The sequence below is a fragment of the Sphingomonas trueperi genome, from assembly GCF_011927635.1.
GTDB lineage: Bacteria > Pseudomonadota > Alphaproteobacteria > Sphingomonadales > Sphingomonadaceae > Sphingomonas > Sphingomonas trueperi.
On the sequence record NZ_JAATJB010000003.1, the window covers coordinates 226,111 to 282,693 of the forward strand.

At 67.3% G+C, this 56,583-nt stretch carries 50 protein-coding genes, 1 tRNA gene and 1 pseudogene (2 of these 52 cut by a window edge); 32 read left to right on the forward strand and 20 right to left on the reverse strand.

Going from position 1 to position 56,583, the window contains the following annotated elements; genetic code table 11:
- The 14 genes from nuoH to GGR89_RS06920 all read left to right on the forward strand — a co-directional run.
- Window positions 1-721, forward strand: partial view of an NADH-quinone oxidoreductase subunit NuoH gene (gene nuoH, locus GGR89_RS06855; protein ID WP_125977028.1) — the 3' portion only. The gene continues 329 nt to the left of window position 1, outside the view; the window shows 721 of its 1,050 coding nt (coding positions 330-1,050); its start codon lies beyond the left edge, outside the window; the stop codon is at window positions 719-721.
- Window positions 718-1,203, forward strand: coding sequence for an NADH-quinone oxidoreductase subunit NuoI (nuoI, locus tag GGR89_RS06860; RefSeq protein WP_010545143.1), 486 nt, complete (start codon window positions 718-720; stop codon window positions 1,201-1,203). The genes nuoH and nuoI overlap by 4 nt, the downstream gene beginning before the upstream one ends.
- A gap of 33 nt (window positions 1,204-1,236) precedes the next feature.
- Window positions 1,237-1,848, forward strand: a complete 612-nt coding sequence (locus GGR89_RS06865) for an NADH-quinone oxidoreductase subunit J (RefSeq protein ID WP_167712796.1) — start codon at window positions 1,237-1,239, stop codon at window positions 1,846-1,848.
- Complete coding sequence (gene nuoK / locus GGR89_RS06870; RefSeq protein WP_084580737.1) at window positions 1,845-2,150, forward strand: NADH-quinone oxidoreductase subunit NuoK; 306 nt, start codon at window positions 1,845-1,847, stop codon at window positions 2,148-2,150. The genes GGR89_RS06865 and nuoK overlap by 4 nt, the downstream gene beginning before the upstream one ends.
- Window positions 2,150-4,273, forward strand: coding sequence for an NADH-quinone oxidoreductase subunit L (gene nuoL, locus GGR89_RS06875; RefSeq protein WP_125977030.1), 2,124 nt, complete (start codon window positions 2,150-2,152; stop codon window positions 4,271-4,273). The genes nuoK and nuoL overlap by 1 nt, the downstream gene beginning before the upstream one ends.
- A gap of 7 nt (window positions 4,274-4,280) precedes the next feature.
- Window positions 4,281-5,846 carry an NADH-quinone oxidoreductase subunit M gene (locus GGR89_RS06880; RefSeq protein ID WP_125977031.1) on the forward strand — a complete coding sequence of 522 codons (1,566 nt, stop codon included), beginning with the start codon at window positions 4,281-4,283 and terminating at the stop codon, window positions 5,844-5,846.
- The gene (nuoN, locus tag GGR89_RS06885; RefSeq protein WP_125977032.1) at window positions 5,846-7,303 is read left to right on the forward strand and encodes an NADH-quinone oxidoreductase subunit NuoN; all 1,458 of its coding nucleotides are present in this window, start codon (window positions 5,846-5,848) and stop codon (window positions 7,301-7,303) included. Before GGR89_RS06880 ends, nuoN begins: the two co-directional genes overlap by 1 nt.
- Before the next feature lie 5 nt (window positions 7,304-7,308).
- On the forward strand, window positions 7,309-8,004 hold the full coding sequence (locus tag GGR89_RS06890; protein WP_125977033.1) for a biotin--[acetyl-CoA-carboxylase] ligase: 696 nt from the start codon (window positions 7,309-7,311) through the stop codon (window positions 8,002-8,004).
- Window positions 8,005-8,023: 19 nt separating this feature from the next.
- Complete coding sequence (locus GGR89_RS06895; protein WP_125977034.1) at window positions 8,024-8,806, forward strand: type III pantothenate kinase; 783 nt, start codon at window positions 8,024-8,026, stop codon at window positions 8,804-8,806.
- Complete coding sequence (locus GGR89_RS06900) at window positions 8,807-10,444, forward strand: ribonuclease J (protein WP_125977035.1); 1,638 nt, start codon at window positions 8,807-8,809, stop codon at window positions 10,442-10,444. It abuts the gene before it with no gap.
- A gap of 10 nt (window positions 10,445-10,454) precedes the next feature.
- On the forward strand, window positions 10,455-10,715 hold the full coding sequence (locus GGR89_RS06905) for a DUF1467 family protein (RefSeq protein WP_125977036.1): 261 nt from the start codon (window positions 10,455-10,457) through the stop codon (window positions 10,713-10,715).
- A gap of 59 nt (window positions 10,716-10,774) precedes the next feature.
- The gene (locus tag GGR89_RS06910; protein ID WP_125977037.1) at window positions 10,775-11,167 is read left to right on the forward strand and encodes a hypothetical protein; all 393 of its coding nucleotides are present in this window, start codon (window positions 10,775-10,777) and stop codon (window positions 11,165-11,167) included.
- A gap of 109 nt (window positions 11,168-11,276) precedes the next feature.
- Window positions 11,277-12,833 carry an alkaline phosphatase D family protein gene (locus tag GGR89_RS06915; protein WP_125977038.1) on the forward strand — a complete coding sequence of 519 codons (1,557 nt, stop codon included), beginning with the start codon at window positions 11,277-11,279 and terminating at the stop codon, window positions 12,831-12,833.
- Between the two features lie 12 nt (window positions 12,834-12,845).
- Entirely contained in the window at window positions 12,846-14,648 is a 1,803-nt protein-coding gene (locus tag GGR89_RS06920; protein WP_125977039.1) for an adenylyl cyclase, read from the forward strand.
- Here the strand turns inward: GGR89_RS06920 and GGR89_RS06925 are convergent.
- The gene (locus tag GGR89_RS06925; protein WP_125977040.1) at window positions 14,645-15,856 is read right to left on the reverse strand and encodes an MFS transporter; all 1,212 of its coding nucleotides are present in this window, start codon (window positions 15,854-15,856) and stop codon (window positions 14,645-14,647) included. The genes GGR89_RS06920 and GGR89_RS06925 overlap by 4 nt on opposite strands.
- Window positions 15,857-16,091: 235 nt before the next feature.
- Here GGR89_RS06925 and GGR89_RS06930 point away from each other — a divergent pair, with 235 nt between their 5' ends.
- The 4 genes from GGR89_RS06930 to GGR89_RS06945 all read left to right on the forward strand — a co-directional run bounded on the left by GGR89_RS06930 (window position 16,092) and on the right by GGR89_RS06945 (window position 22,017).
- Complete coding sequence (locus tag GGR89_RS06930) at window positions 16,092-19,079, forward strand: TonB-dependent receptor (RefSeq protein WP_125977041.1); 2,988 nt, start codon at window positions 16,092-16,094, stop codon at window positions 19,077-19,079.
- Between the two features lie 95 nt (window positions 19,080-19,174).
- Complete coding sequence (locus GGR89_RS06935) at window positions 19,175-19,909, forward strand: SapC family protein (protein WP_125977042.1); 735 nt, start codon at window positions 19,175-19,177, stop codon at window positions 19,907-19,909.
- Window positions 19,902-20,933: a cupin-like domain-containing protein gene (locus GGR89_RS06940; RefSeq protein WP_125977043.1), complete on the forward strand. Its 1,032-nt coding sequence runs from the start codon at window positions 19,902-19,904 to the stop codon at window positions 20,931-20,933. The genes GGR89_RS06935 and GGR89_RS06940 overlap by 8 nt, the downstream gene beginning before the upstream one ends.
- Before the next feature lie 28 nt (window positions 20,934-20,961).
- A complete protein-coding gene (locus tag GGR89_RS06945) occupies window positions 20,962-22,017 on the forward strand; it encodes a LacI family DNA-binding transcriptional regulator (protein ID WP_125977044.1) in 1,056 nt (351 codons plus the stop codon).
- Window positions 22,018-22,155: 138 nt separating this feature from the next.
- Here GGR89_RS06945 and GGR89_RS06950 read toward each other — a convergent pair whose 3' ends face one another.
- The gene (locus GGR89_RS06950) at window positions 22,156-24,444 is read right to left on the reverse strand and encodes a coiled-coil domain-containing protein (protein WP_125977045.1); all 2,289 of its coding nucleotides are present in this window, start codon (window positions 24,442-24,444) and stop codon (window positions 22,156-22,158) included.
- Window positions 24,445-24,526: 82 nt separating this feature from the next.
- Between GGR89_RS06950 and GGR89_RS06955 the strand changes: the two genes are divergently transcribed.
- The gene (locus GGR89_RS06955; RefSeq protein WP_125977046.1) at window positions 24,527-24,820 is read left to right on the forward strand and encodes an Hpt domain-containing protein; all 294 of its coding nucleotides are present in this window, start codon (window positions 24,527-24,529) and stop codon (window positions 24,818-24,820) included.
- Between the two features lie 337 nt (window positions 24,821-25,157).
- Here GGR89_RS06955 and GGR89_RS06960 read toward each other — a convergent pair whose 3' ends face one another.
- The 8 genes from GGR89_RS06960 to GGR89_RS06995 all read right to left on the reverse strand — a co-directional run bounded on the left by GGR89_RS06960 (window position 25,158) and on the right by GGR89_RS06995 (window position 33,762).
- Complete coding sequence (locus GGR89_RS06960; protein ID WP_125977047.1) at window positions 25,158-25,856, reverse strand: immunity protein Imm33 domain-containing protein; 699 nt, start codon at window positions 25,854-25,856, stop codon at window positions 25,158-25,160.
- Window positions 25,853-27,031, reverse strand: a complete 1,179-nt coding sequence (locus tag GGR89_RS06965) for a vWA domain-containing protein (RefSeq protein ID WP_125977048.1) — start codon at window positions 27,029-27,031, stop codon at window positions 25,853-25,855. The genes GGR89_RS06960 and GGR89_RS06965 overlap by 4 nt, the downstream gene beginning before the upstream one ends.
- 73 nt (window positions 27,032-27,104) lie before the next feature.
- Window positions 27,105-27,947 (reverse strand): AAA family ATPase, encoded by an 843-nt coding sequence (locus GGR89_RS06970; protein WP_125977049.1) that lies wholly within the window; start codon window positions 27,945-27,947, stop codon window positions 27,105-27,107.
- A 53-nt stretch (window positions 27,948-28,000) separates the two neighbouring features.
- A complete protein-coding gene (locus GGR89_RS06975) occupies window positions 28,001-28,666 on the reverse strand; it encodes a DUF6975 family protein (protein WP_125977050.1) in 666 nt (221 codons plus the stop codon).
- A gap of 207 nt (window positions 28,667-28,873) precedes the next feature.
- A complete protein-coding gene (gene rpoD / locus GGR89_RS06980; RefSeq protein WP_125977051.1) occupies window positions 28,874-30,901 on the reverse strand; it encodes an RNA polymerase sigma factor RpoD in 2,028 nt (675 codons plus the stop codon).
- A gap of 42 nt (window positions 30,902-30,943) precedes the next feature.
- Window positions 30,944-32,839: a DNA primase gene (dnaG, locus tag GGR89_RS06985; protein ID WP_125977052.1), complete on the reverse strand. Its 1,896-nt coding sequence runs from the start codon at window positions 32,837-32,839 to the stop codon at window positions 30,944-30,946.
- A 1-nt stretch (window position 32,840) separates the two neighbouring features.
- Entirely contained in the window at window positions 32,841-33,308 is a 468-nt protein-coding gene (locus GGR89_RS06990; RefSeq protein ID WP_125977053.1) for an endonuclease domain-containing protein, read from the reverse strand.
- 1 nt (window position 33,309) lies between these two features.
- On the reverse strand, window positions 33,310-33,762 hold the full coding sequence (locus tag GGR89_RS06995) for a GatB/YqeY domain-containing protein (protein ID WP_125977054.1): 453 nt from the start codon (window positions 33,760-33,762) through the stop codon (window positions 33,310-33,312).
- 144 nt (window positions 33,763-33,906) lie between these two features.
- Between GGR89_RS06995 and carA the strand changes: the two genes are divergently transcribed.
- Window positions 33,907-35,079, forward strand: coding sequence for a glutamine-hydrolyzing carbamoyl-phosphate synthase small subunit (gene carA, locus GGR89_RS07000; protein WP_125977055.1), 1,173 nt, complete (start codon window positions 33,907-33,909; stop codon window positions 35,077-35,079).
- Complete coding sequence (locus GGR89_RS07005) at window positions 35,079-35,393, forward strand: hypothetical protein (RefSeq protein ID WP_125977056.1); 315 nt, start codon at window positions 35,079-35,081, stop codon at window positions 35,391-35,393. Before carA ends, GGR89_RS07005 begins: the two co-directional genes overlap by 1 nt.
- A 78-nt stretch (window positions 35,394-35,471) precedes the next feature.
- On the opposite strand, the gene GGR89_RS07010 is transcribed toward GGR89_RS07005, so the two are convergent.
- A complete protein-coding gene (locus GGR89_RS07010; protein ID WP_125977057.1) occupies window positions 35,472-35,885 on the reverse strand; it encodes a PIN domain-containing protein in 414 nt (137 codons plus the stop codon).
- Window positions 35,882-36,133 (reverse strand): FitA-like ribbon-helix-helix domain-containing protein, encoded by a 252-nt coding sequence (locus GGR89_RS07015; RefSeq protein WP_125977058.1) that lies wholly within the window; start codon window positions 36,131-36,133, stop codon window positions 35,882-35,884. Before GGR89_RS07015 ends, GGR89_RS07010 begins: the two co-directional genes overlap by 4 nt.
- A gap of 66 nt (window positions 36,134-36,199) precedes the next feature.
- Between GGR89_RS07015 and carB the strand changes: the two genes are divergently transcribed.
- The 3 genes from carB to GGR89_RS07030 all read left to right on the forward strand — a co-directional run bounded on the left by carB (window position 36,200) and on the right by GGR89_RS07030 (window position 40,935).
- Window positions 36,200-39,529 carry a carbamoyl-phosphate synthase large subunit gene (gene carB / locus GGR89_RS07020; protein ID WP_125977059.1) on the forward strand — a complete coding sequence of 1,110 codons (3,330 nt, stop codon included), beginning with the start codon at window positions 36,200-36,202 and terminating at the stop codon, window positions 39,527-39,529.
- A gap of 294 nt (window positions 39,530-39,823) precedes the next feature.
- Window positions 39,824-40,300, forward strand: coding sequence for a transcription elongation factor GreA (gene greA / locus GGR89_RS07025; RefSeq protein ID WP_121079359.1), 477 nt, complete (start codon window positions 39,824-39,826; stop codon window positions 40,298-40,300).
- A gap of 8 nt (window positions 40,301-40,308) precedes the next feature.
- Entirely contained in the window at window positions 40,309-40,935 is a 627-nt protein-coding gene (locus tag GGR89_RS07030; RefSeq protein WP_125974497.1) for a rhomboid family intramembrane serine protease, read from the forward strand.
- 140 nt (window positions 40,936-41,075) lie between these two features.
- Here the strand turns inward: GGR89_RS07030 and GGR89_RS07035 are convergent, their stop codons facing one another.
- Genes GGR89_RS07035 through GGR89_RS07045 form a run of 3 tightly spaced genes read right to left on the reverse strand, consistent with a single transcriptional unit; the run spans window position 41,076 to window position 44,363 of the window.
- Entirely contained in the window at window positions 41,076-42,893 is a 1,818-nt protein-coding gene (locus GGR89_RS07035) for a DUF885 domain-containing protein (protein ID WP_125974523.1), read from the reverse strand.
- Between the two features lie 20 nt (window positions 42,894-42,913).
- Window positions 42,914-43,372, reverse strand: coding sequence for an NfeD family protein (locus GGR89_RS07040; RefSeq protein WP_245201603.1), 459 nt, complete (start codon window positions 43,370-43,372; stop codon window positions 42,914-42,916).
- Between the two features lie 7 nt (window positions 43,373-43,379).
- Window positions 43,380-44,363 (reverse strand): SPFH domain-containing protein, encoded by a 984-nt coding sequence (locus GGR89_RS07045; protein WP_167712800.1) that lies wholly within the window; start codon window positions 44,361-44,363, stop codon window positions 43,380-43,382.
- Between the two features lie 51 nt (window positions 44,364-44,414).
- On the opposite strand from GGR89_RS07045, the gene GGR89_RS07050 reads away from it, so the two are divergent.
- The 3 genes from GGR89_RS07050 (at window position 44,415) to guaB (ending at window position 47,216) form a co-directional block, all read left to right on the forward strand.
- Window positions 44,415-45,233, forward strand: coding sequence for an HpcH/HpaI aldolase/citrate lyase family protein (locus GGR89_RS07050; protein ID WP_125974495.1), 819 nt, complete (start codon window positions 44,415-44,417; stop codon window positions 45,231-45,233).
- Between the two features lie 49 nt (window positions 45,234-45,282).
- Window positions 45,283-45,681, forward strand: coding sequence for a hypothetical protein (locus tag GGR89_RS07055; RefSeq protein ID WP_125974493.1), 399 nt, complete (start codon window positions 45,283-45,285; stop codon window positions 45,679-45,681).
- Window positions 45,682-45,758: 77 nt separating this feature from the next.
- Complete coding sequence (guaB, locus tag GGR89_RS07060) at window positions 45,759-47,216, forward strand: IMP dehydrogenase (protein ID WP_125974491.1); 1,458 nt, start codon at window positions 45,759-45,761, stop codon at window positions 47,214-47,216.
- A 98-nt stretch (window positions 47,217-47,314) separates the two neighbouring features.
- Here the strand turns inward: guaB and GGR89_RS07065 are convergent, their stop codons facing one another.
- A complete protein-coding gene (locus tag GGR89_RS07065) occupies window positions 47,315-48,994 on the reverse strand; it encodes a sensor domain-containing diguanylate cyclase (RefSeq protein ID WP_241217877.1) in 1,680 nt (559 codons plus the stop codon).
- Window positions 48,995-49,188: 194 nt separating this feature from the next.
- Here GGR89_RS07065 and GGR89_RS07070 point away from each other — a divergent pair, with 194 nt between their 5' ends.
- Together GGR89_RS07070 and GGR89_RS07075 are read left to right on the forward strand one after the other, a co-directional pair.
- Complete coding sequence (locus GGR89_RS07070) at window positions 49,189-50,376, forward strand: RsmB/NOP family class I SAM-dependent RNA methyltransferase (RefSeq protein ID WP_125974487.1); 1,188 nt, start codon at window positions 49,189-49,191, stop codon at window positions 50,374-50,376.
- 29 nt (window positions 50,377-50,405) lie between these two features.
- A complete protein-coding gene (locus tag GGR89_RS07075) occupies window positions 50,406-50,918 on the forward strand; it encodes a tetratricopeptide repeat protein (protein ID WP_125974519.1) in 513 nt (170 codons plus the stop codon).
- Window positions 50,919-50,924: 6 nt separating this feature from the next.
- Here the strand turns inward: GGR89_RS07075 and GGR89_RS07080 are convergent, their stop codons facing one another.
- Entirely contained in the window at window positions 50,925-51,422 is a 498-nt protein-coding gene (locus GGR89_RS07080; RefSeq protein WP_125974485.1) for a hypothetical protein, read from the reverse strand.
- 83 nt (window positions 51,423-51,505) lie between these two features.
- Here GGR89_RS07080 and GGR89_RS07085 point away from each other — a divergent pair.
- Both GGR89_RS07085 and GGR89_RS22245 read left to right on the forward strand, forming a co-directional pair.
- A tRNA-Arg gene (locus GGR89_RS07085) sits at window positions 51,506-51,582 on the forward strand.
- A 249-nt stretch (window positions 51,583-51,831) separates the two neighbouring features.
- Window positions 51,832-52,101: a hypothetical protein gene (locus GGR89_RS22245; protein ID WP_241213342.1), complete on the forward strand. Its 270-nt coding sequence runs from the start codon at window positions 51,832-51,834 to the stop codon at window positions 52,099-52,101.
- A gap of 9 nt (window positions 52,102-52,110) precedes the next feature.
- Here the strand turns inward: GGR89_RS22245 and GGR89_RS22250 are convergent.
- The 3 genes and pseudogenes from GGR89_RS22250 to GGR89_RS07100 form a co-directional block, all read right to left on the reverse strand.
- Window positions 52,111-53,235 (reverse strand): annotated as a pseudogene (locus GGR89_RS22250) (recombinase family protein); the annotation flags it as partial.
- Between the two features lie 394 nt (window positions 53,236-53,629).
- On the reverse strand, window positions 53,630-53,923 hold the full coding sequence (locus tag GGR89_RS07095) for a type II toxin-antitoxin system RelE/ParE family toxin (RefSeq protein WP_086129724.1): 294 nt from the start codon (window positions 53,921-53,923) through the stop codon (window positions 53,630-53,632).
- Window positions 53,920-54,189, reverse strand: coding sequence for a CopG family ribbon-helix-helix protein (locus GGR89_RS07100; protein ID WP_086129725.1), 270 nt, complete (start codon window positions 54,187-54,189; stop codon window positions 53,920-53,922). The genes GGR89_RS07095 and GGR89_RS07100 overlap by 4 nt, the downstream gene beginning before the upstream one ends.
- Window positions 54,190-54,650: 461 nt before the next feature.
- On the opposite strand from GGR89_RS07100, the gene GGR89_RS07105 reads away from it, so the two are divergent.
- Window positions 54,651-56,583, forward strand: partial view of a ParB/RepB/Spo0J family partition protein gene (locus GGR89_RS07105; protein WP_086129726.1) — the 5' portion only. Its footprint extends 107 nt past the window's final position; the window shows 1,933 of its 2,040 coding nt (coding positions 1-1,933); it begins with the start codon at window positions 54,651-54,653; the stop codon falls past the right edge of the window.

A 56,583-nucleotide genomic window follows, 5' to 3' on the forward strand; every position in this document is an offset into this window, starting at 1 on the left:
GGCGGGCGTCGCGCTGTCGAACATCAATGTCGGCCTGCTCTATGTGCTCGCGGCTTCGTCGCTGGGCGTGTACGGCATCATCCTCGCCGGCTGGTCGTCCAACTCGAAATATCCGTTCTACTCGGCGATCCGGGCGGCCGCGCAGATGGTGAGCTACGAAGTCTCGATCGGCTTCGTGCTGATCTCGGTCGTGCTCTGGGCCGGCTCGTTCAATCTCGGCGCGATCGTCGAGATGCAGAAGGGCTATTACGGCTTCGTCAACGGCAACTTCGTCAACCCGCTGCTCTTCCCGATGGCGATCGTGTTCTTCATCTCGTCGCTCGCCGAGACGCAGCGCGCGCCGTTCGACCTGACCGAAGCGGAGTCGGAACTGGTCGCGGGCTATCAGACCGAATATTCGTCGATGGCCTTCGCGCTCTACTGGCTGGGCGAATATGCCAACGTCATCCTGATGTGCGCGCTCAACGCGACGCTGTTCTGGGGTGGCTATCTCCCGCCGTTCGACTGGGCGCCGCTCTACGCCGTGCCCGGCATTCTCTGGCTGTTCGCCAAGATGCTGTTCTTCTTCTTCTGCTTCAGCTGGGTGAAGGCCACCGTCCCGCGCTATCGCTACGACCAGCTGATGCGCCTGGGCTGGAAGATCTTCCTGCCGCTGTCGCTTCTCTTCGTCTTCCTCGTTTCCGGGTACCTCATGCTGACCCGGGTTGGAGTGCCCGCATGAGCGTCGCAAGTTTCGTCCGCACCTGGACTCTTTGGGAGTTCGTGAAGGCGCATGCCCTGACCTTGAAGTATTTCTTCAAGCCCAAGGCGACGATCAACTATCCGTACGAGAAGAACCCGCTTTCGCCCCGCTTCCGCGGCGAGCATGCGCTGCGCCGCTATCCCAATGGGGAAGAGCGCTGCATCGCGTGCAAGCTGTGCGAGGCGGTGTGCCCGGCGCTGGCGATCACGATCGAGGCCGAACCGCGCGACGACGGCAGCCGCCGCACGACGCGCTACGACATCGACATGACCAAGTGCATCTATTGCGGCCTGTGCCAGGAAGCCTGCCCGGTCGATGCGATCGTCGAGGGGCCGAATTTCGAATTTTCCACCGAAACGCGTGAAGAGCTGATTTATCAAAAGGATAAGCTGCTCGCGAACGGCGATCGCTGGGAACGCGCGATTGCGGCGAACCTTGCCGCCGACGCGCCGTACCGTTAAGCGCCGCACCATTCAAAGGGGCCATCCGATTCCGTGATCCAGCTTCTCGCCTTTTACCTGTTCGCGATCATCGTGTGCGTCTCCGGCGCCTGCACGATCCTGTCGCGTAACCCGGTACATTCCGTCCTCTGGCTCATCCTGGCGTTCTTCAACGCCGCGGGCCTGATGGTGCTCGTGGGCGCCGAATTCATCGCCATGCTGCTGGTGATCGTCTATGTCGGCGCGGTCGCGGTGCTCTTCCTGTTCGTCGTCATGATGCTCGACATCGACTTCACCCAGCTCCGCGCGGGCGTGATGAAGTATGCCGCCGTCGGCGCGCTGCTCGCGCTGGCGCTGGTCGCCGAGATCATCGTCGCGGTGGGCGCCTGGAGCGCCGGCACGCTGGCGCTCGGCCGCCGCGTCGCCCCGGTGCAGGACGGCGTCCCCAACATCGAGGCGATCGGCCAGCTGCTCTACACGCGCTACCTGTTCGTGTTCGAAGGCGCCGGCCTGGTGCTGCTCGTCGCGATGATCGGTGCGATCGTGCTGACCTACCGCAAGCGCAGCGACGTGCGGCCGCAGAACATTGCGCGCCAGAACGCCCGCCGTGCGAAGGACGCCACCCGTAACATGAACCCGGCGGTCGGGCAGGGGATGGAGCTGTGATCTCGCTAACCCATTATCTGGTCGTCTCGGCCATCCTGTTCACCATGGGGGTGCTCGGCATCTTCATGAACCGGAAGAACCTGATCGTCATCCTGATGGCGATCGAGCTGATCCTTCTCGCGGTGAACCTCAATCTCGTCGCCTTCTCGTCGTTCCTCGGCGATCTGGTCGGCCAGGTGTTCGCGATGTTCGTGTTGACCGTCGCCGCCGGTGAGGCCGCGATCGGCCTTGCGATCCTGGTCATCTATTTCCGCGGTCGCGGCACGATTTCGGTCGACGACGTCAATCGGATGAAGGGCTGATGTCGTCCATTCTGATCATCACATTCCTGCCGCTCCTCGCGGCAGCCGTTGCGGGGCTCGTGAACAAGTCGTTCGGCGCCGCGCTGCCCAAGATCGTCACCACGGGCTCGCTGTTCGTGGCGTGCGGCCTGTCCTGGCCGATCTTCCTCTCGTACCTGAGCGGCTCGGCCGCGCCGACGGTCACCCCGGTGCTGCACTGGATGACCTCGGGCACGATGAGCTTCGCCTGGGAACTGCGCGTCGACGCGCTGACCGCGGTGATGCTCGTGGTGGTGACCAGCGTCTCGGCGCTCGTCCACCTCTATAGCTGGGGCTATATGAGCGAGGAGCCGGACCAGCCGCGCTTCTTCGCCTATCTCTCGCTGTTCACCTTCGCGATGCTGATGCTGGTGACCGCGAACAACCTGGTGCAGATGTTCTTCGGCTGGGAAGGCGTGGGTCTTGCGTCCTACCTGCTGATCGGCTTCTGGTTCCGCAAGCCCAGCGCCAATGCCGCGGCGATCAAGGCCTTCGTGGTCAACCGCGTCGGCGACCTCGGCTTCATGCTCGGCATCTTCGGCGTGTTCCTGGTGTTCGGCACCGTCGACATCCCGACGATCCTGGCGGCGGCGCCGAACTACGCGGGTTCGACGATCGGCTTCCTCGGCTACCGCTTCGACACGATCACCGTGCTCTGCCTGCTACTGTTCGTCGGCGCGATGGGCAAGTCGGCGCAGCTCGGCCTGCACACCTGGTTGCCGGACGCGATGGAAGGCCCGACCCCGGTGTCGGCACTGATCCACGCCGCGACCATGGTGACCGCGGGCGTGTTCATGGTCTGCCGCATGTCGCCGCTGTTCGAGCAGAGCGCAGTCGCGATGCACGTCGTGATGGTGATCGGCGCGGCCACCTGCTTCTTCGCCGCCACCGTCGGCACGACGCAGACCGACATCAAGCGCGTGATCGCCTATTCGACCTGTTCGCAGCTCGGCTACATGTTCTTCGCGGCGGGCGTCGGCGCGTATGGCGCGGCGATGTTCCACCTGTTCACGCACGCCTTCTTCAAGGCGCTGCTGTTCCTCGGCGCCGGCTCGGTGATCCATGCGATGCACCACGAGCAGGACATGCGCTATTATGGCGGCCTCTGGAAGAAGATCCCGCTGACCTACACGGCGATGATGGCGGGCACGCTCGCGATCACCGGCGTCGGCATCCCCGCGCTGTTCGGCAATCCGGTGGCGTTCGGCTTCGCCGGCTTCCACTCGAAGGACGCGATCATCGAGGCGGCCTTTGCTTCGGGCAACACCGGCGTGTTCTGGGTCGGCGTGGTCGTCGCGCTGCTGACGAGCTTCTACTCGTGGCGCGTGGTGTTCCTCACCTTCCACGGCAAGCCGCGCTGGGCCGCTTCCGAGCATATCCAGCACGCGGTGCATGATGCGCACGGCCATGGTCATCACGACGAGCATGCGCACGACACGCACGGCCATGGCAGCGAGCATGCCAATGCGCCGGCGCAGGAAGATGCGGGCCACACCCCGCACGGCACCCATGCGCTCCATGAACACGAAGGCGAGGGCACGGCGGGCTATCACCCGCACGAGAGCCCGCTGGTCATGCTGATCCCGCTGATCCTGCTGTCGATCGGTGCAGTGCTGGCCGGCTTCGTCTTCCACGGCGCGTTCATCGAGCCGACCGCGGGCGAGACCTATTGGCACGGCGCGCTGGCCTTCAACGAGCACCTGATGCACGCGATGCATGAAGTGCCGGTGTGGGTGAAGCTTTCGGCCACGGTGGCGATGCTGCTGGGCCTGGGCACCGCGATCTTCGCGTACATCGTTTCGCCGGGCTTCCCGGCGGCCTTCGCCGAGCAGGTGCGTCCGCTGTATCTGTTCCTGCTCAACAAGTGGTATTTCGACGAGCTCTACAACCTGCTCTTCGTGCGTCCCGCATTCGCCATCGGGCGGCTGTTCTGGAAGCGCGGCGACGAGCAGACGATCGACCGGTTCGGCCCCAATGGCGCGGCGCGCCTGGTGCAGTTCGGAAGCTTCGGGGCCGTCAAGCTGCAATCGGGGTATCTCTACACCTATGCCTTCGTCATGCTGATCGGGCTCACGGCCGCGCTCACCTGGGTCATTGCGAGGTGATGGAAAAATGACCGGCTTTCCGATCCTTTCCGTCCTGCTCGCGGTGCCTGCGGTTGCCGCAGTGCTCTGCCTGTTCGTGGGCGCCCAGGGCGCCCGCTGGACGGCGCTCCTCGCGACGCTCGTCAACCTGGCGCTCGGCGCCTATCTGTGGACGCAGTTCCAGCATGGCGACGGCGCCCCGCAGTGGCAGTTCGTCGAGCATGTCACGCTGTTCAAGATGGGCGGCGTCGAGTTCTCCTGGGCGCTCGGCATCGATGGCTTCGCCTTCCTGCTGATCGAGCTGTCGCTGTTCCTGATGCCGATCTGCATCGGCGCCAGCTGGCTCTCGGTCACCAAGCGCGTGCCGGAATACATGGCGGCGTTCCTCGCGACCGAAGTGCTGATGATCGGCACCTTCGCCGCGCAGGACCTGTTCCTGTTCTACGTCTTCTTCGAAGGCGGCCTGATCCCGATGTACCTGATCATCGGCATCTGGGGCGGCGTGAACCGCATCTACGCGTCGTACAAGTTCTTCCTGTACACGCTGCTCGGCTCGCTGCTGATGCTCATCGCGATGATCGCGATGGTGCTGACCACCGGCACGACGTCGATCCCCTACCTGATGGCCTATGATTTCCCGGCCAGCTGGCAGACCTGGCTGTGGCTCGCCTTCTTCGCCTCGTTCGCGGTGAAGATGCCGATGTGGCCGGTCCACACCTGGCTTCCCGACGCGCACGTCCAGGCGCCGACCGCAGGCTCGGTCATCCTGGCGGGCGTGCTGCTGAAGCTCGGCGGCTATGGCTTCCTGCGCTTCTCGCTGCCGATGTTCCCGGTCGCGTCGGTGCAGTTCATGTGGGTCGTCTTCGGCCTGTCGTGCGTCGCGGTGGTCTACACCTCGCTTGTCGCGCTCGTGCAGAGCGACATGAAGAAGCTGATCGCCTATTCGTCGGTCGCGCACATGGCGATCGTCACCATGGGTCTGTTCGCCTTCAACGCGAACGGCATCGACGGTGCGATGATGGTGATGCTGGGCCACGGCGTGGTCTCGGGCGCGCTCTTCCTGTGCGTCGGCATCATCTATGATCGCCTGCACACCCGCGAGATCGACCGCTATGGCGGCCTGGCGATCAACATGCCGCGCTATGCGGTGCTGTTCCTGCTGTTCACCATGGCCTCGATCGGCCTGCCGGGCACCAGCAACTTCGTCGGCGAATTCTTCAGCCTCGCCGGCGTCTACCAGGTCTCGACCGCAACCGCGCTGATCGGCACCACCGGCATCATCCTCGGCGCCGCCTATATGCTCTACCTGTTCCGTCGGGTGGTGTGGGGCGACCTGACCAAGGACGATGTGAAGGCGATGCCGGATCTCGACGGCCGCGAAGTCGCGATGCTCGCGGCACTCGCCGCCGTGGTGCTGTGGATGGGCGTGTATCCGACCAGCTTCACCGCACCGATGCGCGCCGACGTCGCGCGGCTGACGCAGCGCCTCGACAGCGCCGCGCACACCGCGTCGATCAGCGACTCCAAGCCCACGCCGGGTTCGCCGCAGGCGGCACCCGCCCATGAAGCCTCCGCGCACGAGGGGGCGCACTGATGTCCTATTCCACGCAACTCCTCATGACGCTGCCCGAGCTGGTGCTCGCGGCCGGCTCGATCGTCCTGATGCTGGTCGCCGCCTGGGGCGGCCAGGCATCGACCAAGCTGGTGAGCTGGGCCTCGGTGGCGCTGCTCGCCGGTGCCGGCATCGCGCTGGCGGGTCCGTCCTCGACGGGCGGCAGTGCGTTCGGCGGCCTCTACCGCGCGGATGCCTTCGCAACCTTCGCCAAGGTGGTGATCTATGTCGCCGCGGCGGTGTCGATCCTCGTCGCGCCGAAGTTCTTCCAGCGCACCTCGGGCGAGGATCTGCGTCCGGAATATCCGGTGCTGATCCTGCTCTCGACCGTGGGCATGGGCATGATGGTGTCGGCGGGCGACCTGCTGAGCCTCTATGTCGGCCTCGAGCTGCAGAGCCTTTCGGCGTACATCCTCGCCAGCTTCATGCGGCGGGACACGCGCTCGGCGGAAGCGGGCCTGAAGTATTTCGTACTCGGCGCGCTCGCCTCGGGCATCCTGCTCTACGGCATCAGCCTGGTGTACGGCTTTGCCGGGACGACGCTGTTCGACGGCATCGCCGATGCGTACAGCGCCGGTGCGACCGGCAGCCAGCATACCGGCCTGCTGTTCGGCCTGGTGTTCGTGTTCGCCGGTCTCGCCTTCAAGATCTCGGCCGTGCCGTTCCACATGTGGACGCCGGACGTGTATGAAGGCGCGCCGACCCCAGTCACCGCGTACTTCGCCTCGGCGCCCAAGGTGGCGGCGGTGGCGATGGCGGTGCGCGTCGCGGTCGACGCGATGGGGCCTGCGATCCTCGAATGGCGCCAGATCGTGATCTTCGCCTCGCTCGCCTCGATCATCTTCGGTGCGGTGGCGGCGATCGGCCAGACCAACATCAAGCGCCTGCTCGCGTACTCGTCGATCAACAATGTCGGCTTCGCGCTGATCGGCCTTGCTGCCGGCGGCGAGGAAGGCGTGGCGAGCGTGCTCGTCTACATGGCGATCTATGTCGTGATGACGATCGGCAGCTTCCTGGTGGTGCTGCAGATGCGCGACGAGCAGGGCGAGCAGGTCGAGACCATCGCCAGCCTCTCGGGCATGTCGCGCACGCGGCCGGGCCTGGCGCTGGCGCTGGCGATCTTCATGTTCAGCCTCGCCGGCATCCCGCCGCTGCTCGGCTTCTTCGCCAAGCTGGGCGTGTTCATCGCCGCGATGCATTCGGGCCTGATCGCCTTCGCCACGGTGGGTGCCGCGGCCTCGACGATCGGTGCCTTCTACTACCTCAAGATCGTCAAGACGATGTACTTCGACGAGCCGGCTCCTGCCTTTGCGGGCAAGACCGACCTGGTCGAGGGCGGGCTGATCGCGATCAGTGCGGTCGTCATCTCGCCGATCGGCTGGGTGCTGTTCGGTGCGCTCGGCACCTGGTCGCTGGTCGCGGCGAAGGCGCTGTTCTGACCCCTGTGATCCGAACCGTCGCCGAGACGGGATCGACCAATGCCGACATCCTTTCCCTGGCGCTTACGGGCGCCGGGGAAGGGCTGTGGCTCCGGGCCGAACGCCAGACCGCCGGCAAGGGCCGGCAGGGGCGCGCCTGGGTCTCGCCTGCGGGCAATCTCTACATTTCGACGCTGGTCCGGGTGCGGCCGAGCGATCCGTCGCCGGCGACGCTGGCGCTGCTATCGGCCGTCGCGCTGGAAGAGGCGGTGCGGGCGTTCGGCGTATCGCCGATGCTCAAATGGCCCAACGACCTGCTGATAAGCGGTGCCAAGCTCTCCGGTATCCTGCTCGAGCGGGCAGGGGACGCGATCGCGGTCGGCATCGGCGTCAACCTGGCGGCGGCGCCCGAGGGGCTGGACCGCGCCGCGACGAGCCTGGCCGCGCAAGGCGTCACCGTCGCCCCCGACATTTTCGCCGAGGTGCTCGCCGAGAGCTTCGGCCGCTGGCTGGAGCGCTGGCGGGGCGAGGGCATGTGGCCGGTGCGGGAGCGCTGGCTCGCCAGGGCGCATCCCGAGGGCACCGCGCTCACCGCGCGGCTTGCCGACGGCTTGAGCTTCGACGGGCTGTTCGGGGGGCTGGATTCGAACGGTGCGCTGATCCTGCGCTTGGCCGATGGAGCGACCCGTGCCATTCACGCGGGCGACGTGTTCCTGCTTTAACGAGGAAGAGGGAAGGGCGATGCTGCTCGCGATCGACGCCGGCAATACCAATGTCGTGTTCGCGCTGGTGGACGGCGGCGAGATCCGCGCTCGCTGGCGCATCGCCACCGATCCGCGCCGCACCGCCGACGAATATGCGGTATGGCTCAGCCAGTTGCTGGCGCTCGAAGGCTATGACCGCGCCGCGGTGACGGGGGTGATTGTCGGCACGGTGGTGCCGCGCGCGCTCCACAACCTCGAGGTGCTCGCCAGCAAATACTTCAAGACCGAGGCGGTGATCGCCGGCAAGGGCAATGCCGAATGGGGCTTCGCGCTCGACGTCGACGAGCCGCAGAACCTGGGCGCCGACCGCGCGCTCAACGTGCTCGCCGGCCATGCGCGGCACGAAGGCGACCTGATCATCATCGACTTCGGCACTGCGACCACCTTCGACGTGGTCGATTATCGCGGCGCCTATAAGGGCGGGATCATCGCGCCGGGCATCAACCTGTCGCTCGACGCGCTGGTGACCGCAGCCGCCAAGCTGCCGCGTATTGCCATTTCCGCGCCGGATACCGCCAGCGTGGTCGGCCGCAACACCGTCGATCAGATGCATATCGGCATCTATTGGGGCTATGTGGCGATGATCGAGGGGTTGGTCGCGCGGCTGAAGGCCGAAGTGGGCAGGCCGCTCAAGGTTATTGCGACGGGTGGGCTGGCGATTCTCTTCGAAAGGCATACATCGGTGTTCGATACGATCGAGCCCGATCTCACCATCCAGGGCTTGGCGATGCTGTGGGAACGCAGCCAGCAAGGAAATTAAGTGACCCCAAGAAACGAACTGCTCTTCCTCGCCCTCGGTGGCTCGGGCGAGATTGGCATGAACGTCAATCTCTATGGCTGCGACGGCAAATGGCTGATGGTCGATTGCGGCATCACCTTTGGCGATGCCAGCTATCCGGGCATCGACGTGATCCTGCCCGACCTCCAGTTCATCGAGGACCGGGTGGACGACCTGCTCGGCATCGTGCTGACGCACGGGCATGAGGACCATATCGGCGCGCTGCCCTATCTCGCCGCCGATCTCGGCGTGCCGCTCTACGCGACGCCGTTCACCGCGGGCCTGATCCACGGCAAGCTGGCCGAGGAAGGCATCGACGACCGCGTCGAGCTCAACGTCGTCAAGGAAGAAGGGCCGTTCGACATCGGCCCGTTCACGATCACCTACACCCCGCTCGCCCACTCGATCCCCGAGGGCAATGCGGTGCTGATCGAGACGCCGTACGGCAAGGTGTTCCACACCGGCGACTGGAAGCTCGACGATGCGCCGTCGCTCGGCGGCTCGGCGACCGCCGAGGAACTGACCGCGATCGGCGACAAGGGCGTGCTCGCGCTGGTGTGCGACTCGACCAACGTGTTCAACCCCGAGGCGTCGGGCTCGGAAGCGGACGTACGCAAGGGCCTGGACGAGGTGGTCGCTGGCGCCAAGGGCCGCGTGCTCGTCACCACCTTCGCCTCGAACGCGGCGCGGCTGCAGACGCTGGGCGAGGTCGCCCGCGACACCGGCCGCGAGCTGTGCGTCGCCGGACGCTCGCTCGACCGGATCATCCGCGTTGCCAAGGCGACCGGCTATCTGCGCGACTTCCCCGAGCTGATCGACTTCGACAAGGCGATGACGCTGCCCGCCTCGCGCGTGCTGATCGTCGCGACCGGCGGCCAGGGCGAGCCGCGCGCCGCGCTCAACCGCATCGCCGAGGGCAGCCATGTGCTCAAGCTCCACCAGGGCGACCTGGTGGTGTTCTCCTCGCGCCAGATCCCGGGCAACGAGATCGCGATCGGCAAGATCATGAACACGCTGGCCGACAAGGGCGTCGACATCATCACCGACCGCCAGGCCTTCGTGCACGTGTCCGGCCACCCGGGGCGCCCCGAGCTGGCGGAGATGTACAAGTGGATCCGGCCCGAGATCATCGTTCCGGTGCACGGGGAGATCCGCCACATGCACGAACAGGCCCGCTTCGCGCTCGAACAGGGCGTGCCCAAGGCGGTGAAGCAGCAGAATGGCGAGATCATCCGTCTCGCGCCCAACGGCCCGCAGAAGATCGGCCATGCGACGGTCGGCCGCCTCGTGCTCGACGGGGACGTGATCCTGCCGGCGGACGGCGCGACGATGGGCGAGCGGCGGCGGATCGCGCTGTACGGCCAGATGTCGGTCGCGGTGGCGATCGATCGCAAGGGCAAGCTGCTCGGCGCCCCCCAGATCCGCGTCCAGGGCGTGCCGGTGGAAGAGGACCGCGAGGACCTGATCGAGGCTGCCGCCGATGCCGCTGCCGAGGCGGTGAAGAAGGACTGGCGCGATCGCGAGAAGCTGCGCGAGTCGCTGCGCCTCGCGGTGCGGCGGGTCGCGGTGCGCTTCACCGGCAAGAAGCCGGTGGTGGACGTACTGCTGATCGAGGCGTAACCTTCGCCCCATGAAGTGGCAGTCGGCGCTCGCGATCTATACGCTCTTCTGGGCGATGTCGGTGTTCTTCGTGCTGCCCTTCGGGGTGCGGACCAGCGAGGAGGCGGGCGTGCCGCTCGTCCCCGGCCAGGCGCCGAGCGCGCCGCACAGCTTCAATCCGACGAAGATCGTGGTGCGCACCACGATCCTCTCGGCGGTGCTGTTCGGGGCCTTCTACCTCAACTATGTCTATGGCTGGGTGACCGCCGAGATGCTCGACTGGACGCAGTAAGCCCCGGCAAAACAAGCTTTGTTGACGTTGCAGTAGGTTCGGCCACCTATAAGAGCCGGATGGAAGACCTGCGCCGACACCACGCCCAGATGCTCGCCGCGCTCGACGAACTCGAGCAGCTCACACGATCCGCCCGTTGCGACGACAAGGCGGTGATGGCGGTCCGCTACCGCCTGACCCGCGCCAGCAGCGCGCGGCGACGCGAAGTGGTAGCGCTGTGCGAGCGGCTGATCGCGGCGGGGGCGACGGACCCTGCGCTGAAGGCCCTTCGCGATGCGACCAACGTCTCGCGCGGTACCTCGAGCAGCCATATCGGCACCTGGACGCTGCGCCAGGTCATCGCCGACTGGCCCGGCTATGTCCGTGCGTCGAACCTGATGCGCGCGGCGCTCCGCCGGGAAGTCGCGCGCGAGGTGGCGGTGCTCGCGCCGCATTTCGCCCAGGCGATGTGAACGTTCACATTTCTGTCATCTTCGCTTGCCATGCGGTTCGAATGAGGTTTGCATCTCCCCGCTACGGCGGTGGCCGGGTGCCTGCCGCACCGCGCTAGGGAGACGAAGGATGCACACTACACGACGCGAGCTTTTGCTGGGCGCCGCCGGATCGCTGTTGGTGCTGGGCGCGCCGGGCATCGTCCGCGCGCAGCAGGCGTTCCGCGCCTATCCCTTCACGCTGGGCATCGCGGCGGGTGACGCTGCGGCCGACGGCTTCGTGCTGTGGACGCGACTCGCCCCTGAGCCGCTCGAGCCGCATGGCGGGATGCCGATGGTGCCGATCGCGGTGCAGTGGGAAGTCGCCGCCGACCCCGCCTTCAAGACGATCGCTGCCAAGGGCGAGGCGCTGGCCCGGCCCGAACTCGGCCATTCGGTGCATGTCGAAGTCGCCGGACTGCAGCCCGACCGGCCGTACTGGTACCGCTTCACCTGCGGGCGCGAGCGCTCGATGCGGGGGCGGGTCAAGACGCTGCCCGCCGCGGGTGCCTCGGTGGCGAAGGCGCGCTTCCTCGTCGCCGGCTGCCAGCATTACGAGCAGGGGCTCTATACCGCCTATGCCCATGCCGCGCGCGAAGAGGCCGACTTCCTCTTCCACTATGGCGACTATATCTACGAGGGCCGCGGCAATCCGGTGGCGTTCGACTATGGCGGCAACCCCCGGAAGTTCATCCGCGCGCATGTCGGCGAGGAGCCGTTCAGCCTCGACGACTATCGCCGCCGTTACGCCCAGTACAAGACCGACGCGGATCTCCAGGCCGCGCACGCCGCGACCGGCTGGTACGCGACCTTCGACGACCATGAGATCCAGAACAACTGGGTGGCCGACCGCGACCAGAACGGCACGCCCCCCGAGGCGTTCCTGCTCCGCCGCGCCGCTGCCTTCCAGGCCTGGTACGAGCATATGCCGGTGCGCAGCAGCTCGATCCCGCATGGTGACGGCATCCAGGCCTATCGCCGCGCCCGCGTCGGCGACCTGCTCGATCTGCACCTGCTCGACACCCGCCAGTATCGCACCGACCAGCCCTGCGACGACGGCTTCAAGGCCAAATGCGCCGGCTGGGGCGCTGCCGATGCGCAGGTGCTCGGCACCACGCAGGAAGCGTGGCTGGCGCGTAACCTCGCCGAGGGCAAGGCGCGCTGGAACGCGATCGCCCAGCAGGTGATGATGATGCCGCTCGATCGCCGCATGGGCGACGAACCCGCGCCGATCCGCAACATGGACAGCTGGGGCGGCTATGACCTGCCCCGCGAGCGGCTGTTCTCCAAGTTTGCCGGCCACGGCAATGTCGTGGTGCTGACCGGCGACGAGCACCAGAATTATGCCGGCGAGCTGCGCACCCGCGCTGGCCAGGGCGACGCGGTGGCGGTGGAGTTCGTTTCCACCTCGATCAGCTCGGGCGGCGACGGGGCGGACGTCCGCGCGGGCAGCGACAAGATCCTCGGCCGCAATCCCTATCTGAAATACATGAACGACCGGCGCGGCTATCTGCTGTGCGACGTCACCCGCGACCAGTGGCAGGCGCAGTTCCGCACCGTCGACACGGTCAGCGAGCCGGGGGCGCCGGTGAAGACCGCGCGCACCGCGATTGTCCAGCATGGCCGCGTGCAGCTCGACTTCGCCTGACGGGGACAGCGATTGCACGAAGGCAAGGGGGGCGGCCTGCCCGATGCGAGCCGGCGCACGGTGATCCGTCGCGCCGGTGATGCCGGGCTGGCGGCGATCGCGGCGGCGGCAGCGGTGCCGCTACCGGTACAGGCGGGGGAAGCGATGACCGCGGAGACGACGCCCGATTTCGGGCCGAACGTGCTGGTGATCGATCCGTCGATGCCCGGCGGCGATGTGCAGGCGCGGATCGACGCGATCTTCGCGCAGCAGGAAGCCGCGCATTTCACCGATCGCCGCTTCGCCATCCTGTTCAAGCCGGGGCGCTACACCGCTGATATACGCGTGGGTTTCTTCACCCAGGTGTTGGGGCTCGGCACGGTGCCCGGCGCGGTGACGATAGATGGGCAGGTCCGCGTCAATGCCGACTGGCTGAAGGGCGACGCGCTCGCCAATTTCTGGCGCGGCGCCGAGAACCTCACCATACGCCCGCCAGCGGGCTGGGACCGCTGGGCGGTCTCCCAGGCGGCGCCCTATCGGCGGATCCACATGCTCGGCGATCTGGTGCTCGACGATGGCGGGTCGTCGAGCGGCGGCTTTCTCGCCGATTGCCGGATCGAAGGCACGATCCGCGCCGGCAGCCAGCAGCAATGGTATAGCCGCAGCAGCCGCATCGGCGGCTGGCAGGGGGTGAACTGGAACATGATGTTTCAGGGCGTGCAGGGCGCGCCGGCGACCAGCTTCCCCGATCCCGCGGTGACGACGTTGCTGCGCGTGCCGCTGCTCCGCGAGAAGCCGTTCCTGCAGGTGGACGAGGCTGGCCGCTGGTCGGTGTTCGTGCCCGCGTTGCGGCGTGACGCGGTGGGGACGAGCTGGGCGGAGGGGGGGGCGCCCGGCAGCGCCTTGCCGCTCGCGCATTTCTTCTTCGCCCGACCGGGGATGGACGCGGCGACGCTCAACGCCGCGCTCGCCCGCGGCCAGCATCTGCTGTTCACGCCGGGGGTCTATCGGCTCGACGCGCCGCTGCGGGTGACTTCGGCCAACCGCGTGCTGCTCGGCATCGGGCTCGCGACGCTGCAGGCGGTAAAGGGCAATGCGGTGGTCGAGATGGACGATGTGCCCGGCGTCACCATCGCCGGGCTGATGATCGATGCGGGCGCCGTGCGCTCGCCGGTTCTGGTGCAGGTGGGGCCGCGCGGCAGCACCGGCGACCATCGCCAAAATCCGGTGCTGCTCGCTGACCTGTTCTTCCGCGTCGGCGGGGTGGAGGTCGGCAAGGTCGAGACCTGCCTGGAGATCAACAGCCACCATGTCCTCGCCGACCATCTGTGGATCTGGCGGGCCGATCACGGCGATGTCGACGGCACCCGCGTCCATGTCGGCTGGGACGAGAGCACCGGCGATCAGGGGCTGGTGGTCAACGGCGACGACGTGACCGCACACGCGCTGTTCGTCGAGCATTTCCAGCGCTACCAGACCTGGTGGCGGGGCGAGCGCGGGCGGACCTATTTCTACCAGAACGAGCTGCCCTATGATCCGCCCAGCCAGTCGGCCTGGATGGCGGGCCCGACCCGCGGCTGGGCAGCCTACAAGGTCGACGACCAGGTGCGCGCGCATGCGGCGGTAGCGCTGGGCGTCTATGTCTATTTCCGGACCAACCCGCAGGTGGTGCTCGAAAGCGCGATCGAGGCGCCGGGGCGGCCGGGGGTGCGCTTCCACCATGTGACGACGATGTCGCTCGGCGGCGGGATCGGCACGATTGCGCATCTGGTGAACGATACCGGCGCGGCGGCGCGCCCCGGCGCGACGATGCAGCGGCTGCTCGCCTATCCTTAAGCGGGCTCGCGTACCGCGAGCATCACCAGCCCGCCCGCCAAGGTGAGGCCGGAGAGCAGGAAGAGCAGCGGCGCGAAGCTGCCCGGCGTCGCCGCCATCCAGGCGATCGCCGTGCCGACCAGCGCGGGCAGCGTGTTGGTGAGATTGAGGATGCCGAGGTCGCGGCCGCGATGGCGTTCGCTCGGCATCTCCTGCATCCAGAAGGCGCCGTGCAGCGCCATGAACAATTGCGCGCCGACGCCATAGACCAGGAATCCCGCCACCGCGATCGTGCGGGTGCCGGCCAGGCCCATGACGAGCAGCCCCCCTGCGGTGACCGCCGCTGCCGCCAGCAGAAAAGGCTTGCGGCGGCCGATCCGGTCCGAGAGGCGACCGAGCAGCAGCGTGCAGGGCAGGGGGAGGAGGTAGGCGAGCACCAGTGTGCGCCCGACGAAATCGGCGGCCGCGGCGGTGGTCTGTCGGGGCGGCAGGTCGGCGAAATAATAATAGAGGTAGAGCGTCAGTCCGTTGCCCGCCGACTGGAGCAACAGCCGCGCGACCCAGGCTGCGGCGAGGTTGCGGCGGGCCTGGCCGCGGGGAAGGGGCGCGGGCTGCGGCGGCAGGCGTCGCGCCGTGGAGAAGGCGAGCGGTGCGACCAGCAGCGCGATGACGAGCGAGAGGAGGCCCAGCCGCAGGGGCTCGGTGGCGCCGGGGAGCTGGACCAGTGCCCAGGCCGTGGCCGCGCCGATCGGGTTGGCGAGCGCGAGCAGGCCGCCGGTAAAGCCCTTCTGCGCATCGGGAATCTCGTCCGCCATCAGCGCGAGCAGCGGCGCCAGCACCGCATTCGCGGCGCATTGCACCGCGACCACCGCGAGCGTCACCTGGGCGGGCGACTCGGCGCGGGCGAACAGCGCATAGGCGAGCGCCAGCCCGAGCGTGCCGAGCAGCAGCCAGGCGCGGCGCCCGCGTCCGCGCGCGAGCGAGCGGTCGCTCAGCCAGCCGAAACCGATATTGGCGGCGATCGCCGCGACCGTCCCGATCGCCGCGACCAGGGTGAACAGGTTGAGTCGGTCGGCGCCGGCGATCGCCTCCACCTTGATCGGCAGGAACACCGTGAACAGCGGCAGATAGCCGATCGTCCCGCCCGCATTGGCCAGCGCGAACAGCAGCAGGAAGCGCCAATGCCGTGCGGTGCCTTGGGCGGGTACGGAGGGCGTCGGCGCGTGCATGCGGCGGCCGGAATAGAGACTGTAGCCGCACGTGCCAACGTTGTTCCTGCCGCTTTCGGCGCGCCGGGCAGTTCCGGCCAATGCTGCAACTCGGCCGCGCGAAGATGACAGTTCTGAGAACGATCCTCCGCCTAAAAACGACAGAAATGTGACTTGTTGACCCCGTAATGAATGTTTGTATGTGAACGTTCACATCATGGCGCGCCATGATTCATCCAACATGCGGGGAGCCAATATGACACGGGTACATGCAGGCAGGTCGATGCTGTGGCGCGCGGGAGTTTCCGCGCTCGCGCTGCTCGCGATGCCGGGGATCGCAGCGGCGCAGGATACGAGCGGCGCGACCGAGGCCGAAGCCAATGGCGACATCGTCGTCACCGGCATCCGCGCGTCGCTCCGCGAATCGCTCGAACTGAAGCGCGACGCGCAGGGTGTGGTCGACGGCATCACTGCCGAGGACATGGGCAAGTTCCCCGACACCAACCTCGCCGAATCGCTCCAGCGCATCACCGGCGTGTCGATCGACCGCTCGATCGGTGAAGGCTCGACCGTCACCGTCCGCGGCTTCGGCCCCAACTATAATCTGGTGACGCTCAACGGCCGCCAGATGCCGACCTCGACGCTCGATGGCGGCGCCACCGCGCCGACCTCGCGCCTGTTCGACTTCGCCAACCTCTCGTCCGACGGCATCGCCGCGGTCGAGGTCTACAAGACCGGCCGTGCCGACATCGAATCGGGCGGCATCGGCTCGACGATCAACATCCGCACGCCGCGCCCGCTCGACAAGCCCGGCCTGCACGGCAGCGTCGCCGTTTCGGGGATGTACGACAGCTCGAGCAACGCCAAGAACACGCCGATCACCCCCGAAGTCTCGGGCATCGTCAGCGACAGCTTCCTCGACGATCGCATCGGCATCCTGATCGCCGGCACCTATCAGAAGCGCAAGGCGGGCAACAACGAAGCCTATGTCGGCTGGAAGAACGGCCGCACCGGTTCGGACAAGGCGGGCGAGCTCGCCCAGCCGGGCGATCCGCGCTACGCCAACATCACCAACCGCCCGACCGGCGACCAGATCTACACCGTGCCGCAGAATGCCGGCATCGGCATCAACGATATCGAGCGCGAGCGGATCAACGGGCAGGCGGTGCTGCAGTTCAAGCCCTCCGACACGCTGACCGGCACGATCGACTATACCTATTCGCGCAACCGGGTGACCGTGCGCAGCAACAGCATCGGCGTCTATTTCAACAACAACGACACCGTCAGCAACTGGACCGGCGGCGCGGTGGCGAGCCCGATCTTCTACACCGAGCGGTTCAAGGCGAGCGAGAACAAGGACGTCTCCTACGTCAGCAATCTCAGCGCCAACCAGAGCGAGAACAATTCGATCGGCGGCAACCTGCAGTGGAAGCCCGAGGGCGCCTTCTCGTTCGAGCTCGACGCGCATCACTCGATCGCCAGGTCCGGCCCGACCAACAAATACGGCACCAGCACCTCGGTGAGCACCGCCATCTTCGGCGCGGCGAGCCAGACGATCGACTTCACCCATTACATGCCGGTGCTGTCGATCAAGATGCAGCCGGGCATCGACCTGCTCGATGCCTCGCGCATCCAGGCGACGGGCAATTCCTTCCGCAACGGCATGTTCCGGGACGAGATCAACCAGGTCCAGTTCAAGGGCCGCTACGATCATGGCGGGCTGCTCGACAGCGTCGATTTCGGCATCTCCTATGTCGATAACAAGGTCCGCTCGGCCTATGGCTTTCTCCAGAACAACACCTGGGGCGGCGCCGGCCCGGCCTCGGACCTGCCCGACAGCCTGTTCACGCTGGCGACCATCCCGGACAAATATCCGGGCCTCAAGACCGACGGCAGCCTGCTGATCCAGCAGATCTTCACCAAGAATTTTGAGACGCTGGTCGGCAATCTCGAGCGTCTCTACAAGATGTGCTCGAAGCCGCAGAGCGGCACGCCGCTCGGCCCCGACACCTGCCTCGCGCAGTACACCGTCGACCGCCACATCTCGGAAAAGACGCTGGCGCCGTTCCTCCAGGCGAACCTCAAGTTCGACGCCTTCGGCCGCCCGGCGCACCTTTATGCCGGTGTCCGCTACGAGAAGACCTGGATCGACTCCTCGGCACTCGTGCCGGTGGCCACGGGCACCAAATGGGTCTCGGCGAACGAGCTCAACGTCGTCTATTCGGGCAAGAGCGACTACACCTCGCTCAGCGGTTCGTACCAGAACTGGCTGCCCTCGTTCGATTTCGACATCTCGCCGCTCAACAACGTCAAGCTGCGTGCGTCCTATGGCCACACCATCGCGCGCGCGGACTATGGCAGCCTGCAGGGCGGCCAGACGATCGACTCGCTGTTCCGCGTCGACGGCGGCCCCGGCAGCCAGGGCAATCCGGGGCTGCTGCCGTACAAGTCGAAGAACCTCGATTTCTCTGCCGAGTGGTACTATCAGCCCGACAGCTACATCTCGGTCGGCTATTTCCACAAGTCGGTGGTGAACTTCATCGGCACCGGCCAGGTGAAGAAGCCGGTGTTCGGCCTGACCAACCCGGCCGACGGCCCGCGCTACAAGGCGGCGTTGGCGGCGCTGGGCGCAGGCGCGACCTCGAACGACATCCGCCAGTACATCTTCCAGAACTACCCCAATTCGGTGAAGATCACCGGCGGTACGCCGGGCAACTACACCGGCGACATCATCGGCCTGCCCGAGGACGCGCCGGTGCTGTTCACCGTCAACACGCCGGTCAACAACGACCAGACCGCCAATGTCCATGGCTGGGAATTCGCTGTCCAGCACAGCTTCTGGGAAACCGGACTGGGGATGATCCTCAACTACACGATCGTCGACGGCGACGTGCACTACCGCAACGACCAGCCCGCCACGGTCAACCAGTTCGCGCTGGTCGGCCTGAGCGATACGGCCAATGTGATCGGCTATTACGACAAGAACGGCATCCAGGCGCGCGTCGCCTATAACTGGCGTGCCGAGTTCCTGTCGGGCGCGGGGTCGAACCCAAGCTATACCGAGCCCTATGGCCAGGTCGATGCCAGCGCGAGCTGGGAGGCGCTGCCGCGCACGACCCTGTTCTTCGAAGGCATCAACCTGACCGGCGAAGGCCGCCGGACGCACCAGCGGACCGACCGCTATGTCGGCGTCACCGCGCCGGGCTATGCCCGCTACACGGTGGGCGTGCGCTACCGCTTCTGACGACCGACCTGGCCTTGCGGTTTCGATGCCGCAAGGCCCTTCCGCCCCGCCGCGCGGCGTGCCAACGCCCCGGCGGGGAACGGGGATTACCACGCATGAACGATCAACAGCTCGTGACCATCGACGATCACCGTGCGGTCCGTATCGACCGGCGGCGCGGCGCCGCGCTGGGCGACGCCGTCCAGCTCTGCCTCGTGGTGCCCAGCGAGTTCCGCCAGGTGCAGAATGCCTATCCGATCCTGTTCCAGCGGACGCCCGCCCGGGACGGGTTCCAGGCGATCGCGCTGTTCGGCTTCGCGCCCGAGGAAAACCTCTATCTCGAGGGTGATCGCTGGGATGCGCCCTATATCCCGCTGGCGATGGCGACCCGGCCCTTCCTGATCGGCCCCCCACCTGCCGGTGGCGACCTGGCCCAGCTCCATCTTTCCGCGGCGAGCCCGCGGGTGCTGGCACCGGGCGATGCCGGCTATGCCGAGGCCTCGCCGTTGTTCGAGGCGGACGGTACGCCGAGCAGCTATCTTGCCGCGGTGCTCGACGGGCTCGCGCAGCTCGACCGCGGCTACCGCGCCGCCCCCGATTTCTTCGACGCGCTGGAGCGGCACGAGCTGCTCGAGCCCGTCTCGATCCGCTTCGACGATGCCGAGGGCAATGCCCGGCATATCGTCGACTTCCACGGCATCCATGAGGAGCGGTTCGCGGCGCTCGACGGCGCGGCGCTGGGCGAACTGCACCGCGACGGCCATCTGCTCCCGATCACCATGGCGCTGGCATCGCTCGCCAATCTGCCGCTGCTGATCACGCGGCTCCAGCGCCGGGGCGCCGATGCCTGATCCCACCGACCTGTTCGACGGGCTGCGACCCGTGTCCGAGATCGCCGCCGCCGATTGCTGGGCGCTCGACCATGCGCTGGCGGCCTCGGCCGAGCCCTTCGTAGTCCGCGGGCTGGTCGCCGACTGGCCGCTGGTCGCCGAGGGCGGGAAGGGGGCCCCGAATATCCGCGCCTATCTCGCCGGCTTCGCGCGCGACACCGACTTCACCTATGCCGAGGGTGCGCCTGGCGCCGGCGCGCGCATCTTCTACGACGACGCGATGGCGATGAACCACCGCACCCGTCGCGCGCGGATCGGCGCGATCTTCTCGGCGATGGCAGCGGACGAGGGGCAGGCGGACGCGCCGCTCCGCTATATCGCCTCCACCGACGTGCCGCGCTTCTTCCCCGGTCTGGCCGAGGCCAACCCGATGCCGCTGGGCCCGCGCGAGGGGCTGGCCGCGACGATCTGGATCGGCACCGCCACGCGCGTCGCCGCGCATTGCGACGAGCCCGACAATTTGGTCTGCACCGCGGTCGGCCATCGCCGCTTCACGCTGTTTCCGCCCGACCAGTTCGCCAACCTCTATCCCGGCCCGCTCGACAATACGCCGGGCGGTCGCGCGATCAGCATGGTCGATTTCCACGCACCCGATTTCGTGCGCTTCCCGAAGTTTCGCGAGGCGCTGCGCCATGCGCGCACCGTGGTGCTGGCGCCGGGCGACGCGCTGCGCATCCCGAGCCTCTGGTGGCATCATGTCGAGGCGCTCGACGGCTTCAACGTGATGATCAACTATTGGTGGCGGACGCGCCCGTCCTGGCTCGCCGAGCCGCACGATGCGCTGCTCGCCGCGCTGCTCGCGATCCGCGACCTGCCGGCGGCGGAGCGGGCGCATTGGCGGCAGGTGTTCGACCATTATGTCTTCGCGCCCGGCGCGTCGGTGACCGCGCATATCCCCGAGGGCGGCCGCGGCATCCTCGATCCGCTGACGCCCGAAACGGCGGGGCAGCTGCGCGCGTATCTGTTGCGCCAGCTCAGCCGCTAGGCAAAAACGATGCAGGAGAGGAAGTCGCATGTCTCGTAGACGCCAGTCCGTGACCATCCGCCATGTCGCGGCCGATGCCGGCGTCTCGCTGCAGACCGTCAGCCGCGTCATCAACAAGGAGCCCGGCGTGCGGCCGGAGATGCTCCACCGCGTCCAGGCCTCGATCGCCAAGCTCGGCTATGTGCCCTCGCTGGCCGCGCAGCGGATGAGCGGATCGCGCTCCTATCTGATCCTCGCGCTCAACGATCGCGAGCGGACCATCGCCGATTGGCGCGCGCGCGAGGGGCGCGACTGGGTCGACCAGATGCTGCTCGGCGGCATGCTCGCCTGCGCTGCGCATGGCTATCGGATGATCGTCGAACTGGTCGACACCCAGAGCGACCAGATCGAGCGCGAAATCTCCGCCGCGATCGCAGCACTCCAGCCCGACGGCGCGATCCTCACCCCGCCGCATTCGCAGAACCCGGTGATCCTCAAGCTGCTCGCCGAAAAAGGGATCGAGATCGCCCGGATCGGCTCGGTCGCCGAGGGGCCGGGGCACATGCTGGTGCAGGACGATCGCGGCAGCGCGCGGCTGGCGACCGAGCATCTGCTGGCGCTCGGGCACCGCCGCATCGGCTTCATCGCGGGACCTGCGGAATATGAGCTGAGCGCCTGGCGCGTCGAGGGCTGGCGGGCGGCGATGGCGGCGGCGGGGCTGTCCTCGGACGGGCTGCTGGAGACCGGCGACTTCTCCTACGATGCCGGGCTGATCGCGGCGCGCACGCTGCTCGACCGGGCCGAGGTGACCGCGGTGATCGCCGCCAACGACCAGACCGCGCTGGCGACCATGGCGGCGGTGCGGGGGCGGGGGCTCAGCGTGCCCGAGGACGTGTCGCTGGTCAGCTTCGACGACACGCCGATCGTGCGGTTCGCCAGCCCGGCGCTGACCGCCGTCTCGCAGCCGATCGCCGACATCACGGCGAAGGCGGTCGAGCGGATCATCGATGCCTGTGCCGGACGGGCAGCCGCCTCGGCCGAGCCAGTGGTGCTGCCCTCGACGCTGATCGTCCGCGACTCGACCCGCCGCCCGCCGGCGCGGTAGGGTCTGCGCCCCTCGGACCGTCATTCCGGCGAAAGCCGGAATCCATTGGGGTCACCGGTGCGGTTCCCGCCGATAGCGAGAGGCGTCTGGATCCCGGCTTTCGCCGGGATGACGACTTGGGGGGAGGACCCCAGCCCCTCAGCCCCGCAGCCGCTCGATCGCCTGGGCGAGCGCGACATAGAGCTTGCCCGCATCGGACGAGAGCAGGGTCACCGCCAGCGGATTGCCGTCACGCAGGCTCAGCACCTGGCGGAGCATCGTCTCGAAATCATGGACATAGCGATGGACGTTCTCGCGGAACGTCTCGTCATGCTCGTACAGCCGGTGGATCTCGCGCGCCTCGTGCGGGGCGAGCAGGCGCACCGCGCGGCGGGTGAACACGCCGCGATCGCCCTTGAGATAAGCACCCCAGGCACTGTCGGTGACCTCGGCGGAGAAGGTCTTGGCGATGTCGATCGAGGTCGAGTGCAGCGCGTCGATCAGTAGCGCCATGCGGTGGGCGAAGCCGTCGCTGTCGGCGCGTTCCTGCGCGTCCTGCGCCTCGGCGATGCGCGTCTCGGCACGCTGGTTGGCTTCCTCCAGCACGGTCATCTGCGCGCGGAGATGCTCGGCGGCGCGCGCAGCGGCACCGATTGCGGCGTCGGCAGCCTTGGTCAGCGTGTCGACCTGGCGGCGGACCGACAGCTCGACGGCATGTTCGATCACCTGATCGGTGGCCTCCTGCAGCACGCGATTGACCGCTGGCACGATGCCGTCGATCGCCTCGCGGGCATGGTCGGCGGCCTTGTTGGCGCTGTCGCGGACGCGCAGCAGCGTTTCGATCAGCTCGGGCGCGGCGTCGCTGGTGAAGCTCTTCGCGTGGAGGATCGCGCCGTCGACCGCGCGGCTGAGCGTTTCGGCCTGGTCGGCGGCGGTCGCCAGTGTCTCGGCGAGCGCGGCGCGGCCGCGTTCGAGCGCGGTCTGCTGGTGGGTGACCGAGGCGGCGATTCCCGCCACCGCGTCGTGGGTGGTCTCGGCGGCGGTGACGAGGCCGAGCAGCTCGGGCTTGGCGGCGGCGATGCGCTTGCGCGTCGCGTCGATCCGCTCGTCGAGCCGCTCGAGTGCCGCGGGCATCGTCTCGTCGAGCTCGCGGGCGGCGGCGTCGAGCGCGGTGAGCAGGCTTTCGGCGGTGGCGATCCCTTCGCGCGCGGTGCCTTCGCCGGTGCGCATCGACTGGGTCATGCCGTCCATCGACTGGTGCAGCCCGTGGATCGCGGCGGCCAGCGCCTCGGTGCGGCGGGTGCCGGCGGCGTGGAGGACTTCCAGCTCCGAGTCGAACGTCGCGGCGCCTTCGGAGAGGCGGGCAAACAGCGCGTCGCCGCGCCGCTGCTCCTCGCTGAGCCGCGACGAGATGCGGATGATCGCATCCTCGATCAGCGCCATGCGCTGCGCCATCGCGGCACTGCTGTCCTCGGTGGCGCGTTCGAGCGCGGCCTGGTTTGCGCCGAGCATCGCCAGCATCGCGTCGCCCTGCGCGGCGATGCCCTGGCGCGACTGGTCGATCGCGGCGGCGGCGCGATCGAGCACCGCATCGACCTGCGCCGACATCTGGTCGGTCACCTGTTCGAGCCGGCTGCTCGCCGCCTCGCTGGTCGCTTCCATGCGGGAGATATGCGCGGCGAGCCGCTCGGCGGCGCCCCCGGCGATGCGATCGGCCTCGCGACCGCGCTCGGCGAGCACGGTCAGCTGGATGTCGAGCGCGGCGGCGGTCTGGCCGGCCTGGAGCCCGGCCTGGTCGACCCGATCGGCGAGCCCGCGCATTTCCTCGTGCGCCCTGGGCAGCGAGGCGAGGATCACGGAGACGCTGTGCTCGGCGGCGCTGGTCATCGCGCTCAGCTGCTGGGTGCCGGCAGCGATCAGTTCGGCCTGGCGCTGGGCGCTGGCGGCGGCATAAGCGAGGCGCTCGGCGGCGGCGTCGCTGAGCACCGACAGGCTGGTTTCCTGCTCGGCGAGCGCCTTGCGCTGGGCGAGGAGGCGGTCGGTGAGCGCGGCGGTGCGTGCTTCGAGTTGCTCGGCCGCGTCGCGCATGGCGCGTGCGGTATCCGCATGGCGGCGCGCCTCGGCGGTGCTGGTGCGCACCGCGATCAGGTAGAGCAGCGCGACCACCGCGGCGGGCACGCAGAGCGACGCGAGCAGCTGGACGCGCTGGAAGTTGCTCAGCGGCTCGTCCCAGGCGGGCAGCGCGAGGCACGCCATGCCATAGGTTGCGCCGACCCCGGCTGCGACCGCGAGCAGGGTGAGGATCCAGCCGAGGCGCGGCGCTTCGAGCGGCGCGTCGGGTGCAACGGGCGCGGGGTCGTCGATCACCAGGCTTTCCGCCAGCACGGGCGGCTCGGCGGCATGGGTTTCGAACGATACGGCGGATTCAGCGGTGGAGCCCCCAGTCATCGGGCCACTCTACCAGCTTTGCCGCGCGGACCAAGGGCGTGTTGGCAACCAACGGTTAACGAAGGTGGAGATAGGATTAGCCATGGCTTATGATCCCGGTGCAATCGATACGAGTCTGGCGGCCGCCGTGGGCGACGATCCCGCGCTGATCGCCGAGCTTCGCGACGCGTTCCTCGAGAGCGTCCACCGTTCGGTCGACATGATGAAGACCTCCAAGGGTGCCGAGCAATGGGCGGGTGCCGCGCTCCGGCTGCAGAGCCTGGCCGGCAGCTTCGGCGCGACTAGCCTGATGGGGCTTGCAGAAGAGGCCGTGCGGCGCAGCGCCCAGGACGGCGCGCTGCTGCGGCGGATCGACAAGGCAGTGGAGAAGCTTTGAGCGGTCGCTGAAGTTTCAGGCTGTACGTTCCGGCGGATCGTCGAACGGCCGACACTGGTGGTTAGCTGCCGTAGCGCGTTCGGTACTCGGACCGAAACATTGCGAGGGCTCCTCGTAGAAGACGTAGGCCTTCTTGAGAGTAGTTCTCTATGCCTGCGTCATCCTCAAGCCCAGCTAAGGCATTTAGAAATAGCTCGTAGTTTTCCTCAGCCGTTCGATCGGCGTAGCCCTCGGCCGTCATCGCGACTGCTCCTCAGAGACGTTTGATGTATAGTTCATAACTCCGCGGGCGAGATCCGGAAATGGGCGGTAGCGGACACCGTCCGATCACCGCGCCTCAATCCGCCGCGGCAGACTCCGGCTCGAACACATCCTTCTCCCAGTTCCGCACATAGGCCGAGCCGGTGGGCGCATCGATCAGGTGGACCCAGCTGTCGTCGATGTTGAGCACCCGGCCGAGTGCCACGCATTCGATCGCGCGGGCGCCGATCGCTTCGTCTTCCAGCCCGCGATAGTCGCCGCGGATGCGCCAGCCGCTGTCGGGCGCGTCGCCGACGCTGGGCGGCAACGGCAGCTCGCGGTAGAGATAATGGACCGCCGCACCCTGTTCGAGCACGCAGCTGTCGACCAGGCAGCGCGCGTCATAATGGCGCCGCGCGGGCGCCGAGGGCGGGCGGACCGGGCGGTCCTCGCCCCAGCGCAGGTCGATCACGTCGCCGCGGCGGAACGCCACTTCGCGGCCGGGGCGGAGCCGGGGGATGTCGAGCGGGACATTGTCCAGCCGGCCCCACAGCTTCTCGCCCTCGGCGCGGGTGATCTCCACCCACATCCGCTCGGCGGCATAGTCGCGCGAGGGCGGGGTCGACTGGAAGATCAGCTTGGCGAGGTCGCCCGGCCGCAGCGCCAGCACCTCGTTCTCGCTGGGCAGGAAGAAGGTATAGGGCGCGGCCTCGGCCATCGGCCGGGGATCGGCGATCGTATAGCTGCCGAACAGGCGCCGGCGCCAACGGTGGAGCATGTCGCGGATCGTACTCATCGCTTCCTACTCAACTCACGCATCGCCGCATCGATCCCTGCAATCGTGAGAGGATACATGCGATCGCGCATCAGCTCGCGGATCATCGTCACCGAGTGCGAAGTGCCCCATTGCGCCTCGGGCAGCACGTTGAGCCAGACGGTGGCGGGCCAGGTGTCTGTCACCCGCTGCAGCCAGGTCGCGCCGGGCTCGTCGTTCAGATGCTCGACCGAGCCGCCGACCTGGGTGATCTCATAGGGGCTCATCGACGCATCGCCGACGAAGATCACCTTATAGTCCGGGCCATATTTGTGGAGCAGGTCGGCGGTGCGGGTACGCTCGGTGAAGCGCCTGCGATTGTCCTTCCACACGCCTTCGTAGAGGCAGTTGTGGAAGTAGAAGAACTCCAGGTTCTTGAACTCGCTGGTCGCGGCCGAGAACAGCTCCTCGCAGAGCTTGACGAAGGGGTCCATCGAGCCGCCGACGTCGAGGAAGAGCAGCAGCTTGACCGCATTGTGCCGCTCGGGGCGCATCTTCACGTCGAGCCAGCCCTGGCGCGCGGTGCCGGCGATGGTGCCGTCGATGTCGAGCTCTTCCGCCGCACCCTCGCGGGCGAAGCGGCGGAGGCGACGCAGCGCCACCTTGATGTTGCGGGTGCCGAGCTCGCGGGTGGAATCGAGGTTGCGATAGTCGCGCGCCTCCCAGACCTTCACCGCGCGCTGGTGCTTGCCTTCGCCGCCGATCCGCACGCCCTCGGGATTATAGCCGCCATTGCCGAAGGGCGAGGTGCCGCCGGTGCCGATCCATTTGCTGCCGCCCTGGTGGCGTTCGTGCTGCTCGTTCAGCCGCTGCTGGAGCGTCTCCATCAGCTTTTCCCACGAGCCGAGCGCCTCGATCTGCGCCTTTTCCTCGTCGGTCAGGTATTTCTCGGCGATCGCGCGGAGCCATTCCTCGGGGATCTCGGCCGGCGCGACGCCATAATTGCTCGTAATCCCCTGAAAGACCTTGGCGAAGACCTGGTCGAACCGGTCGAGCAGCCCCTCGTCCTTCACATAGGTGGCGCGGGCGAGGAAGTAGAAGGCTTCGGGGGTCGGCTCGGTCACCTGCGCGTCGAGCGCTTCGAGCAGCAGGAGATGTTCCTTGAGGCTGGCAGGGATGCCTGCGGCGCGCAGTTCGTCGAGAAAGGCGAGGAACATGGCCTAGAATATGCCCGCAGGAGGGTGGGCGTCCATTACGTTGAGCGCCGGAGGGAGTCGGGCGGGCGCATGCTCATTTCTGCCGCCGCGCCATGAAGGCGAGCCGCTCGAACAGCATCACGTCCTGCTCGTTCTTGAGCAGCGCACCGTGGAGCGGGGGGATCGCCTTGGTGGGATCGCGCGACTGGAGCACCTCCAGCGGCATCTCCTCGTGGAGCAGCAGCTTGAGCCAGTCGAGCAGCTCGCTGGTCGAGGGCTTCTTCTTGAGGCCTGGCACCTCTCGGATCTCGTAGAACAGGTCCATCGCACGGCTGACCAGCAGCTTCTGGATGCCGGGGAAGTGGACGTCGACGATGGCCTGCATCGTGTCGCGATCGGGGAACTTGATATAGTGGAAGAAGCAGCGGCGCAGGAACGCGTCGGGCAGCTCCTTCTCGTTGTTCGAGGTGATCACGACGATCGGGCGCTCGGCGGCGCGGACCGTCTCGCCGGTCTCGTAGACATGGAATTCCATGCGATCGAGTTCCTGGAGCAGGTCGTTCGGAAACTCGATATCGGCCTTGTCGATCTCGTCGATCAGCAGCACGGGGAGGGTGGGGCTGGTGAACGCCTCCCAGAGCTTGCCCTTGCGGATATAGTTGGCGATGTCGTGCACGCGCGGGTCGCCGAGCTGCCCGTCGCGCAGCCGCGCCACCGCGTCATATTCGTAGAGGCCCTGCTGCGCCTTGGTGGTCGACTTGACGTTCCACTCGATCAGCGGCGCGTTCACCGCCTTGGCGATCTCGGTCGCGAGCACAGTCTTGCCGGTGCCGGGCTCGCCCTTGACGAGCAGCGGGCGGCGCAGCGTGACGGCGGCGTTGACCGCGACCTTCAGGTCCGCGGTGGCGACATAGCTCTGGGTACCTTCGAAGCGCATGGGCAGAAGGTGGGCCGAACGGTGGCGGGATGCAACCCATCCCGAGGGGCAGGTCAGCCGCGGCTGCGGGCGCTCGCGCGAGCCTCGAGCAGGTCCCACAGCCCGCGATGCTGGGCGAAGACCTGTTGCGCGCCGAACAGCATCGCGCGCTCGTGCGCGGCTTCGCGGGCGAGGGCGTCGACCACGCTCACCGTCTCCTCGGGGATCGGCAGGCCGGCGGGCTTGGGATCGATGCCGAAACTCGTCGCGGCGCGGTCGAGCACCGCGCGGATCGCCACCCATTCGATCGCCAGCGCGATCGCGGCGCCGGTCGCGCAGCCGGCGCGATCGGACTGGGCGAGCATGTCGAGCGCATGCCGCTGCGCGGCGGCGGCGGCTTCGCTCTCGGCATGGCCCGGCGTGCTGGGCAGGGGGCCCACCGCGGCGACGAGACGGACCAGATAGGCGCGCTCGGCGACGAAGGCGTCGGCGGCTGCTTCCAGCCACTCGCATTCGATAGGATGGCGCCCATGGCCGGCGGCATAGTCGACCAGGCCGGGATGGCGGCCATGGAGGCGCGCGATGTGGTGGACCGCGTCCGCCAGGTCGCGGCGGGGCAGGGCGTCGGCGCGGAGGGCGCGCAGATGCGGGTGGCGGGCGCTGCCGTCGGTCCCCGCCAGTGCGCCCATCGGGCCCCAAGCGCCCGACAAATGCTCCATCGGTGCGGTATCCAAGAGCATGACCTTCCTCATCTGGACAGTGCCGCCCGCCATCGGCCGGTTCAGAGGAGATCGCACAGCGACGATACCGAAGCGCATAGAAAGATGGTTACGCCGAAATTAATCTTGAAAGACAGGATTTCGGCTCCCCACGCGTCGTTGTCCCAAATGAAAACGGCCCCGGGGGGGGACACCCGGAGCCGTTGTTCCTGTTGGTGGCGGATGCGCTTACTGGTCGAGGAAGCTGCGCATCTTCCGGCTGCGGCTCGGGTGCTTGAGCTTGCGCAGCGCCTTGGCCTCGATCTGGCGGATACGCTCGCGGGTCACCGAGAATTGCTGGCCGACTTCTTCCAGCGTGTGGTCGGTGTTCATGCCGATGCCGAAGCGCATGCGCAGCACGCGCTCCTCGCGCGGGGTGAGGCTCGCCAGGACGCGGGTGACCGTTTCCTTGAGGTTCGCCTGGATCGCCGCGTCCACCGGAATGATCGCGTTCTTGTCCTCGATGAAGTCGCCCAGATGGCTGTCTTCCTCGTCGCCGATCGGCGTTTCGAGGCTGATCGGCTCCTTGGCGATCTTCATCACCTTGCGCACCTTTTCGAGCGGCATGCTCAGCCGCTCCGCCATTTCCTCCGGCGTGGGCTCGCGGCCCTGCTCGTGGAGGAACTGGCGGCTGGTGCGGACCAGCTTGTTGATCGTCTCGATCATGTGCACCGGGATGCGGATGGTGCGCGCCTGATCGGCGATCGAGCGGGTGATCGCCTGGCGGATCCACCAGGTCGCATAGGTGCTGAACTTGTAGCCGCGGCGATATTCGAACTTATCCACCGCCTTCATCAGGCCGATATTGCCCTCCTGGATGAGATCCAGGAACTGCAGGCCGCGATTGGTGTACTTCTTGGCGATCGAGATCACGAGGCGGAGATTGGCCTCGACCATCTCCTTCTTCGCGATGCGCGCCTCGCGCTCGCCCTTCTGCACCATGTTGACGATGCGGCGGAACTCGGTGAGCGTCATGCCCGTCTGCTGGGCGATCTCGCTCATCTCGGTGCGGATGCGGTCGACCGAGCCGCTCTCGTTCTCGACGAACGCCTTCCACTTCTTGTCGAGACCCACCACCGTCGGCAGCCAGTTCTCGTCGAGCTCGTGGTCGACATAGCGGTCGAGGAAATCCTTGCGGCTGACCTTGTGGCGCTCGGCGAGACGCAGCATCTGGCCGCCCAGCGCGGTGAGGCGCCGGTTGAAGCTGTACAGCTGGTCGACGAGATACTCGATCTTCGCCTGGTGGAACTGGACGCTCTCCACCTCGGCGGTCAGCTCCTCGCGGAGCTTGTTGTACTTCTTCTCTTCCGCCGCCGGGAACTCCTCGCCGGCCGACATGGTGTCGAGCCGCTGCTGCTGGACCTTGCCGAACTTCTTGTAGATCGCAGTGATGTTCGCGAACTTCTCGAGCGCCTGGGGTTTCAGCTGCTCTTCCATCTGGGCGAGCGAGAGGGTGTTGTCCTCCTCCTCGTCGTCCGAGGGGCGACGGGCGCGGCGTTCGGTCAGCTCGTCATCCTCGTCGGAGGCGACTTCTTCGGGCTCTTCCTCTTCCTTGAAGCTGGGGCCGGTGCTCGATTCGCTGATCTCGCCATTGTCGTCCTCGGCGCCCTCGACCTGCTCGGCCGACGGACCCTTGGAGAGCATGGCGTCGAGATCGAGGATCTCGCGCAGCTGCATCGTGCCTTCGTTGAGCGCGGTCGACCAACCGATGATCGCGTTGAACGTGATCGGCGACTCGCAGAGCCCCAGGATCATCGTGTCGCGGCCGGCCTCGATGCGCTTGGCGATGGCGATTTCGCCCTCGCGGCTGAGCAGCTCGACGGCGCCCATCTCGCGCAGGTACATGCGCACCGGATCGTCGGTGCGATCGACGGTTTCCTTCTTCTTCGCAACCTCGAAGGCGGGCGCGGAATCGTCGCTGGTGTCCGCGGCTTCCGAATCATCGGCCGAATCGTCCTCGGACTCGGCATCCTCGCCGGCGTCCTCATTCTCGACGACGTTGATGCCCATGTCGTTGAGCGCGGCCATCACGTCCTCGATCTGCTCCGAGGACATCTGGTCCTGCGGTAGCATCTCGTTGAGCTGGTCGACGGTGATGTAGCCGCGCTTTTTGGCACGCGCGACCAGCTTCTTGATCGAACCCTCGTTCAGATCGATCAGCGGCGCGTCACTCGTGTCTGCCGTGTCCGTGACGTCTGCCATGTTCGCCTTCGCCATCAAATCCCTCGAAACTCAGATGGCGGCAATTTTACACCGCCTCTATTCCTCAAAAACGCCGTCTTCCGCAAGCATCAGATTCGCGAGCCGATCCTGAAGTTCCTGCCGCTGCCGCGAAAGCGCCACCTGGCGGGCGAACGCTTCCTCGGTACCGTCGCGCATCAGCGCAGCAGTCGCCTCGGCGAGCGCCACGTCGACGGCGGGCTGTGCCGCCATCACCGCGATCGCCTCGCCCAGATCCTCGCGCGCCTTCGCCACGTCGGCCGCGGGCCGCGTGAAGGAGAAGGGGAGCGTGTCTGCGCGGAGCAACTCGCTTGCCACTGAATCGAAACCGGACCGCGCCAATATGGTGAGGAAATCCTCGCTATCAAGTTGACGAAGGCCCGGATTGGTAAGCGCCACCTCGACAACGGCTTCGAACAGCCGGCCGAGCGCGCCCGATGCGCTGCGCAGGCTGCCGAGAATCTCCATGTGCCGCGCGATCTCGACCGGGTGGCGGATCAGCCCGGCGAGGACGGCGCGTGCCAATATGGGATCGAGCCCGCTCGCCTGCACGCCCTTGATCCAATGCGAGGGCGGGGCCTCGGGCGGCTGCCAGCCGCCGCGGGCGTTGCGGGTGCCGCGCTGTTGCTGGCGGGCGGGCGAGGGGCCGCGCTGGTCCTTGCGGAACTCGCGCGGGCCGCGGCCGAACTGCTGGTCGGCGCGGGCGCGGAATTCCGCGATATATTCGTGCTTTACGTTCGGGTCTTGGATCTGTTCGGCAAGTTCGGTGAGGCGGCGCTTGAGGCCGGCGCGCTGCTCGGGCGTGTCGAGCGGACCGGCGGCGACTTCGCTCGCCCAGAGGCGATCGACCAGCGGCTCGGGCCTTGCGAGCAGTGCTTCGAACGCGGCTGGGCCCTGCGACCGGACGAGGTCGTCCGGGTCGAGGCCCTGAGGCAGGGTGACGAAGGCGAGGCTGCGGCCGGGGGCGAGCATCGGCAGCGCGCGGTGGGCGGCGCGCAGGGCTGCCTTCTGCCCGGCGCTGTCGCCGTCGAAGCAGAGCAGGGGCACTTCGGAAAGCCGCCACAGCCGTTCGAGCTGGTGTTCGGTCAGCGCGGTGCCGAGCGGCGCCACCACCTCGCCGAACCCGGCCTGGGCCAGTGCGATCACGTCCATATAGCCCTCGACCGCGATCACCCGGTCGGCCTTGCGTGCCGCGGCCTGGGCGCGATCGAGATTGTAGAGCGTGCGGCCCTTGTCGAAGAGCGGGGTCTCCGGGGAGTTGAGATATTTCGGCTCGCCCTCGCCGATGATGCGGCCGCCGAACGCGATCGTCCGCCCGCGCACGTCGCGGATCGGGATCATCAGCCGGCCGCGGAAGCGGTCGTACGGCTCCTTGCCCTCGACGGCGATCAGCATGCCGGATTCGACCAGCATCGCGTCGCCATAGGATTTCAGCGCTTCCTTGAGCTTGCCGCGCGAATCGGGGGCGAAGCCCAGGCCGAAGGTCCGGGCGGTTTCGGACGTGATGCCGCGGCGCTGGAGCACGGCGCGCGCCTCGGCGCCTTCGATGCCGTTCAGCCGCTCTGTGAACCACGCGGCGGCCTCGCCCATCAACTCGTGCAGGCCCTTGGCGCGCTCGGCCTTTTCGGCGGCGCGGCGGTCCTGCTCGGGCATGTCGAGGCCGGCGGCTTGGGCCAGTTCCTTCACCGCATCGATGAAGGGCAGGCCGCGCTGGTCGGTCATCCAGCGGATCGCATCGCCATGCGCCCCGCAGCCGAAGCAATGGTAGAAGCCCTTGTCGTCGTTGACGTAGAAGCTGGGGGTCTTCTCGTTGTGGAACGGGCAGCAGGCGCGAAACTCCTTGCCCGCGCGCTGCAGCTTCACCGACTTGGCGATGAGGGTGGACAGCGTGGTGCGGGCGCGGAGCTCGTCGAGAAAGGCGGGGGTGAGTGACATCTCAGTTGCTCCCCCTCCCGCGAGCGGGAGGGGGCTGGGGGGTGGGCCCCCGCTCCATGCTGGGCGAGGCAGCCGTAAGAATGGCCTGCAACACGCCCTCCATATTCGACGTCAAATCATTGTTCCAAAAGCGAAGCACGCGATAGCCTTCAGCCTCGATCCGCCGCGTGCCCTCGGCATCGGCGACGGTCATCTCGATATGCTGGCTACCGTCCAATTCGACGACCAACTTCGCCTTGCGGCAAGCGAAATCCGCGAAATGCCCGGCGATCGGCATCTGCCGGCTGAACTTCAGCCCTGCCAGCTGCGACTTCCGCAGCTTCGACCACAGCAGCTCCTCCGCCGCTGTCGGATCATTTCGCAGGTCGCGCGCCCGCTCGGTCGGCCGGTCCAGCCGGAAGCGGGGGCCCACCCCCCGGCCCCCTCCCGCTTGCGGGAGGGGGAGCGCAGAGCGGTCCCCGTCGTCCATCTTACGAAAGCGCCGCCTTCACCAGCGCGCTCGCCTTGCTCATGTCGAGCTGCGCCGCGTGGCGGGCCTTCAGCTCGGCCATCACCCGGCCCATCTCCTTCATGCCGCTCGCGCCCAGCTCGGCCTTGATCGCCTCGATCGCCGCGGTCGTCTCCGCCTCGCTCATCTGCTGCGGCAGGAAGCGCTCGATCACCACCACTTCGGCTGCCTCGGCGTCGGCGAGTTCCTGCCGCCCGCCCTTCACATACATGTCGATCGATTCGCGGCGCTGCTTGACCATCTTCTGCAGCACCTCGACGACCAGTACGTCGTCGTCCTCGGGCGCCTTGCCGGTGCGGGCCTCGATGTCGCGGTTCTTGATCGCGCTCTGGATCAGGCGGATCGTGGCGGTCGACGCCTTGTCGCCGCCCTTCATGGCGGTCACCAGCGCAGCCTTGATGTCGTCGCGAATCATTCGTGGTCTCTCGATCTTGTCCGGGAAAGCGCGGAGACATAGCCGATGCCCGCAAAACTTAACAGATTGACGCACCCGCCCATGGGGTCTAGCGGGCGGCCCTTAGCAACATCGCAAAACCCAAAGCAGGAGTGCCCGCCCCAAATGGCCGACGCCAAACCCTTGTCCATGCCCGTTGGAGCCACGGGCGTTCTGGTTCTGGCGAGCGGCGAGATATTGTGGGGTCGAGGATTCGGTGCCGAAGGTGATGCCGTCGGCGAGGTGTGCTTCCACACCGCAATGACCGGCTATCAGGAGATCATGACCGACCCGAGCTTCGCCGGTCAGATCATCAACTTCACCTTCCCGCACATCGGCAATGTCGGCGCCAACCCCGACGACATCGAGGCCGACGATCCGCATGCGCTGGGCATGATCGTCCGCGAAGACGTGACCGAGCCGAGCAACTTCCGCAGCACCGAGCATCTCGATGCCTGGATGGCGAAGCACAGCCGCATCGGCCTGTCGGGCATCGACACCCGCGCGCTCACCCGCCGCATCCGCCTGGGCGGCGCGCCGAACGGCGTGATCGCGCACTCCAAGTCGGGCAATTTCGACCTCGACGCGCTGCTGGAAAAGGCGCGCGCCTGGCCGGGGCTGGAGGGGATGGACCTCGCCATCACCGTTTCCTGCGAGACGCATTTCGGCTGGGAAGGCGGCGTGTGGAAGCTCGGCGCCGGATATGACACGAGCCGCCCCGAGACCAAGCGCCCGCAGGTCGTCGCGATCGACTATGGCTCGAAGCGCAACATCTTCCGCAACCTGGTCAAGGCCGGCGCGGACGTGACCGTGCTGCCCGCCACCGCGACCTTCGAGCAGGTGATGGCGTTCGAGCCCGATGGCTTCTTCCTCTCGAACGGCCCGGGCGATCCGGCGGCGACCGGCGAATATGCCGTGCCGGTGATCCGCCAGCTGCTCGAGACCGGCAAGCCGCTGTTCGGCATCTGCCTCGGCCACCAGCTGCTCGGCCTCGCGGTGGGGGCTGAGACCACCAAGATGTTCCAGGGCCATCGCGGCGCCAATCACCCGGTCAAGCGGCTGGAAGACGGCGCGGTGGAGATCACCAGCATGAACCACGGCTTCGCCGTCGAGCGCGAGAGCCTGCCGGCCAATGCCCGCGAGACGCATGTGTCGCTGTTCGACGGCTCCAACGCCGGCATCGAGCTCACCGACCGCCCGGCGTTCAGCGTGCAATACCACCCCGAAGCCAGCCCGGGCCCGCAGGACAGCCTCTATCTGTTCGAGCGGTTCGTGGGGATGATGCAGGAGCGGTCCTGATGCAGGCGTTACCCGCGCCTGTATCTCAACAATGTGTAAAGGCGGATGATCCTGCTGCGGACAACGTTCATTTGTACGTTGTCGTAGAAGGGCGGCCTGAGACGATCGAGGCGTGGCTTAAGGAAGACCGTCCTAATTCCGACTTTGCCGTCGAATCGGACGCTACCAAGAATGGCGTTCGATCCGTTCGGCTGCTTGCCAACCGTACTGCGCCCTACCGTGAGCTGGGTCGCTTGATCTATTCGGGTCAAAAGCGCGGACTTCCTCTTAAAATCCAAACAGTGCCTTCGATCTGCGAGGCGAAAGAAGACTGATGCCCAAACGCACCGACATCTCCTCCATCCTCGTCATCGGCGCGGGGCCGATCGGCGGCGGGCGGCTGGTGGTGCGTGCTATGCCGTCCAGGGATCGATCAGCTTCACGCCGGTCCATGCGAAATCGCGGACGTTGCGGGTGGCAACCGGGCAATTGCGCGACAGCGCCTGGGCCGCAATCTGAAGGTCGAGCAGCTTGGTTTCCTGCTTCGCCAGCTTCCGCTGTGCGATCAGCGTGCCGAACCCATGCGCGGCGGCGGTATCAAAGGGCAGCGTTCGTTCGGAATATAGAATTTCGAGGTCTGCAAGCCAGCCTTCGAGCGCCTCCCGCTTTTTTGATGCGTCTAGATTTTCAATCCCGGCGCGGATCTCGGCAATCACGATTACCGACAGCCATATGTCGGTCATTCGCTCCGTTATCCATTGCACGATTTCGCGATTGCCTTCGGGTTTGCGGAGGACGCTCCAGACATTCGTATCCAGCAGGATCACAGGTCGGGGAACTCGAAGTCTTCGGCTTCCCGCTCAGGAATCACCAGATCGGCACCGTTGGCCATTTTTATCAAGTGATCGATCGCCTCCTGGGGGGACATGGCATGCAGCCAGGCTGCTCGATCGTTCGGTGGCAGATAGGTGCGTTCCAGCAGCGCGCGCAGTTCCGCTTCCATCGATCGGCCATTTCGCGCGGCTTCGAGCCGAACGGCGGATTTGACCCGATCGTCGACGCTGCGGATCGTCACGCTACCCATCGCCCGTCTCCTGTGATTGCAGTGCAATCAATGTATTCAATGAGAGCATCCTGAACAATGCCCAAGCGCACCGACATCTCCTCCATCCTCGTCATCGGCGCGGGGCCGATCGTCATCGGTCAGGCGTGCGAGTTCGATTATTCGGGCACGCAGGCGATCAAGGCCCTGAAGGAAGAGGGCTATCGCATCGTCCTGGTCAATTCGAACCCGGCGACGATCATGACCGATCCCGAGCTGGCCGACGCGACCTATATCGAGCCGATCACGCCCGCGGTCGTCGCCAAGATCATCGAGAAGGAGCGGCCCGACGCGGTCCTGCCGACGATGGGCGGCCAGACCGCACTCAACACCGCGCTGGCGCTGTTCCGCGACGGCACGCTGGAGAAGTTCGGCGTGACGATGATCGGCGCCGATGCCGATGCGATCGACAAGGCCGAGGACCGGCTGAAGTTCAAGGACGCGATGACCAAGATCGGGCTCGAAAGCGCCCGCTCGGCGATCGCGCATAGCGAAGCCGAGGCGCTGACCGCGCTCGACTATGTCGGCCTGCCGGCGATCATCCGCCCCAGCTTCACCATGGGTGGCTCGGGCGGCGGCATCGCCTATAATCGCGAGGAATTCATCGCGATCGTGCGTTCGGGGCTCGACCTGTCGCCGACCACCGAGGTGCTGATCGAGGAATCGCTGCTCGGCTGGAAGGAATATGAGATGGAGGTCGTCCGGGATCGGAACGACAATGCCATCATCGTCTGCTCGATCGAGAATATCGATCCGATGGGCACGCACACCGGCGATTCGATCACCGTCGCGCCGGCGCTGACGCTGACCGACAAGGAATACCAGATCATGCGCAACGCATCGATCGCGTGTCTCCGCGAGATCGGCGTCGAGACCGGCGGTTCCAACGTGCAGTTCGCGGTCAATCCGAAGGACGGCCGCCTGATCGTGATCGAGATGAACCCGCGCGTCAGCCGCTCCTCGGCGCTGGCGTCCAAGGCGACCGGCTTCCCGATCGCCAAGGTCGCGGCCAAGCTGGCGGTGGGCTATACGCTCGACGAGATCGACAATGACATCACCGGTGCCACCCCGGCGAGCTTCGAGCCGACGATCGATTACGTCGTCACCAAGATCCCGCGCTTCGCCTTCGAGAAGTTCAAGGGCGCCGAAGCGGTGCTGGGCACGGCGATGAAGTCGGTCGGCGAAGTGATGGCGATCGGCCGCTCGATCCACGAATCGCTCCAGAAGGCGCTGCGCGGGCTGGAGACCGGCCTCAGCGGCTTCAATGATGTCGACCGGCTGGTCGGCGCGCCGCGCGACGTGATCGAGGCGGCGCTGACCGTGCGCTCGCCCGATCGGCTGCTGATCGCCGCGCAGGCGATGCGCGAGGGCTTCAGCGTCAAGGACGTCCAGCGCTTCACCAGCTACGATCCCTGGTTCCTCGAGCGGATCGCCGAGATCCTCGACGCCGAGAAGGACGTCGCGACCAACGGCCTGCCGCAGGACGCGGCCGGCATGCGCCGCCTGAAGGCGATGGGCTTCAGCGACAAGCGCCTCGCCTATCTCGCGCTCAAGTCGGTCAATCTCCGCGCGGGCAGCGAAGTGATGGCGCGCAGCTCGGGGCTGATCGGCGAGGTGGCCAACGCCATCTCCGGCGGGGTGACCGAGGCCGAGGTGCGCAAGCTGCGCCACCGGCTGGGCGTGCGCCCCGTGTTCAAGCGGATCGACACCTGCGCGGCCGAGTTCGAGGCGAAGACGCCGTACATGTACTCGACCTACGAGGCGCCGAGCTTCGGCGAGCCCGAGAACGAGGCCGAGCCGATCGACCGCCGCAAGGTGGTGATCCTCGGCGGCGGTCCGAACCGGATCGGGCAGGGGATCGAGTTCGACTATTGCTGCTGCCACGCCTGCTTCGCGCTGGCGGACGCGGGCTATGAGACGATCATGGTCAACTGCAATCCGGAGACGGTGAGCACCGACTATGACACTTCGGACCGGCTCTATTTCGAGCCGCTGACCGCCGAGGACGTGCTCGAGATCCTCGAGGTCGAGAAGTCGAAGGGCGAGCTGGTCGGCGTGATCGTCCAGTTCGGCGGGCAGACCCCGCTCAACCTCGCCAAGGCGCTGGAGGATGCGGGCATCCCGATCCTCGGCACGAGCCCCGACGCGATCGACCTGGCCGAGGACCGCGAGCGCTTCGCCGACCTCGTCGCCAAGCTCGGCCTCAAGCAGCCCGCCAACGGCATCGCCCGCAGCCGCGACGAGGCGGTGCGGGTGGCCGAGCGGATCGGCTATCCGGTGCTGATGCGCCCGAGCTATGTGCTGGGCGGCCGGGCGATGGAGATCGTCGACAGCCTCCAGCAGCTCGACGACTATATCCAGACCGCGGTGCAGGTCTCGGGCGACTCGCCGGTGCTGATCGACCAGTATCTGCGCGACGCGATCGAGGTGGACGTGGACGCGATCGCCGACGGCACCGATGTGGTCGTGGCCGGCGTGCTCCAGCATATCGAGGAAGCCGGCGTCCATTCGGGCGACAGCGCCTGCTCGATCCCGCCCTACAGCCTGCCCGCCGAGATCATCGCCGAGATCGAGCGGCAGACCGTGGCTCTGGCGCGGGCGCTCAAGGTGAAGGGGCTGATGAACATCCAGTTCGCGGTCAAGGACGGCGAGGTCTACCTGATCGAGGTCAACCCGCGCGCCAGCCGCACCGTGCCGTTCGTCGCCAAGGCGATCGGTGCGCCGATCGCCAAGATCGCCAGCCGGGTGATGGCGGGCGAGAAGCTGGCGAACCTGCCCAAGATCGACCGCGACATCGACTATATCGCGGTCAAGGAAGCGGTGTTCCCCTGGGCGCGCTTCCCCGGCGTCGATCCGGTGCTGTCGCCCGAGATGAAGTCGACCGGCGAGGTGATGGGCATCGACCGCGATTTCGCGACCGCCTTCGCCAAGTCGCAGCTCGGCGCGGGCACGGTGCTGCCGGACGGCGGCACGGTGTTCGTCAGCGTCAAGCAGGGCGACAAGGCGGTGGTGCTGCCGGGGGTGAAGATCCTCGCCGACCTCGGCTTCAAGATTATCGCGACCAGCGGCACGGCCGAGTTCCTGGCGGCCGAGGGGATCGCGGTGGAGACGGTGAACAAGGTGGCGCAGGGCCGCCCCCACATCGTCGACCGGATCCAGGATGGCGACGTCGCGCTGATCTTCAACACCACCGAAGGCTGGCAGTCGCTCAAGGACTCGATGAGTATCCGCGCCTCGGCGCTGGCGCAGAAGGTGCCCTATTTCACCACGGCACCGGGCAGCGTCGCGGCGGCGCGGGCGATCGCGGCGATGCGGAGCAACCCGATCGAGGTGCAACCGATCCAGGCGTATTTCGCTTCGCGGGGGTGAGGGGCCTTCCTGAAGCCCCTCCCCTTCAGGGGAGGGGTTTGGGGTGGGGCAGTGTCTCATCGAGACCAACGGACGTTCTGGGATCCCTCCACCCCAACCCCTCCTCCAAGGAGGAGGGGCTAAAGGTTGAGCACCAAACCAAATCTTGCGTTTTCCTCCCCCCGCCTTGATGTTTTTCGTCCCGCATCTTAATATTCGCGTTCGCACAATGGATTTCCCCAACCGATGTAAGTGTGCGAACGTCGTTTTCGGGCGACGGTCGGTACCGGGGGCGTATTGAAGGACAAGGGCGTTATGGCGACCGTCGAGAAGATGCCGATGCTGGCGGAAGGCTATCAGAAGCTCAGCGAGGAGCTGAAGCGGCTGAAGGCCGAGCGGCCGTTGATCGTGGATGCGATCGAGGAAGCGCGCGCCCATGGCGATCTCTCCGAAAACGCCGAATATCACGCCGCCAAGGAGCGCCAGGGCCAGGTGGAGGCGACCATCGCCGACATCGAGGACAAGCTGAGCCGCGCCCAGATCATCGATCCCAAGGAGCTTTCGGGCGACAAGGTCGTGTTCGGCGCGACGGTGACGCTGCTCGACGAGGACGACAAGCCGGTGACCTACCAGATCGTCGGCCAGACCGAGGCGGATGCGAGCAAGGGCCGCATCTCGTACAACTCGCCGATCGGCCGCGCGCTGATCGGCCGCAAGGTCGACGAAGAGGTCGAGGTGTCGGTGCCGGCGGGCGACCGCTATTATCTGGTCTCGAAGGTCGAGTTCATCTGAGGCCTGCGATGCCGAAGCTCAGCGCCACGACGGTGATCGTCGCCGTCACGGTGGCGATGAGCCTGATCGCCAATTTCGCGCCCAATGCGGCGCAGATCCAATATGCGGCGGGGTTCATTCCGGCGCGGCTTTCGGGCGGGCTGATCCTCTCGGGACCGGTGGTGCCGGTGTGGCTCACGCCGCTCAGCTCGGCGCTGATCCATGGCGGGCTGTTCCATCTCGGCATGAACATGCTGATGCTTGCCTTTACCGGCCGCGAGGCCGAGCGGGCGATCGGCGCCAAGGGGCTGGTGACGCTCTATCTGATCGGCGCCTATGTCGCGTGCGGGGCGCAGTGGCTGGCCGGGCCGATGTCGACCGCGCCGATGATCGGCGCGAGCGGGGCGAGCTCGGCGGTGGTCGGCGCCTATTCGCTGCTCTACGGCCGCCAGCGCGCCAAGGCGATCGGGCCGATCCCCGCGCAGGTCGTCCACATCGCCTGGCTCGCCGCGGCCTGGGTGGGCGTCAACCTGCTGATGGGCTTCGCCTTCCTCCAGGGCGGCGTGACCGTCGCGATCTGGGCGCATATCGGCGGCTTCCTGATCGGCCTGGCGCTCGCCCGGCCGATGCTGCTCTGGCGCTGGCGCCACGCCTGAGGGGCGGACTGACGCAAAGCTCTTGAGCTGTCATCCCGGCGAAAGCCGGGATCCAGTCGCCTCTCGCTATCAGCAAGCGCCGCAGCGGTGACCCCAATGGATCCCGGCTTTCGCCGGGATGACCAATGGAGGGGAGGGCTTTACCCCTTCCGCTGCGCGATATGCCGGTCGATCACATGGCCGAGCACCGTCATCGGCACGTTGCCGCCGAGCAGCAGCGCGTCGTTGAAGGCGCGGAAGTCGAACCTGTCGCCGAGCGCGGTCTTGGCCTGCGTCCGCAGCCGGTTGATCGCGGTGTGGCCCACCTTGTAGCCGCAGGCCTGGCCCGGCCAGGAGCAATAGCGGTCGACCTCGCCCTGCACCTCGTCCTCGGACGAGCCGTTCGCCTCGACGAACCAGCGGATCGCCTGTTCGCGTGTCCAGCGCTTGGCATGGAGCCCGCTATCGACCACCAGCCGGCAGGCGCGGAAGCCGAGCGACTGGAGATAGCCGAGCTTCGCCGCGGGGTTCTCCGCATAGACGCCCAGTTCGTCGCCCAGCTGCTCGGCATAGAGCGCCCAGCCTTCCGAATAGGCGTTGAACTGGAGGAGCGAGCGGATCAGCGGCATCTTGAAGGTATATTCGCCCTGCCAGGCATGGCCGGGGATCGCCTCGTGATAGGCGAGATCGGGCAGGCTGAAGCGCGTCCAGATGCCGGTCGAGCGCAGATTGACCCAGAGCCGCCCGGGGACCTTGCCGTCGATCGTGCCGGGGCCGCCATAGGCGCCCGCCGCGCCTTCCTCCTCGACGATCGGGATGCGCTTCACCTCGACATTGCCGGGCACCAGCGTGTGGAACGCCTGCGGCATGCGGGTGCGCATGTCGTCGATGCTCTTCTGGAGGATCTGGATGATCTCGGCGCGGCCGGCGTCGCTTTCCGGGAAGGCGAAGCGCTTGTCGGTGGCGAGGCCCCGCATACGGGCGCCGACCGAGCCTTGCGTGTAGCCGAGCGTCTTCAGGATCGTGTCCATCTCCGCCTGCAGCTCGGCGAGCTGTGCCTTGCCCATGGCATGAACTTCGTCCGGCGACATCGTCGTGGTGGTGCCGGCGCTCAGCGCCCAGGCGTAGTAGGCGTCCCCGTCCTTGAACTTCCACACGCCCGCGTCCGAGGTGGCGCGGGCGCGCTGCTTCTCGAGCTCGGCGATCTGGCGATCGAGCGCGGGGGCGATCTGTTCGGCGGCGATCCTGGTCGCGCGGGCGTCATAGCCGCCCGGCATGGTGGCGGTGCGCTTGGCGAGCGAGGTCACCACGTCCCACTTGGCCGGATCGCCGCTGCGCGCGAGGCGGATCTGCTTGAGGCATTTGTCGAGCAGGAAGTCGGGCGCGATCACCCCGACGCTCGCCGCCTGCTGGAGCCGCGCCGTCTCGCCGTCGAGCGCGCCCGCATAGGCGACCAGCCGGTCGCAATAGGCATCGGCATCGTCGCGCGTCGCGATCTGGTGATCGCTGTCGAGCGTCTTGGGGATGTCGATATAGGCACCGACATTCTGGATCACGACATAGGGGGTGTTGCGCCAGCTCCCCACCGCGACATCGCCATAGGGAAAGGCCATGCCCTTGAGGCCGTTTTCATAGGCGGTCTGGATCACGTCGAGATGGATGCGCATTTCGGGGCTGACGGCGTTCACGTCGATCCGCGCGATCTCGGCGAGCGTCGCCTTGAGATGGGCGGCCATCTTGGCCACGCCGGCAGGGGTGCGGTCGCCGAGCTTGTGCTTGAGGGCGGCGCGCGCGCCCTTGTCGATACCGAGCCCGGTCGCACCCTCGGGGTTGAGCACCAGCAGTGCCTCGGCAGTCCGGTCGATCAGCGCCTGGGCCCCGGCTTCGGCAGGGCTGGCGGCAAGCGCGGGGCGTGCCGCGGCGGAAGTGGCCAGCAGCGCGCTCGATCCGAGCAGCACGTCGCGACGGGTGGTACGCATCAATTCGACCTCGATCATTTTCAGTTCTGGGGAAGGGTGGGAAGCGGCTCGACGCAGAGGGTCGCGCCGGTTGCGCCGGTGATCCGCACGCGGGCGCCGGCGGGGGCATCGGGCCCGCGCGCCGACCATTCGCCGTCGCCGACTCGCACGCGGCCGCCATGGTCGCTCACCGGCTCGACGACGGTGACGACCTCGCCGACCAGCCGCGCGACACGATCGTTGAGCAGCGGATCGGCGCTCTCGACCGGAAAGTCTTGATACCAGCGCCGGCCGATCAGCACCGCGACGGCCGACCAGCCGGCAAAGCCCAGCAATTGCCCGGCGAGCGGCAGGTCCGGAAACAGCAGCGTGAGGCCGCCCATGATCGCAGCGGCTACCGCCAGGAACACCAGGAACACGCCCGGCACCACCAGCTCGGCGATCCCCAGCGCGACCGCGGCGATCAACCAGAGCAGGGGCGGGTGTTGCAGCCAGTCCAACGGTGCGTCAATCCTGCTGGTCGAACGGGCCCGGGCGGCGGGCCGGGGGCGCGGGCGGGGCGGGGGGCTTGGGCGCGCCGCCGGACAGCGCATCCTTGGCGAGCTCGCCGATGCCGCCCAGCGTCCCGATCAGCTGGGTCGCCTCGACCGGGAACAGGATCGTCTTGGCATTGGGCGACGTCGCGAACTTGCCGACCGCCTCGACATATTTCTGCGCGATGAAATAGTTGAGCGACTGGGCGCTGCCGGACTCGATCGCGTCGGAGACCAGCCGGGTCGCCTCCGCCTCGGCCTGGGCGGCGCGCTCGCGGGCCTCGGCGTCGCGGAAGGCGGATTCGCGGCGGCCCTCGGCCTCCAGGATGCGCGCCTGCTTCTGCCCCTCGGCGCGCAGGATCTCGGACTGGCGGCTGCCCTCGGCTTCGAGGATGTTGGCGCGCTTCTCGCGCTCGGCCTTCATCTGGCGGCCCATCGCGTTGACGATATCGGCGGGCGGGCGAATGTCCTTGATCTCGACGCGGGTGATCTTCACGCCCCAGGGCGTGGTCGCATGGTCGACCACCGAGAGCAGCCGCGCGTTGATCTCGTCACGTTTGGACAGCGTCTCGTCCAAGTCCATCGAGCCCATCACCGTGCGCAGGTTGGTCGTGGTCAGCTGGAGCAGCGCGACATAGAGGTCCGACACCTCATAGGCGGCCTTGGCGGCATCGAGCACCTGGAAGAACACCACCCCGTCGGTGGAGATCATCGCATTGTCCTTGGTGATGATCTCCTGGCCGGGGATGTCGATCACCTGCTCCATCATGTTTACCTTGCGGCCGACACGGTAGAAAAAGGCGGGGTAGAAGTTGAAGCCGGGCGCGGCGACGGTGGTGAAGCGGCCGAAATGCTCGATCGTGTACTGATAGCCCTGGGTCACGATCTTCACGCTGGCGAGCAGGTAGAACAGCACCAGCGCCACCAGCCCGGCCAGAAACACGAAAAGCACGTCCATACGCCCCGACTCCCCTCGCAATGGGGCCTAGTGCTAGCATAGAGAAGCGCGATGACCAGCATGGCTCTCGCCCCCCGCACCGCCCTGTTCCTCCCCGCATCGAACCCGCGCGCGATCGCCAAGGCGCGGACGCTCGATTGCGACATGGTGATCCTCGACCTGGAGGATGCGGTGAAGCCCGAGGACAAGGATGCCGCGCGTGAGGCTGCGGCGGCAGCGGCGACGGAGGGCTTTGGCGAGCGGATCGCTGCCATTCGGGTGAACGGCGTCGATGCGGCGGAGCACGGGGCCGATCTCGCCGCGGCCGCGCGCTCGGCGGCGGACCTGGTCGTCGTGCCCAAGGTGGAGGATGCCGCGAGCGCCGCGCGGATCGCCGCGACGCTCGGAAAGCCGCTGCTGGCAATGATCGAAACGCCGGCCGGGGTGCTTGCCGCCGCGGCCATCGCTGCGCAGCCGTGCGTCGCCGGGCTGATCGCCGGGACCAATGACCTCAAGGCCAGCCTCGGCATCCCGTCGGCGGCGGGGCGGGGCGGGTTGTCGCTCGCGCTGCAGACCGTGGTGCTCGCGGCGCGGGCGGGGAATGGCTGGGCGCTCGACGGCGTGTTCAACGCGCTCGCCGATGGCGAGGGTCTTGCTGCCGAGTGCCGAGAGGGGCGGGCGTTGGGGTTCGACGGCAAGACGCTGATCCACCCGGGCCAGATCGCGATCGCTGCGGAAGCCTTTGGCGCGACCGCCGACGAGATCGCCGATGCGCGTGCGTTGCTCGCCGCCGCCCAGGGCGGTGCCGAACGGTTCCGCGACCGGATGATCGAGGCGATGCACGTGGCGCAAGCGCGGCTTCTTCTGCAACGTGCGGGCGAAACCGAATAAATGCTATTGCCTGCGTCCGCCGCGTCTGCGGTTCTTCTATGTCTATTGTATGGGGACTCTGCACGAGCTCGACAGGACGCTGCTCCAGGCGATCGGGGCGATCGAGGCGTTGCTCGCCTTGCCGTGCTGCGACGTGGCCGAGCTCTCCCGTATCCGCTACCAGACCGCCCGCGCCGTGGCCGCGCGCCGCCGAGCGATGGACCTGCTGTTCAACGGCGCAATGGCGGAAGGCGGTGCACGCGCCGAGGCGGTGCAGTCGCTCCGTGCCGGCAATTTCGAGATGCGGATGTTCTACACCGACCACACGATCGCCTGGCCCACCGCGCGCGCCGTGGCCGAGTGGCCGGCCTATGTCGCCGCCTCGCGCAAGCTCGCCGCGGTGATCCGGCGGCAGGTGGCGGTGGAACGCGCGCTGCTCTACCCGGAACAGCCTCGCGTCGACGCCTGACGCTGCCCCCTAGCGCATCCGCACCCTTGCGGTTACATGGGCCGCCAACATTCGACTCAAGGATTTGGCGCACCCCCATGGAAATCCCTCTCGGCCTCACGTTCGACGACGTCCTCCTCTATCCGGGCGAATCCGAAATCGTGCCGAGCATGGCGGATACGCGCACCCAGGTGACCAAGGGCCTCGCGCTCAACATCCCGATCCTCTCCTCGGCGATGGATACGGTTACCGAAACCGACATGGCGATCGTGATGGCGCAGCTCGGCGGCATCGGCGTGCTCCACCGCAACATGGAAATCGACGAGCAGGTCGAGGCGGTTCGCCTGGTCAAGCGTTTCGAAAGCGGCATGGTCGTCAACCCGATCACCATGGCGCCGACGGGCACGCTCGCCGAGGCGCAGGCACTGATGGCGCGGCATCGGATCAGCGGCATCCCGATCGTCGAGGCGGACGGCAAGCTGGTCGGCATCCTGACCAACCGCGACGTCCGCTTCGCCGAGAACCCCGCGCAGCGCGTCTCCGAGCTGATGACGCACCAGAACCTCGCCACGGTGGAGCTGGGCGTCGCGCAGGAAGAGGCGCGCCGGCTGCTCCACCAGCGCCGGATCGAGAAGCTGCTGGTGGTCGACGACGCCTATCGCTGCGTCGGGCTGATCACGGTGAAGGACATCGAGAAGGCCGTCACCTATCCGCACGCCACCAAGGACGCGACCGGCCGGCTGTGCGTCGCGGCGGCGACGACGGTGGGCGACAAGGGTTTCGCGCGCACCGAGGCGCTGGTCGATGCCGAGGTCGACCTGATCGTGATCGACACCGCGCACGGCCATAACAAGGACGTCAGCCGCGCCGTCGAGCGGGTGAAGAAGCTCTCCAACCGCGTCCAGGTGATCGCCGGCAACATCGCGACCGCCGAAGCCGCGCGCGCGCTGATCGATGCGGGCGCGGACGGCCTCAAGGTCGGCATCGGCCCGGGCTCGATCTGCACCACCCGCGTCGTCGCCGGCGTCGGCGTGCCGCAGCTCACCGCGGTGATGGACGCGGCGAACGAAGCCGCCAAGTCGGGCATCCCGGTGATCGCCGATGGCGGTATCCGCACTTCGGGCGACATCGCCAAGGCGCTGGCCGCAGGTGCCAGCGCCGCGATGATCGGCTCGCTGCTCGCGGGTACCGAGGAAGCACCGGGCGAGACCTTCCTCTACCAGGGCCGCGCCTACAAGTCGTATCGCGGCATGGGCTCGGTCGGCGCGATGGCCAAGGGCTCGGCCGATCGCTATTTCCAGCAGGACATCAAGGACCAGCTCAAGCTGGTGCCCGAGGGCATCGAGGGCCAGGTGCCGTACAAGGGCCCGGCGCGCGACGTGATCCACCAGCTGGTCGGCGGCGTGAAGGCGTCGATGGGCTATGTCGGCGCGGCGACGCTGCCGGAGTTCCAGAAGAAGGCGCGCTTCGTGCGCATCACCAATGCCGGCCTCAAGGAAAGCCACGTCCACGACGTGACGATCACCCGCGAGGCGCCCAACTACCCGACGCGCTGAGCGTTCTAGAGCGTTTTCACCTTTGGCGAAGACGCTCTAGGTTTTCGATTGCCGCATTTTCCGAGTCGTTGGCCGTAAACGGTCAACTTGAAAATGCTCTAGCCGGTCGCTGCGGGCCTTTGCCCGCTCGCGACCGGCGCCGGTACCTTGTCGGCATGGCGGACCTGGTTGCGGCCGCCGCGCTTCGCCGCGTAAAGCGCGCGGTCCGCTTCTCGATACAGCGCGGCGAAATCGACGCGGTGCCGCCCTTCGGCGACGCCGATGCTGATCGTCACGCGCCGGTCGCCGATCGCCGCGCGATGGTCGCAGGCGGCGATCGCCTCGCGTACCAGCTCGGCGAACGCGAGCGCGGGCCGGTCGGCGGCGATCGTCAACAGCGCGAACTCCTCCCCCCCGAGCCTGGCGACCACACAGCTCGGCCCCTCCCACCGTGCCAATCGCGCGGCGATCGTGCACAGCACGACGTCGCCCGCGTCATGGCCATGCTCGTCGTTGATCGCCTTGAAGCGGTCGATGTCGACCAGCAGCAGCGCGACCGACATCTGGTTGCGCGCCGCCGTGGCGATCAGCGCGTCGGCAGCTTCGAGGAAACCCCGGCGGTTGCGGATCGCCGTCAGCGGATCATGCTCGGCGAGCCGGCTGGCGCGTGCCTCGGCCGCGAGGGCGAGGTCACGTTCGGTGCGCATGCGGGCGAGCCTGCGGCTGGCCGCGAACGACAGCCACAGCGTCTGCCATGCGGAAGCGAACAGCACCAGGATCTGCGCGCCGCCGCCCCAGAACAGCGTTCCGAGATCGACCAGCTGCGTGAGGGCGAGCGCCGCCATCGGCACCGACCATGCCGCGAGCAGGTCGCGCGCCTCGACGCTGCCGCGGCGGGCGCCGACGATGAGGCACGCCAGCACTGCTCCCAGATTGCCCAGCACCGCCGCGGCGAGGGGCGAGGCGATGCTTTCGATCAGCGGTCCTCGCGCCAGCGTCGCGGGGATGCCGATCGCCGCGACGGCGATGCCGAGGGCGAGCGCGGTTGCGCGCAGCGGCCCGGGGATGCGGCCCTTCTCCAGCGCGCTGATCGCGCTCAGGGTTGCCAGCAGGATGGAGAGGGCGGACAGCGCGGTGCTGGTCTGCGCCGCCGTCGTCCCCGCCATGCCCGGCAAGAGCAGCAGGCCGAACTGCGACCAGATCGCGCCCCACAGGAAGACGGTGGCGGCCCAGGCGCCCTGCCAGCCGAGATAGGCGCGGCGCGTGCCGAGGGCGAGCGACAGATTATAGGCCGCCCCCGCCAGCAACAGCGTGAGCGCCGCGCCGACAAGCCCGCCGAGGACGGCGGTTTCGATGTCCGCCTCGCCCGCGCGCAGCAGGCGGAGCCGCAGCAGCGGGTAGCTCGCCAGCCGATCGACGCGCAGCGTGATCGACGTGAGGGCGGTCTTCTGGTCGCGCGGTGTGAAGGCGATCTGCGCACCGGGCCGCCAATGGTCTCCGAAGGCACCGGCGCGGACCTCCTGCCATTCGATGCTGCCATCGGCGTAGCGGAAGGCGACGGCGAGCCGATCGAACCGCGTCTGGTGGACGAGCAACGTCGGGGCCTCGCCGCGAATGCGGTAGCGCTGCGGGTCCAGCTGCAGCCATAGTCGTGCCGATTGGTAGCCGGAGGGGGCCGCCCCGCAGCGGAAGCGGATCGCGGCTAGTGCCCCGCTGGGCCCCTCGAGGGGCGAGACGGCATGGCAAATGCGCGAATCGAGCGGGATCGGCACCGCGAACGCTGCCCAGGGCGCGAACATCCACCCGAGCAGCCATACTCGCCACCCGCGAAGCAAGACCCACGCTGCCACGCCACGCACCGAACGCTTCCCCAAGATCCCCACTTCGCACCCCATGCGAAACCACGGATGTACAAAGGATTGCCCTGTCTGGCTATCCGTGATGACGTGCGGGTGTTTTGCATTCCGCGGGCGTTCGGCCTAGCGCTGCCGCCATGACTCCTGCCGCACGTGTACAGATGGCGATCGACCTGCTCGATCAGGTGATCGCGGCCGCGCGCAACCGCGGTGCTGCCGCCGACGTGATCCTCGCGCGCTGGTTTGCCGAGCGGCGCTTCGCCGGCGCCAAGGACCGGCGCGCGGTGCGCGCGCTCGTCTATGACGCGATCCGGCGCTGCGGCGAGGTGCCGGTGTCGGGCCGTGCCGCGATGCTGGCACTCGCGCAGACTCAGCCGGCGCTGGCGGACCTGTTCGACGGTTCGCGCTACGGCCCCGCCGCCATCGCCGCGGGCGAGCCCGTGGCGGCGCAAGGCGTTGCCCCGGCGTGGCTGGAGGCCGCGTTTGAGGCTTCCGGGCTCGATGGTGACGAGTGCGCGGCACTGCTCGACCGCGCGCCGCTCGACCTTCGGGTCAACCGGCTCAAGGCGACGCCCGAGGCCGTGGCTGCGCTGTTCGACGGCGCCGAGCGGCTCGCCTTCGCCCCCGATGCGCTACGGCTGCCCGAGGAAACGCCCGTCGATCGCACCGAGGCCTATGTCGAGGGCGCGTTCGAGGTGCAGGATGCCGGCAGCCAGCTGGTCAGCGCGCTGGCGGGCGCGGCGCCGGGCATGACGGTGATCGACCTGTGCGCCGGCGGCGGCGGCAAGACGCTGGCGCTGGCTGCGGCAATGGCGAACCAGGGCAGGATCCTCGCTTGCGACGTCGATCGGCCGCGTCTGTCGAAGCTGATGCCGCGGGCCGAGCGCGCTGGCGTGTCCATCACCGAGACGCTTCTGCTCAACCCCGCTCGGGAAGCCGAAGCGCTGGCCGATTGGCGCGAACAGGCGGATCTCGTGGTGGTCGATGCTCCCTGCTCGGGAACCGGCACCTGGCGGCGCAATCCCGAGGCGCGCTGGCGGCTGACCCCGGCGCAGCTCGAGCGCTATGTCGATACCCAGGCGCATCTGCTCGACGTCGCCGCGCGGCTGGTGCGGCCGGGCGGTGCGCTGGTGCATATCGTCTGTTCGCTGCTCGACGCCGAGGGGGCGGGACAGGTCGAGCGGTTCGTGGCGGCGCAGCCGGGCTGGGCGGCGGTGCGGCTCGATGCGCCGGCGGGGCGTCCCCGGGGCGAGGGGCTGCGGCTCACGCCGCTGCACGACACGACCGACGGGTTTTTTGTCGCGAAGCTGGTGCGGCAATGCTAGCCCGTGGCCATGGAGTTTCGGAGATGTTGATGCGGTCCACGACGATCTCGGTGGCGGCGGCGCTGCTGGTGCTGACGGTTTCGACCAGCCTGAGCGCGCAGCGGCCGGACAGCCAGCTCGAACCCCGTTCGGTCGAGCTGGTGCGCCAGGCGCGCAGTGCGCAGGCGGCGGGCAATCTCGGCGGTGCCAACGACCTGCTCGAAAGCGCGTTGGCGGTCGATCCGCGCAATCGCGAGGCGTTCGTGCTGCTCGCCGATATCGCCCGCACGCAGAACCTGCCCGGCAAGGCGATCCGCTTCTATGGCGAGGCGCTCAAGCTCGATCCCAACGACGTGATCGCGCTGCGCGGCCAGGGCGAGGCGATGGTCGCCAAGGGTGCGATGACCCGCGCCAAGGACAATCTCGCCAAGATCAAGACGATCTGCAAGACGGGCTGCGTCGACGCGACCACGCTCGCCGGGACGATCGCCAAGGGCCCGCCGCCGACGCCGACCCCGGTCGCGGCGAACGACAACACCACCAAGGACGCGGCCAAGCCCTGACCGGGCTCAGCTGGGGGCGATCGCCGCCTCCAGCGCCCGCGCGCGGCTTTCCTGGGCGGCGACGATTGCGCCCGCGCGGTCCATCGCCGCCTGGAGCGCCGGATAATCGGGCTGGCCGCCCTGGGCACGCTCGATCCGCAGCTGGTCCATGTCGGCGAGCGTCACCGCGGTGCGCGAGCGGATCCCGTCGAGCACGCTGAGCGCGGTCTGGGCATCGAGCCACGCGCTTGTGCCCGCGGCCTGGCCGCGGGCGCGCGCAACCTTCGCCTCGGCATCCTTCGCCGCCGTCTGAAACTCGCCATCGGCCGAATCGATCTTCGCCGTGAGCGCCGCAATCTGCCCATCCAGCGCCGCATCGGGCGTGGCCTGCGGAGTCGGCCGCTCGGGCTCGGTAAAGTTCAGCCCTTCGTTCGCGCGCGGCAGCAGCGAGGGATAGCGCGTGGCGGGCTGGGCGCAGCCGGCGAGCAGCGCGGCGCCAGCGGCGAGAAGGGGGAGCGATCGCATGGGCTTGCCATATGCTTGTGGAAAACTTGGTGCAACGGGGTTGCGCTCTCCGAATTCCGCCGATAAACGCTCGCCTCCACCAGGCGCCCGTAGCTCAGCTGGATAGAGCATCAGACTACGAATCTGAGGGTCGGACGTTCGAATCGTTCCGGGCGCGCCATTTCGGTTCAAAGGCGCGAACGCCTAGCACCGCCGCCTCTACGCCAGAGGCGGCGGTTAGGGTTCGGAGCAACTCACTGCGCAGGCCGCGAATCCGAACCTCCGTCTTGCTGACCACCTCGACGCGCTGCGCGACCGCCCGGATATGATCGCGGGCAAATGAGCCATCGCCCTGACGCAGCTTCTTGCGCGCCGCCATCGCAAAGGCACGCAGGCTCTCTGGCGTGATCGCAGGACCGATCTTCTCGATATGCGCCACCGCCCGCTCGGCATCGCCCCTGGCTTGATCGCGGGTTGCCGTCAGTTCGGCGATCCGATCCTTGAGCGACGAATCGCTCACGTCGATCACACCATTCTCGATCGCGTCATAGAGTCGCTTGAGCTTCGCTTCGGCCTCGGTCGCGCGGCGCTCCAGATCGGCGACATGGAGCCGCCGCTGATCCACCCATTCGTCGCGGCGTTCGAGAATCTGATCCATCATCTCTTCAAGCCGCTTCGGATCGAGCAGTCGCCACTCTAGATGCCCGACTACGGCTTCGTTCAGCCGATCCATCGGGACCGTGATGCCAGGGCAGCCCTTCGCGCCCTGCCGCGCCTTCGTGGAGCAAGTGTAATAGCGATACTCGCGGCCGACGCTGCTGGTGCCGGTGCGCAGCGTCATTGCGCCGCCGCAGCACGCGCAGAAGCAGATACCCGTGAGCAGCGTTGGGCCGCCCACGGCCATCGGCGGCATCATCTTCGGGCTGCGTGCCTTGAGCGACCGCTGCACGGCCTCGAACTCCGCCTCCGAGACGATGGCGGGCACTTCCATGATCGCGTGCTCGCTCTCGGGCTTGGGGGCTTTGGTGCGATAATCCCGATAGTTGAACTTGTGCTGGCCGATATAGGTCGTGCGGGTGAGCACCTGATGCACGGCTCCAAGCCCCCAGCGCCCGCCGTCGCGGGTGCGGATATTGTTGTCGTTGAGCCAGGTCGCGATTGCCTTGAGGCCCATCGGCCCGTTGTCATCAACGCCGTTCAGCGCCATCCGGTAGATGCGCCGCACCGTCTCGGCCTGGATCGGGTCGATCTCCAGCTTCTTCTTGATCTTCGCGCCGCGGTGGCCAGCCTCGACGATCCGATAGCCGATGGGTGGCCGCGCGCCGTTCCAGAAGCCTTGCCGCGCATTCTCCTTCATCGATCGCAGCGTGTGCTTGCCGTTCTCTTTCGACTGATATTCGTCGAACAGCGTCATGATCTGGCGCATCATCACGCTCATCGGATCGTCGCCCAAATCTTGCGTAATCGAGATCAGCCGCACGCCATTCTTCGCCAGCTTGCGGACGTAGAACTCGAACTGAAACTGGTCGCGGAAGAAGCGCGAGAAGCTGTGGACCAGGATCACGTTGAACGGCGACGGCTTCTGCATCGCTGCGTCGATCATCGCCTGAAATGCCGGCCGACGATCATCGGTCGCGGTGTTGCCCGGTTCGACGAACTCGGCCGCGACCTCCCAGCCGCGCGACAGGCAATAGCCTTCGATCTGGCGGCGCTGGTCGGGGATCGACAGGTCGCTCTCGGCCTGGCGGCCGGTGGAAACGCGCAGATAGAGCGCGGCGCGAGCTATTGCCATGACCGGCGGGGTGTCCTCGACGCGAAGGGCGGCGTCGGTCATGGCCTTATCCTCCTTAGTTCACGGCAGGGGGCCGAACAGGTCGTCCAGCTCCTTGCGCAAATGGCCTTCGATGACGCGCAACTCGGCGTCGCCGATCGGCACCCGCTCGGGCCAATCGTCCGTGACCGCGAATGGCCCGCAATCTTTGATGGCGCGAGCGCGGGACGGCGCGCGCTTCGCTGGCGCCTGCATATAGTCGTGCAGGTCGTCGAGACCGTCCGACCAGCCGCGCGGCGCGCGACGACGACGTTTGCGAGACAGGGCCATGCGCCGATGCTGATGCCCGGCTGGGCTGGGTGCAAACGGTCCGGCCCGGCGTAGCGCAGATAAGTGTTCAGGGCGGCTTTGCCGCCGAACGCCGCGTCGCGGCCCGTGGTCGCCAGCGCCATCGCCGTTACTCCTCCGACTCGAAGCTGCGGTTTTCGCGGCAATGCCAGAGGCGCAGAATGAAGATGGTCGCCGCTACGAGCTCGTAGCGCATCTCGTAATTGCCCACGATGATCCGGCGGACCTCGCGCGGCTCATAGGCTTCCAGCTTCTCGCCGATCCTCGGATAATCGAGCAGCCGATCCGGTGCGTGGGCGAGCTGCTGGACCACGCGCGCTGCCGCTTCGGGCGCGACCGGGCTCAGATGCTCGTGCAGACGCACAAGGTCCGACGACGCCTTGCTGGTCCACTGGATCTTCATTTGATCGGTGAGGGCAGCGGTTTGTCCGTCCCAAGGCTGTCGGCCCATGCCGTGATCGCCTGGTGGTCGATCACCCGTCCGGCATCGACGTCATCAAGGGCTTCGAGCGTCATCCGGTGACGTTCCTCCTCCTGATCGACCCATGCGGCGAGCGCTTGTTTCATCACCCAGCCGCGCGAGCGTTCGAGCCGCGAGGCCATCGCTTCAACCTTTTCCGCGAGCCCCAAGGGGACGTGCGCGGTCAATACCTTCGTCTCAGTCGCCATGTTTATCACCTGCCATCAATCTGATTAAAATATAATCGAAATGACGAGAAAGGCAAGTTGGGCGGGGGGGGCGCCTCCCTGCGGGACCGCCGCTCTATCTCCGCTGCACTCCGACCGAGCCCCTGACGGGTCTCGTCCCTGCCGGGTGACGATCAGCATGGCGGGTTGGCGCTGACGCGCTGGTTGGCAATCCGCATCGCGGATTGTCGCTATTCAATGCTGCGGAGATCGGGCCAGGGCTGCGCCGGCCCGATCGCGCTGCTGTGTCGTTTCACTCCCGCGATGGGGTGGGCGTCGCTTCCCTTTAGGCCCGCCGCGCCGGGCCGCAACGCGCGTGGCCGCGCTTACTTCCTCTTCGTTCCAGCCCTTCGGGTGCGTCCCGGCTCCGTCGGCGGGCCTGCCGGTCGCTTCTTCGCCGCCCACCCCATTCCGGGGTGAGTGCGGTTTTTAGGAGAAGTGTGATGAACGCTGTTACCGAAACCGTTGCTGCCGAGCCTGTATCGGGCGTCGAGATTTTCGTGCCGCTCGCCAAGCTCAAGAAGTCCCCGCGCAACGCCCGTAAGGTGCCGCATGGGGAGGCCGCTATCGAGGCGCTGGCCGCGTCGATCCAGCATAAGGGGCTGATCCAGAACCTTGTCGTGGAGCCGGAAACCAAGGAGGACGGGACGCCGACCGGCTATTATCTCGTTACCGCTGGCGAGGGCCGCAGGCTGGCGATGCTGCTGCGCGCCAAGCGCAAGCAGATCAGGAAATCCGAGCCGGTGCGCTGCTGGCTGGATACCGCCAACGATCCGTCCGAGATCAGTCTGGACGAGAACGTGACCCGGACCCCGATGCACCCCGCCGACCAGTTCGAGCGGTTTGCGGAGCTTTCCAATGATAAAGGCTGGGGCGCGCAGGAGATCGGCGCGCGGTTCGGCGTGTCGGCGGGCGTGGTGAAGCAGCGGCTTCGCCTTGGCGCTGTCAGCCCCAAGCTGTTGCAGGTCTATCGTGAGGATGGGCTGACCTTGGATCAGCTTATGGCCTTCGCCATCACCGAGGACCATGCCCGGCAGGAGCAAGTGTTTGAGGGCCTGCATCACAATCGCGAACCTTGGATCATCCGGCGCGACATGACCGCCGCCAACGTGCCCGCCGATGATCGCCGTGCGGTATTCATCGGGGCCGACGCCTATGTTGAGGCCGGCGGCAATATCATCCGCGACCTGTTCAGCGAGGACCGTGGCGGGTTCTTCGAGGATGTGGGCTTGCTCGATATGCTCGCCGCCGAAAAGCTGCGCGACATTGCGAGCGAGGTGCAGGCCGAGGGCTGGAAATGGGCCGAGGCGCATATCGACTATCCTCATGCCCACGGGATGCGGCGTTTCTATCCGCAGCCCATCGCCCTGTCCGACGAGGACGAGGCGCGGCTGGACGCGCTGTCCGCCGAGTATGATACGCTTGCCGATGGCTATTCGTCCTATGACGAAATGCCCGAGGACGTTGCGGCGAAGCTGGAGGCGGTGTCCGACGAGATCGACACGATTTCGGCCAAGCGTTCGGCCTACGACGCCAATGTGATCGCGCATGGTGGGGCGTTCGTCGTGTTGCACCATGATGGCAGCGTTCGAGTCGAACGTGGTTTCGTGCGGCTCGAGGATGAGGCGCTGGCCGACCCACAGCCCGAGCCGGAAGAAGGCGATGCGACCGTCCCGGAGACCGGGAAGGACGAGCGGCCGGAGGATGGCGATGAGGACGTGCAGGACGTTGAGGAGGAAGAGGAGCCGGGCAAGCCGATTTCCGACAGCCTCACCCGCGACCTGTCCGCGCATCGGACGCTGGCGCTTCGCGTGGCGCTGGCCGATCAGCCCGATACGGCGTTGATCGCGCTGACCCATACCCTGACCGCGCAACTGTTCTACAGCTATGCCGAGGCCGGTTGCCTTGAGGTTCGTCCGACCGTGACCCCCCTGGGAAGCCATGCGGACGGGATCGAAGACACGCCCTTGGCGGCGCGGGCGAGCGCGCAGCATGAGGCATGGGCCGAGCGCATGCCGCGTGACGTGGCTGACCTGTGGGACTTCATCGTCGGACTGGCGGACGAAAAGCGCATTGCGTTGCTGGCGCATTGCGCGGCGCGCACCGTCAACGCACTGCGTCTGCCGTGGGACCGCAAACCCCGCTCGCTGCAAACGGCGAACAGGCTGGCGACCGAGCTGGCACTGGACGTGGCGAGGGACTGGACACCTACCGTGGACAGCTACCTTGGCCGTGTCACCAAGGCGCATATCGTGGAGGCCGTCGCCGAAGGCGTGTCGGAGGATGCCGCCCGCCGTATCGCGGACATGAAGAAGCTGGACATGGCGCAAGCCGCCGAGCAGCTTCTGGCCGGGACCGGCTGGCTGCCCGCGATCC

Excerpts from the sequence above, each read along its gene's own strand:
- GGR89_RS07050 (WP_125974495.1), top strand. The coding sequence starts at position 44,415 with ATGACCAGCATGGCTCTCGCCCCCCGCACCGCCCTGTTCCTCCCCGCA.
- GGR89_RS07005 (WP_125977056.1), top strand. The coding sequence starts at position 35,079 with ATGCAGGCGTTACCCGCGCCTGTATCTCAACAATGTGTAAAGGCGGAT.
- GGR89_RS06960 (WP_125977047.1), bottom strand. The coding sequence starts at position 25,856 with ATGAGTACGATCCGCGACATGCTCCACCGTTGGCGCCGGCGCCTGTTC.
- GGR89_RS06935 (WP_125977042.1), top strand. The coding sequence starts at position 19,175 with ATGAACGATCAACAGCTCGTGACCATCGACGATCACCGTGCGGTCCGT.
- GGR89_RS06955 (WP_125977046.1), top strand. The coding sequence starts at position 24,527 with ATGGCTTATGATCCCGGTGCAATCGATACGAGTCTGGCGGCCGCCGTG.
- GGR89_RS07075 (WP_125974519.1), top strand. The coding sequence starts at position 50,406 with ATGCGGTCCACGACGATCTCGGTGGCGGCGGCGCTGCTGGTGCTGACG.
- GGR89_RS06915 (WP_125977038.1), top strand. The coding sequence starts at position 11,277 with ATGCACACTACACGACGCGAGCTTTTGCTGGGCGCCGCCGGATCGCTG.
- guaB (WP_125974491.1), top strand. The coding sequence starts at position 45,759 with ATGGAAATCCCTCTCGGCCTCACGTTCGACGACGTCCTCCTCTATCCG.
- GGR89_RS06965 (WP_125977048.1), bottom strand. The coding sequence starts at position 27,031 with ATGTTCCTCGCCTTTCTCGACGAACTGCGCGCCGCAGGCATCCCTGCC.
- GGR89_RS07045 (WP_167712800.1), bottom strand. The coding sequence starts at position 44,363 with ATGGACGTGCTTTTCGTGTTTCTGGCCGGGCTGGTGGCGCTGGTGCTG.
- GGR89_RS06975 (WP_125977050.1), bottom strand. The coding sequence starts at position 28,666 with ATGCTCTTGGATACCGCACCGATGGAGCATTTGTCGGGCGCTTGGGGC.
- GGR89_RS06925 (WP_125977040.1), bottom strand. The coding sequence starts at position 15,856 with ATGCACGCGCCGACGCCCTCCGTACCCGCCCAAGGCACCGCACGGCAT.
- carA (WP_125977055.1), top strand. The coding sequence starts at position 33,907 with ATGGCCGACGCCAAACCCTTGTCCATGCCCGTTGGAGCCACGGGCGTT.
- GGR89_RS07030 (WP_125974497.1), top strand. The coding sequence starts at position 40,309 with ATGCCGAAGCTCAGCGCCACGACGGTGATCGTCGCCGTCACGGTGGCG.
- GGR89_RS06990 (WP_125977053.1), bottom strand. The coding sequence starts at position 33,308 with ATGGACGACGGGGACCGCTCTGCGCTCCCCCTCCCGCAAGCGGGAGGG.
- nuoN (WP_125977032.1), top strand. The coding sequence starts at position 5,846 with ATGTCCTATTCCACGCAACTCCTCATGACGCTGCCCGAGCTGGTGCTC.
- GGR89_RS06995 (WP_125977054.1), bottom strand. The coding sequence starts at position 33,762 with ATGATTCGCGACGACATCAAGGCTGCGCTGGTGACCGCCATGAAGGGC.
- GGR89_RS07065 (WP_241217877.1), bottom strand. The coding sequence starts at position 48,994 with ATGTTCGCGCCCTGGGCAGCGTTCGCGGTGCCGATCCCGCTCGATTCG.
- GGR89_RS06910 (WP_125977037.1), top strand. The coding sequence starts at position 10,775 with ATGGAAGACCTGCGCCGACACCACGCCCAGATGCTCGCCGCGCTCGAC.
- GGR89_RS07035 (WP_125974523.1), bottom strand. The coding sequence starts at position 42,893 with ATGCGTACCACCCGTCGCGACGTGCTGCTCGGATCGAGCGCGCTGCTG.
- GGR89_RS07080 (WP_125974485.1), bottom strand. The coding sequence starts at position 51,422 with ATGCGATCGCTCCCCCTTCTCGCCGCTGGCGCCGCGCTGCTCGCCGGC.
- greA (WP_121079359.1), top strand. The coding sequence starts at position 39,824 with ATGGCGACCGTCGAGAAGATGCCGATGCTGGCGGAAGGCTATCAGAAG.
- GGR89_RS06970 (WP_125977049.1), bottom strand. The coding sequence starts at position 27,947 with ATGCGCTTCGAAGGTACCCAGAGCTATGTCGCCACCGCGGACCTGAAG.
- GGR89_RS06945 (WP_125977044.1), top strand. The coding sequence starts at position 20,962 with ATGTCTCGTAGACGCCAGTCCGTGACCATCCGCCATGTCGCGGCCGAT.
- GGR89_RS06930 (WP_125977041.1), top strand. The coding sequence starts at position 16,092 with ATGACACGGGTACATGCAGGCAGGTCGATGCTGTGGCGCGCGGGAGTT.
- rpoD (WP_125977051.1), bottom strand. The coding sequence starts at position 30,901 with ATGGCGAAGGCGAACATGGCAGACGTCACGGACACGGCAGACACGAGT.
- GGR89_RS22245 (WP_241213342.1), top strand. The coding sequence starts at position 51,832 with ATGCGCCACCGCCCGCTCGGCATCGCCCCTGGCTTGATCGCGGGTTGC.
- GGR89_RS07070 (WP_125974487.1), top strand. The coding sequence starts at position 49,189 with ATGACTCCTGCCGCACGTGTACAGATGGCGATCGACCTGCTCGATCAG.
- nuoI (WP_010545143.1), top strand. The coding sequence starts at position 718 with ATGAGCGTCGCAAGTTTCGTCCGCACCTGGACTCTTTGGGAGTTCGTG.
- GGR89_RS07055 (WP_125974493.1), top strand. The coding sequence starts at position 45,283 with ATGGGGACTCTGCACGAGCTCGACAGGACGCTGCTCCAGGCGATCGGG.
- GGR89_RS06940 (WP_125977043.1), top strand. The coding sequence starts at position 19,902 with ATGCCTGATCCCACCGACCTGTTCGACGGGCTGCGACCCGTGTCCGAG.
- carB (WP_125977059.1), top strand. The coding sequence starts at position 36,200 with ATGCCCAAGCGCACCGACATCTCCTCCATCCTCGTCATCGGCGCGGGG.
- dnaG (WP_125977052.1), bottom strand. The coding sequence starts at position 32,839 with ATGTCACTCACCCCCGCCTTTCTCGACGAGCTCCGCGCCCGCACCACG.
- GGR89_RS06950 (WP_125977045.1), bottom strand. The coding sequence starts at position 24,444 with ATGACTGGGGGCTCCACCGCTGAATCCGCCGTATCGTTCGAAACCCAT.
- GGR89_RS06905 (WP_125977036.1), top strand. The coding sequence starts at position 10,455 with ATGAAGTGGCAGTCGGCGCTCGCGATCTATACGCTCTTCTGGGCGATG.
- GGR89_RS07095 (WP_086129724.1), bottom strand. The coding sequence starts at position 53,923 with ATGAAGATCCAGTGGACCAGCAAGGCGTCGTCGGACCTTGTGCGTCTG.
- GGR89_RS07100 (WP_086129725.1), bottom strand. The coding sequence starts at position 54,189 with ATGGCGACTGAGACGAAGGTATTGACCGCGCACGTCCCCTTGGGGCTC.
- GGR89_RS06895 (WP_125977034.1), top strand. The coding sequence starts at position 8,024 with ATGCTGCTCGCGATCGACGCCGGCAATACCAATGTCGTGTTCGCGCTG.
- GGR89_RS06880 (WP_125977031.1), top strand. The coding sequence starts at position 4,281 with ATGACCGGCTTTCCGATCCTTTCCGTCCTGCTCGCGGTGCCTGCGGTT.
- nuoL (WP_125977030.1), top strand. The coding sequence starts at position 2,150 with ATGTCGTCCATTCTGATCATCACATTCCTGCCGCTCCTCGCGGCAGCC.